The sequence below is a fragment of the Rhodococcus ruber NBRC 15591 genome (assembly GCF_001894945.1).
Lineage (GTDB): Bacteria > Actinomycetota > Actinomycetes > Mycobacteriales > Mycobacteriaceae > Rhodococcus > Rhodococcus ruber.
This window is the reverse complement of sequence record NZ_BCXE01000020.1, coordinates 1-55,506: the sequence shown is the minus strand read 5'-3', so window position 1 is coordinate 55,506 and position 55,506 is coordinate 1. Positions and strand designations below refer to the sequence as shown.

The following is a 55,506-nucleotide window of genomic DNA, read 5'->3' as shown; positions in this document are numbered from 1 at the left end:
GGCCCTGCGGGTCCCGAGCGGCGCTGCGCTCAGCCCTCGACCGTGATGCCCATCGAACGCGCGGTGCCGGCGATGATCTTCGCGGCGGCCTCGACGTCGTTGGCGTTCAGGTCTTCCTGCTTGGTCTTGGCGATCTCGCGCACCTGGTCCATGGTGACCTTCGCGACCTTGGTCTTGTGCGGCTCGCCGGAACCCTTCTGCACACCCGCGGCCTTCAGCAGCAGCTTGGCTGCCGGCGGGGTCTTGAGCTTGAAGTCGAACGAGCGGTCCTCGTAGACCGTGATCTCGACCGGCACGACGTTGCCGCGCTGCGACTCGGTCGCCGCGTTGTACGCCTTGCAGAACTCCATGATGTTGACGCCGTGCTGACCCAGCGCGGGGCCGACCGGCGGAGCCGGGTTGGCCTGACCTGCCTGGATCTGGAGCTTGATGAGCCCGGCAATCTTCTTCTTCTTCGGGGGCATCTCTATTCCTAGTTTCTTGCTCGGTGTGGTTCTTGCGTACTGCTATCGCAAGTTTGAGTGGGTCGGACCGTCAGATCTTCGACACCTGGTTGAAGGACAGCTCCACCGGGGTCTCACGACCGAAGATCGACACCAGGACCTTGAGCTTCTGCTGCTCGGCGTTGACCTCGCTGATCGACGCCGGCAGCGTCGCGAACGGCCCGTCCATGACGGTGACGGACTCGCCGACCTCGAAGTCCACCTCGATGGTGGGCTTGGCAGCCGTCGCAGCGCCTTCGGCGGCACTGGTCGCGGCGGCGGGCTTCTTCTTCGCCTGCTGCGGCAGGAGGAACTTCACGACCTCCTTGATCGTCAGCGGCGACGGGCGCGAGGTGGCACCCACGAATCCGGTGACGCCGGGGGTGTTGCGCACCGCGCCCCACGATTCGTCGTTCAGTTCCATCCGCACCAGGATGTAGCCCGGCAGGACCTTGCGGTTGACCTGCTTGCGCTGGCCGTTCTTGATCTCGGTGACCTCTTCGGTGGGCACCTCGACCTGGAAGATGTACTCCCCGAGGTCCAGGTTCTGCACGCGGGTCTCGAGGTTGGCCTTGACCTTGTTCTCGTAACCGGCGTAGGAGTGCACGACGTACCAGTCGCCGGGCTCGAGCCGAAGCTGCTTCTCGAGGGCCTCCGCGGGATCGACCTCCTCGGCCGGGGCCTCCGCGGGCGCCTCGGGCTCGTCACCGGCCGTCTCGTCGGTTTCGATGCCCGTCTCTGCCGTCTCGTCGGCCGGTTCCCCGTCCGTCTCGTCGGCCGGTTCCCCTGCCGACTCGTCGGCCGCGTCCACGGTCACGGAGTCGTCGACAAAGACCTCGTCCGAAACGCGCTCTTCGGCCGAGGGCTCGTAGGAGTCGTTCTCGGGGGTGCTCACCGGGCACTTTCCTCTCGTCGATCACATTTGCCGGCACGCTGACGCGCTAGCCGAACAACCAGCTGACGCCCTTCACGAACGCCAGATCCAATCCAAAGATGAACGCGGTCATGACCGCCACGAAGACCACGACGACCGTCGTGTACGTGACCAGCTGCTTGCGATTCGGCCAGATCACCTTGCGCAGCTCGGCGAGGACCTCACGGAAGAAGCGCCGCAGGCGCTTGAAGATGTTCTCGGTGCCCTGGGCACCGGAGCGAGCGGCGGACTTGGCCGGCTTCGATTCGGGCCGGCGACCTGCCGCCACCGCGGTCGACGCCGGAGCAGCGGAACGCCGCGGGGACTTCTTGCCGGTGGGGGCAGCGGATGCGGAGGAAGCGCCGGGGGTCGCGTCGGTCGCCGATCCGGCGTCCTCAGGGCTGGAAGTCCCTGCGGTACCGCCGTCGCGCTTACCGCGCTCCTCGCTCACATCGTTCCTCTCGGTCGCTGGCCGTCCGGGGGCAGGGGCGACAGGACTTGAACCTGCAACCTGCGGTTTTGGAGACCGCTGCTCTGCCAATTGAGCTACGCCCCTCTGGTCGATGCCTCCGCCGGAAAACCGGCGTCTCGATCGACCCATCTGCGACCACATGACATGCGCGCCACCCCGTGAGCCGTTACGGCCTTCGAGAGCAGCGCGCTGCGCTATGCGATCCCAGAAGTCTTAGTGTACTTCATAGCCCCGGGACAAACCCAATCCGCCGGCCGGTCAGGCCAGACGGACCGTTGCCGTGGCCCGCCCGAAGATCTTACGTCCCTCGGACTTCGCCACGATCGCGACCACTGCTGTCTTGCTGTCCGCGTCCACCGACTTGACCTTGCCGGAGAACTCCACCTCGGCGGCCCGGTGGGCCTCGACGTAGACCGGACTGGTGAACCGAACGTTGTACTCGGTCACCGCCCCTGGGTCACCGAGCCAGTCGGTGACGAAGCCGGCCGCGATGCCCATGGAGAGCATGCCGTGGCCGACCACGTCGCGCAAGCCGGCGAGCTTGGCGACCTCGTCGCTCCAGTGGATCGGATTGGGATCACCCGACACACCCGCGTAGTTCACGAGGTTGCCACGGGTGAGCGTCACCACCCGCACGGGCAGCTCCTCACCGACGGCGACGTCCTCGAACCTACGGCGCGACATGCATCATCACATCCTTGACTGCGTGGGCGATGTTCTCGTCCACCTCGCCACCGGTGCGGCCCACCAGGGTGGTCCACGAGGTCATCACGAGGTTGTCGTGCTGATCGGTGATGATGTTCTTGGTGGTGATGATGTCGCTGCCGGCAGCCTGACGGAAATCGTCGAGGTACACGTCGCAGAACAACCGATCGCCCACCTGGATGGGCCGGTGGAACACCAGCCGCTGGTCCGTCTGCATGATCTGGCTGAGGTCGTATCCGGTGACGACCTCGTCGAACAGCTTGCGCTGGGCGATCATGCCGACGATGGAGATGAAGGTGAGGGGCGCGACGAGGCCGTCGTAGCCGAGGCCCTTCGCCGCTTCCTCGTCGTGATGTGCCGGATTGTTGTCCAGCACGGCGCGCGCATACTCGCGGACCTTTTCCCGCCCGACCTCGTAGAAGTCCTCGACGCGATAGTGGTGACCGACCATCGAGGCCGCATGTGCCGCTACATCGAACTGGATCCCGGCCTGTTCGGTGCCGTCCACGACCGATTCTTCACTCACGAATGTGCCCGTCATACGCAGAACTCCCGCAACTTCGCCCGGACGCCGGCCGGCGTGGGCGATTGTGCGGGGAGCTCACGCGTCGACGTCGACCCTGTACGACTACTTCGACTCGCGGTGTGCGCGATGAGTGCCGCAGTTGGGGCAGAACTTCTTCAGCTCCAACCGGTCGGGGTCGTTGCGACGGTTCTTCTTCGTGATGTAGTTGCGGTGCTTGCACACCTCGCAGGCCAGGGTGATCTTCGGCCGCACGTCGGTGGAGGAGGCCACGGGATGCCTTCTTTCGCGTCAATCTGATCAACGACGATCAGGGTGGTTCATTCAACTGTGGTAGCGGTGACCGGACTTGAACCGGCGACGCAACGATTATGAGTCGTTTGCTCTACCAACTGAGCTACACCGCCTCGGTGTCGAGTGTCGCGAACAACGGCGGCACCACAATCCAGCGAGCCCCCTGACGGAATCGAACCGTCGACCTTTTCCTTACCATGGAAACGCTCTGCCGACTGAGCTAAGGGGGCGCGACCACCGTGAGCATCTCTGCTCGCTGCGGCCTCCAAAAGATTACACACACTCCTCTGCAGGAACAAAATCGCCAGTTCAGGGGCCGTAAATCGACTTTTTCACCCCTCGGCCGAACACCCGGAGGCGCTCTGAAGTCTGCGCCCGCCGAAACCCGGCGACTGGTCGGTACCGGAACGTCTGCGAACGCAGAACGGCCCCGATCCGTTCGGATCGGGGCCGTTCCGGTGGCAGGTGTAGGATTCGAACCTACGTAGGCGTAAGCCGACGGATTTACAGTCCGCTCCCATTGGCCGCTCGGGCAACCTGCCGGGCGCGATCGGGACCGTGTCCCTGGCGCGTTTGAAACAATACAACGCACACCCCCCTGTTGTGCAAACCGGGTGGACAGCGGCACTGCGCCACCCGATAGCGTCGGGGCGGCAACCCGTACAGAACCGATCCGAAGTGGAGTGCACGTGGCTGATTCGTCGTTCGATGTGGTGAGCAAGGTCGACCGCCAGGAGGTGGACAACGCGCTGAACCAGGCCGCCAAGGAACTCGGCACCCGTTTCGACTTCCGCAACACCGGGGCGGGCATCGAGTGGAGCGGCGAAGAGTCCATCACCCTGACCGCCGACACGGAGGAACGCGTCAAGGCCGCCCTCGAGGTGTTCAAGGAGAAGCTGATCCGGCGCAATCTGTCCCTGAAGTCCTTCGACGCCGGCGAGCCCACCCAGTCCGGCAAGGTCTACAAGATCAGCGGGTCCCTGGTGCAGGGCATCAGCACCGAGAACGCCAAGAAGATCTCCAAGCTGATCCGCGACGAGGGACCCAAGGGTGTCAAGGCGCAGATCCAGGGCGAGGAGCTGCGCGTGACCAGCAAGAAGCGCGACGACCTGCAGGCCGTGATCGCACTGCTCAAGAACGCCGACCTCGACATCGCGCTGCAGTTCGTCAACTACCGGTAGGCAGTGCATCGACTACCAGTGCGTCCGGTAGCCGGTGCGGGCGGTAGGCGGTGCGTCCGGTAGGCAGTGCGGGCGTCAGCCCCCGCGGGCCATGCGCTCGAGCCGGTCGATGCGCTCCGCCATGGGCGGGTGGGTCGAGAACAATCGGCTCACCCGCTCCCCCGGACGGAACGGGTTCGCGATCATCATGTGCGACTGCGCGGCGATCCGAGGCTCGGGGGGCAGGGGCGCCGCCCGGGTGCCCTGCTCGAGTTTGCGCAGCGCCGAGGCCAGCGCCAGCGGATCTCCGGTGAGTTCGGCGCCGGACTGATCCGCCTGGTACTCGCGGGAACGCGACACCGCGAGCCGGACGACGGTCGCCGCGATCGGACCGAGCAGCGACACCAGCAGCAGGGCCAGCGGATTCGTGCCCTGGTCGCGGTTGCCGAACATGTTCGCGAAGAACGCGAGATTCGCCAGCCCCGAGATCACCGCCGCCATCGCACCGGCCACCGAGGAGATCAGGATGTCCCGGTTGTAGACGTGCGACAGCTCGTGCCCGAGCACCGCGCGCAACTCCCGCTCGTTCAGGATCTGCAGGATCCCGGACGTGCAGCACACCGCCGCATGGCGGGGATTGCGGCCGGTCGCGAACGCGTTGGGTGCGCTGGTCGGGCTGATGTACAGCCGGGGCATCGGCTGATGCGCCGTGGTCGCCAGCTCGCGCACGATCCGGTAGATCACCGGCGCCTGTACCTCGGTGATCGGCTGGGCATGCATGGCCCGCAACGCCAGCTTGTCGCTGTTGAAGTAGGCGTAGGCGTTCATCCCGACGGCCAGGACGATCGACCCGATCAGGATCGTCGGGTTGCGGAACAGGGCGCCGATGAACACGATGAGGGCGGACATCCCGATGAGGAGCCCCGCCGTCTTCAGCCGGTTCGCATTCCCGTGCACGTCACGCCTCTTCCCGTCGATCTTGCCCCAGCATTCAACGAAGCAGGGTGGGGAGCGGGTTCCCTGCCGTCATCGGCTGCAGCGGCCTCCCGACGTCCGGGTTCCTACCCCACGCGCGCGATCGTGTAGTCGACGAGCCGGCGCAGGGCCTCGTTCGCCGGTCCCGGCGGCAGCGACTCCAGTTCCGTGCGGGCCTTGTCCGCGTACTCGCCCAGCGTCCGCTTCGCGGCCGCCATTCCCGGCGACCGCGCCAGCAGCTCCAGGGCCTCGGCGACGGCGGCCTCGTCCTCGACCGGTCCGGCGAGCAGTTCGCGCAGCCGATCGGCGTCGGGCCCGGTCTCACGGAAGGCGTAGAGGACCGGCAGGGTGTGGACACCCTCGCGCAGATCCGTCCCCGGGGTCTTGCCGGACTCCGTCGACGCCGACGAGATGTCGATGATGTCGTCGGCGATCTGGAACGCGGTGCCGACGGCGTCGCCGAGCCGCTCCAGATGCGCGATCTGGTCCGGGTCGGCGCCGGAGAACGTCCCGCCGAAGCGTCCGCTCGTCGCGATCAGCGAGCCGGTCTTCTCCCACACCACCTTCAGGTAGTGCTCGACCGGGTCCCGTTCCTTCCCGCTGCCGATGGTCTCGCGCATCTGTCCGGTCACGAGCTCGGCGAACGTCTCGGCGATGGTCCGTACCGCAGCGGGACCGAGCGTCGACACCAGTCGCGACGCATGCGCGAACAGGAAGTCCCCGGCGAGGATGGCCACGCTGTTGCTCCACCGCGCGTTCGCGCTGGGTGCGCCCCGGCGCATGGTGGCCTCGTCCATCACGTCGTCGTGGTACAGCGTGGCCAGGTGCACGAGTTCGACCGCGGTCGCCGCCGTCACGACCGCCGGATCGTTCGGCTTCGGACCGAGCTGGGCGGTCAGGAGGGTGAACAGCGGACGGAACCGCTTGCCGCCGGCCTTGGCGAGATGCAGTGCGACCTCGGTCAGGAAGTCCTCGCCGTCGGAGAGCTCGGAGATCAGCACTTCCTCGACCCGGGCGAGACCGTCCCGGACGGCGCCCGCCAGGACCGGATCGCCGAGGTCCACCCCGGCCACCACCGTGTCCGACGTCGCGCCGGACGGACCGGCGGACTGCGCCGCCCCTTCAGTGCTCACGATGAGGTACCCATCCTGTTCTGTCGACCCGGCTACCGCTGTCCGCTGTCGAATCGGCTCCACGGTAGTGAACCTAGCCGCTCCGCCGGTCGGCTACCTCCCCGAGGCACCGAAGCCGTACCTGGAAGGATGGAGCCGTGGTGGCAGAACACGCTGGGTCCGAACCGCGGCCCGACCTTCCGGAGCTCCCCGACCGTACCGACGTGCTCGTCGTCGGCGCAGGTCCTGCCGGGTCGGCGGCCGCCGCCTGGGCGGCCCGCGCCGGCCGCGACGTACTGCTCGTCGATGCCGCGACCTTCCCCCGGGACAAGACGTGCGGCGACGGCCTGACCCCGCGGGCGGTGGCCGAACTCGACCGCCTCGGCCTCGGCGACTGGGTGCGCACGCGCACCGTCAACCGGGGCCTGCGGCTCGAAGGCTTCGGTCGCAGCCTCGAACTTCCGTGGCCGTCGGGTTCCTTCCCGGCCCAGGGCAGCGCCGTGCCACGCACCGAACTCGACGACCGGATCCGCCGCGTCGCCCTCGAGTCGGGCGCCGCGGCCGCCGAGGGAACCAAGGCCGTCGCCGTCGAGCGCGAGGGAACGCGGGTGACCGCGGTGACCTTCGCGACCGCGCGCGGTCCGCGCACCGTCGGGTGCGAACGACTCGTCGTGGCGGACGGGGTCCGTTCTCCGCTGGGCAGGCTGCTCGGCCGGCAGTGGCATCGCGACACCGCGTACGGGGTCGCGGCCCGCGCCTACGCCACCTCCCCCCGCAGCGACGACCCGTGGATCACGTCGCACCTGGAGCTGCGCGACGACGCCGGCACGCTGCACCCGGGCTACGGCTGGGTGTTCCCCCTCGGCACCGGGGAGGTCAACATCGGCGTGGGCACGCTCGCCACCTCCAAGCGGCCGGCCGTCGGGTCGCTGCGCCCGCTGATCGAGCTGTATGCGTCGCGGCGGCGCGGCGAGTGGGGACTCGGCGAGACGACCCGGGTGGCGTCGGCGCTGCTGCCGATGGGCGGTGCGGTGTCCGGTGTGGCGGGCCCGAACTGGGCCCTGGTCGGCGACGCCGCGGCGTGTGTGAATCCGCTCAACGGCGAGGGCATCGACTACGGCCTCGAGGGTGGGCGGCTCGTCGCCGGCGTCCTGGATGCGGACGATCTCACGCAGCTGTGGCCGGCCCTGCTGCGCGAGCGCTACGGGCGGGCGTTCTCCGCAGCCCGGCGACTGGCCGGGCTGCTGACGTTGCCGCGGTTTCTGCCGGCCACCGGGCCTGTGGGGATGAGTTCGACGTCGCTGATGACGGTGGCCGTCCGGGTGATGGGCAACCTCGTCACCGAGCGCGACGAGGATGTCGTCGCACGGGCGTGGCGGGCCGGGGGCGGCGCGTCGCTGCGCTGGGACCGCCGACCGCTCTTCGCCTGAGCCGCGTCCGGTCAGCGCACCGCCCGGTGCAGGGCCACGATCCCGCCGGTGAGGTTGCGCCACTGCACCGACCGCCAGCCGGCGGCCCGGATCCGCTCGGCGAGCTCGGGTTGCGCGGGCCACGCCCGGATCGACTCGGCGAGATAGACGTACGCGTCGGGGTTGCTGCTGACGGTCCGCGCGACCCGCGGCAGTGCCCGCATCAGGTACTCGAGGTAGAGCACGCGCAGCGGAGCCGAGACGGGTGTGGCGAACTCGCACACCACGAGGCGGCCGCCGGGTTTGGTCACCCGCGCGATCTCGCGGAGCCCGGCCTCGAAGTCGGAGACGTTGCGCAGCCCGAAGGAGATGGTGGCGGCGTCGAAGACCGCGTCGGCGAAGGGCAGGCGCATCGCGTCGCCCGCGACCATCGGCACCTGCCGGAACGCGCCCGCCTGCAGCATTCCCGTGGAGAAGTCGGTGGCCACCACCCACGCACCGGACCGGCCGAGTTCCACCGTCGACACCCCGGTGCCGGCGGCCAGATCGAGGACGCGCTCCCCCGGCCGCAGGTCCAGCGCCGCCCGGGTGGCTCGTCGCCAGCTGCGGTCCTGCCCGAAGGAGAGCACGGTGTTGGTGATGTCGTATCGCTGGGCGACGCCGTCGAACATCGACGCGACCTCGCGCGGATCCTTCGCGAGCGAGGCCCGCGACCCGTGAGTAGTTGCCACGGTCGAAACGTTACCGCTACGCGCTGTGCCGACGTTACCGCTACGCGCTGTGCCGACGTTACCGCTACGCGCTGTGCCGACGTTACCGCTACGCGCTGCGCCGCAGCGTGCCCGGCCGGACCGAGCAGACCTGCTCGTAGTGCCCGAGCAGTTCGTGGCACACCGCGGGCCAGGTGCGGCCGAGCACACCGCGCCGCGCGGCCGCGCCGAACCGGGCGCGCAGCACCGGGTCGGCGAGTGCGCCGACCGCGCCCGGCAGCAGGTCGGTGAAGCCGTCGACCGGCAGCCGATAGCCGTTGCGGCAGTGCGCGACGAGATCGCGTGGGCCGCCCGCGTCGGGCGCGATCGCGGGGACGCCGCTGGCGAGCGCCTCCTGCACGGCCTGGCAGAACGTCTCGTGCTCGCCCGGATGGACGAACACGTCGAGGCTCGCGTAGGCGTCGGCCAGGGCGTCACCGCCGAGGTGGCCGGTGAACACCGCCCCGGGCAGGGCCGTCTCGAGCCGGGCGCGTTCGGGGCCGTCCCCGACGACGACGAGCCGGTAGCGGGGGTCGGCCGACAGGACCGCGAGACGGTCGACGTGCTTCTCCGGGGCGAGCCGGCCCACGAAACCCACCACGAGCCGGCCGTCCGGCGACCAGGCCCGGCGCAGCGCGTCGCTGCGCCGGGCCGGGGTGAAGCGTGCGGTGTCGACGCCCCGCGCCCAGCGGTGCACCCGGGGGATGCCGTGCGCGGCGAGGTCCGCGGCGGCGGCCGTCGACGGCGCGAGCGTGCGGTCACAGGCCCGGTGGATCCGGCGTGTCCACTGCCAGGCGGCCCGGGCCGCGAGGCCGAGACCGTAGCTGGACGCGAATCCGGCGACGTCGGTCTGGTAGACCGCGACGGTGGGCAGGTCGAGCCTGCGGGCCGCGCCGAGGCCGCCGGCACCGAGCAGGAACGGCGACGCCAGGTGCACGACGTCGGGTGCGAATCCGCGCAGGATGCCGGTGAGCGCGGGCTGTGGCAGCCCCACGGGCAGGGAGCTGACCTTCGGCACGTGCACCGCCGGCACCCGATGCACCGGGATGCCGTCGTGATGGGCGGGCGCCGGCGGCAGACCGGCGACGGTGTCGGGAGCGACGACCAGGGCCTCGTGGCCGTGGCGGTCGAGGTGCTCGAGCACGCGCAACACCGAGTTGGTGACGCCGTTGACGTTCGGGAGGAAGGATTCCGCGACGATGGCTACTCGCACCGGCCCAGCATCGCCGTGGCGGCGGTCCGGGCGGGGTGGTCGAGGTGTCCGCCGGGCGAAGTTCCGGCGAATCCTCCCGGCTGCACCGCTACGCGCGCGCCTCGCTGCGCCGCCGGAGATACGTGAGCACGGGGGCCGCGACCAGCCATGTCACCACGATCAGCGAGGCGGCGGGCACGAGGGCGACCCGGGCGTCGCGGCCGGTGACCCGCACGAGGTCGGGGTCGCTGCGGGCGTATTCGACGGCGATCCGCTGCCCGGCCGTGAGTCCCGTCGGATACAGCACACCGAGCTCGGGATTGTGGGTGACACCGTCGGGGGTGACGAAGCTGATCGCCGAGCGCAGCGACCCGGCGGAAAGCACCTCTGCCGTGGCGGTGCCCATGTCGGAGGCGATCAGATGGTCGTTGCGCCACGCCGCGAGGACCAGGATCACGGCGAGCACCGAGATGCCGATCGCGACGCCGAGCACCGCCCGGCGTGCCCTGTCGATTCCGCTCATGCGTCCGTCACAGCTGGGCGCGCACGGCCGCGTGCAGTTCCCGCAGGCCGGAACGGTCGGTGATCACCTCGAGCACCCGGATGCCGCCGGGGAGCTCGGCCCGGTCGGCCAGCGCGGCGGTCAGTGCGGGAAGGTCCACCCGCTCGTGCGGTACCCGGTACGCGGCACACAGCGCGGCGAGGTCCATGCCGTGCGGGGTGCCGAACACCCGCTCGAAGACGCCGGCGTACTGCGGGTCGCCCTGCTCGAGCAGCTCGAAGATGCCGCCGCCGTCGTCGTTGGCGACGACGACGGTCAGGTTCTGCGGTCGCGGTTCGGCGGTGCCGATCAGCAGCCCCGACGCGTCGTGCAGGAACGTCAGGTCGCCCATCAGGGCGACGGTGCGGCCCTGCGGGTAGGCCAGGGCGGCGCCGACGGCGGTCGAGACGGTGCCGTCGATGCCCGCGACACCCCGGTTGGAGAGCACGCGCACCCCGTCGCGCGGGTAGCTCACCAGCGCCGCGTCGCGCACCGGGTTGGAGGCCCCGAGCAGCAGCTGGTCCCCTTCCCGCAGCGCGTCGGTGACCGTCGCCGCGACGTGCAGGCCGGTCGGCTTCGGATGGGCGTCGAGCTGGGCGCGCACGGCCTTGTCGGTGTGGGCGGACAGGTTCCGGCAGCGTTCCAGCCAGGCCGGATCGGGCCGGCCGGTGACGACGGCGCGGGTGCCGGTGGCGAGGACGTTGCCGGACACGTCGGGCCAGCGCGGTCCGGTGGTGAGGGCGTACACCGCCACCGACGGATCGGCGAGCAGCTTGGAGACCGGCCGGTGCAGCGTGGGCCGGCCGGTGATGATCGCCTGCCGCGGCTTCAGATGCGGCAGCGCCATCGGATGGAGCGGGACACCGTGGAGCGGCGCGGTGGGTTCGGCCACGGTCGGCAGTGCCGACAGTTCGGGCCGGTAGGCGGAGCCGTGCCCGGAGATCACCACGGTGTCGGCGGTGATGTCGAGGTCCATCGGCACGTCGAGGGTGGCGTGCACGGTGGTGGTCCAGGCGCTGCCGTCGGGGCGGCCCTCGGGTCCCGGGCCCTGGGCGTGCACGTCCGGGACGAGCGGCTCGCGCAGCGGGATGTCGAAGTGGACCGGACCGGCGTTGCCGGAGCGGGTGCCGCGGGCGGCGGCGAGGACGCGGCTGACCGCGGAGCGCCACTGGCTGTTCTGCTCGATCCCTTCGGCCAGGCCGAGGCTGATGGTGGCGCGGACCTGGGTGCCGAACATGCCGAGCTGTTCGACGGTCTGGTTGGCGCCGGTGCCGAGCAGCTCGTAGGGCCGGTTGGCGCTGAGCACCACGAGCGGCACCCGGGCGTAGTTGGCTTCGAGCACGGCCGGCGCGAGGTTGGCGACAGCGGTGCCGGAGGTCATCACGACGGGCACCGGACGGCCGGAGGCAACCGACAGGCCGATCGCGAGGAATCCGGCGGTGCGCTCGTCGATGCGCATGTGCAGCCGCAACCGGCCCGCATTGTCGGCGGCCTGCAGCGCGAAGGCGAGCGGTGCGTTGCGGGAGCCGGGGCACAGCACCACGTCGCGGACGCCCCCTCGGGCGAGTTCGTCGACGACGGCGGTGGCCTGGGCGGTGGACGGGTTCACGGAACCCAGAGTAGTGCGGGGCGGGCGGCGCGCCCCGGTCCCCCGGGCGGCGCGCCCCGGTCCCCCGGGCGGCGCGGGACGCGGGTCACAGCGACAATGGGCCGATGCGCACCGTCTTCGATCCCGGCGAGCTGGGCACCGGCCGCTTCTACCGACTGATGACCGCCACGATCGTGCCGCGGCCGATCGCGTGGGTGTCGACGGTGTCCGCAGACGGTGTGCCCAACGTCGCGCCGTACAGCTTCTTCACCGTCGCCGCCGTGGACCCGCCGGTGGTGCAGTTCACCTCGGTGGGGCGCAAGGACAGCGTCCGCAACATCGAGGAGACCGGCGAGTTCGTGATCAACGTCGCGACCGTGCCGCTGATGGAACGGGTGAACGCGACGTCGGCGGGGTTCGCGCACGACGTGGACGAGTTCGCGACCGTGGGCCTGCGGCCCGAGCGCAGCGAGCGGGTGCATCCACCCCGGGTCGCGGAATCGCCGGCGGCGATCGAGTGCACTCTGCACCGGGTGATCGAGGTCGGGGACTGCTTCGTGGTGATGGGCGACGTGGTGGCCGTGTCGGTCCGGGCCGACGTACTGGCCGAGGACGGGCTGCCGGACGTGGCGGCTCTGGCACCGGCGAGCCGGCTGGGGCGGAACGAGTGGGGTCTGACACCGCGGGTGCGCCACCTCGATCGACCCGAATGATAGGTTAGCCTCCGCTGATTTTATCGTCGACCGAGTGTCGCCGACGACGCCCGGCGTCTCGGGACGGAGGTTCTGTATGGCTGCGCGCACCACGACCCGGACGCCGCCCGCCACCCGCGAGATCGTCACCGCCCACGTCCTCGCGGCCGAACCACTCGGGGCGAGCTTCGTGCGCGTGACCGTCGGCGGCGACGGACTCGCCCGGTTCGCGCCGATGGGGTTCGACCAGTGGTTCCGGATGTTCCTGCCCGGTCCCGGCCGGCACGCGCCGACCCTGCCGGGAGCCGCCGACCACAGCTGGTGGCCGCAGATGCAGGCGATGCCGGAACAGATGCGTCCGATCCTGCGCAACTACACGGTGCGCGACTACCGGGAGGCGGGCTGCGGCCGCTACGGGCCCGGAGCGGAACTCGTCGTGGACGTCGCGACCCACGGCGACACCGGACCGGCGTCGGCGTGGGCGCGGACAGCGGAACCGGGTGCGGCGCTCGCGCTGCTCGACGAGGGCATCATGTTCCACCGCCCGGCCGGGGCGACTTGGCAGATCGTCGTGGGCGACGAGAGTGCGCTGCCGGCGATCGCCGGGATCCTCGCCTCGTCGGCCGAGCGGAACGACGCGACGGTCACGGAGGTGTTCGTCGAGGTTTCCCACCTCGAGGACGTCGCGGCGCAGAACCTGGTGACGGGACCGCGGACCCGTGTGCATCCGGTGACCCGGACGGATGTGCGGCCCGGAGCGCAGGTGCTCGACGCGGTGCGCGCCGCGGAGCTGCCGGACGGGCCGGGCTACGGATTCGTCGTGGGAGAGTCCGGGTTGGTGACGGCGATGCGCCGTCACCTCGTGCGGGAGCGGGGCCTCGAGAAGTCGGCCGTGACGTTCAGCGGGTACTGGAAGTACGGGGCCGCCGCGTACTGAGGCGGCGCCCTTCCGGCCCTGTGTGCGGGGACCGGAAGGGCGCCGTCGACGTCTCAGCCGGCGTGCTTCTGCACCAGCGCGCCCACGCGGGGCAGGGCCTCGACGACGTGCTTCTGCGCCGACGGACGCAGCTTGTCGTAGACCTTCTTGATCGCCGTGCGCGACGAGGCCGCGATGCGCGCGTCCGTCACCCCGAGCAGCGAGTCCGCCACGGTCTCGCCGCGCGCGGTGAGGTAGTCGGCGAAGTCACCGTTGCCGGCGTAGTCCTGCCAGAACGGCTGGATCTTGGCGACGAACTCCGGCAGCAGGCCCTCGACGGCGCTGGGCACGATCGACGGGCCGAGCTTCGTCACCGCCGCGTAACCGGCCTTGAGCGCGAGACCCGACGCGCCCTTCTTGTCCGCCACCTCGGCGTCGATCAGCGTCTCGACGTCGGCGACGACCGCCGGGACCTTGTCGGCGCCGAGCAGGGCATCATCCAGAGCTGCAACCACTTCCACTGCCTCCGTAATGTGACTCGTGAGTACGAACGCCCGGAACGATATACGACGACCCGAGCCGCACCTAGTCGAGCGCGGCGCGGCACCGCCGCACCCGGTCGAACCACCAGCGCGTCCGTTCGGGGTCGGCTCGCACCGTGTCGAGGAGCGCCGGATCCGGCGTCACCTGTCCCACCGGGAGCTGCCCGTCGGCCATCGTCCGTGGCGCTGCCACGTCGGCGGTGAAGAACCCGCCCGTGCCCAGTCCGCACGCGTAGGGCAGCGCGGGCAGCGCGGCCGCGGCGGCCAGTCCGGCCCCCATTCCGACGGCCGAGTCGAGTGCGCTCGACACCACCACCGGCACGCCGTGCCCGGCCAGCTCGTCGGCCAGTGTCAGCAGCCGTCGCATCCCGCCGAGCGGGGCCACCTTGACCACCGCCACGTCGGCGCCGCCGGCCCGGACCACTTTCAGGGGGTCTTCGGCGCGCCGGATGCTCTCGTCCGCCGCGATCGGCACGTCGGGCATGCGGCGACGCACCTCGACCAGTTCGGGCACGGTCGCGCAGGGTTGCTCGGCGTACTCGAGCGGGCCGTCGGCGACGAGTTCCCCGAGCGCCACGACGGCCTCCTCCACACTCCACCCGCCGTTCGCGTCGACGCGGACGTTCGGCACCAGCTCGCGCACGGCCCGCACCCGTGCGACGTCCTGCGCGAGGTCCTGTCCACGTTCGGCGACCTTGACCTTCGCGGTGCGGGCTCCGGGAAACCGGGCCAGGATCTGCGGTACGTCGCCGGGGCCGACGGCCGGGACGGTGGCGTTGACGGGGACGGTGTCCCGGCGGGGAGCCGGAGGCCCGAGCCACGCGGATTCGAGGGCCGAACGCAGCCAGTGGGCGGCCTCCTCGTCGGCGTACTCGGGGAACGGCCCGAATTCTCCCCAGCCGGCGGGACCTCGCACGAGCACGAGCTCACGTGCGGTGATGCCGCGGAACCGCACCCGCATGGGCAGCGACACCACGACGGCGGCATCGAGGATCTCGTCGAGGGGCGGCAGGGCCGCGGCGGTCACGGCTGGCCGGGCCGCAACTGGACCATCAGGGCCTCGCAGTCGGCGAGCAGCGTGCCGTCGACGTCGCGCAGCTCGGCCGAGCAGAACAACTTGCGCCCGTCGACCCGGTCGACCCGGCCCTCGACGACGAGTTCGGTCTCGAGCGGAGTGATCTTGCGGTAGTTCACGTGCAGGTAGGCGGTGCGGGCGATGGGATGACCGGCCGCGTGGACGACCATCCCGAACAGGTCGTCGAACAGCAGTGGCAGGGTTCCGCCGTGCGCCGCGCTGTTGCCGCCGCGGTGATAGACCCGGAACGTGCCCCGCGAGCGAACCGACTCGGCATCGAACTTCTCGAGCATCCACGGCAGCATCAGCAGGCTGCCGCGGCCGGGCAGGTCGACGTTGAAGCCGGCCGGAGACCGGCCTTCGGGCACGACGTGCGGCTCGAGCAGGTCCCCGAGCGCCTCGGCCTGCTCGATGGCGCGGTCGACGACGTCGTCGGGGAGGTGGGTGGAGACGGCGAGATCCTGCAGCCGCCGCAGGGCCTCGACGAGGCGGCCGAAGTTCGGTCCGGCCTTCACGGGCGTGTACACCGGGAACCCGCCGTGATGTTCGTACTCGGCGTCCACCGTGCTGTCCGTCTGCTCGCTCATGCCTGCACGGTAACGCGTTCCAGCACGACGGTGCTCCGGCAGGACGGTGTTCCGGCAGGACGGTGCTCCGGCAGGACGGTGTTCCGGCAGGACGGTGTTCCGGCAGGACGTCGGTGCCGCGGTGGCGCATCGGAGTTCTATGGTCGACGGGTGACTTTCCATTCCGAGCTGTGGCGGCCCGTACCCGGGTTCGAGAACCTCACCGACATCACCTACCACCGGCACGTCACGCAGGGCACCGTCCGCGTCGCGTTCGACCGGCCGGAGGTGCGCAACGCGTTTCGTCCGCACACCGTCGACGAGTTGTACCGGGCGCTGGACCACGCCCGCATGACGTCCGACGTCGGCGCCGTGCTCCTCACCGGCAACGGCCCCAGCCCGAAGGACGGCGGCTGGGCCTTCTGCTCCGGCGGCGACCAGCGGATCCGTGGGCGCAGCGGCTACCAGTACGCGAACGGCGAGACCGCCGACACCGTGGACAGGGCCCGGGCGGGCCGGCTGCACATCCTCGAGGTGCAGCGGCTGATCCGGTTCATGCCGAAGGTCGTGATCGCCCTCGTCAACGGCTGGGCCGCCGGCGGTGGGCACAGTCTGCACGTCACGTGCGACCTGACGCTCGCGTCCCGGGAACACGCCCGGTTCAAGCAGACCGACGCCGACGTGGGCAGCTTCGACGGCGGCTACGGCAGCGCGTACCTCGCGAAGATGGTGGGGCAGAAGTTCGCCCGCGAGATCTTCTTCCTCGGCGAGACCTACACGGCGGAGGAGATGCACCACATGGGCGCGGTCAACCGCGTCGTCGACCACGCCGAGCTCGAGAACGTCGCGCTCGAATGGGCCGCGAAGATCAACGGCAAGTCCCCGCAGGCCCAGCGCATGCTCAAGTACGCGTTCAACCTGCCGGACGACGGGCTCGTCGGCCAGCAGCTGTTCGCGGGCGAAGCCACTCGGCTGGCGTACATGACCGACGAGGCGGTCGAGGGCCGCGACGCGTTCCTGCAGAAACGCGAACCCGACTGGTCGCCCTACCCCTGGCACTACTGAGCGGGAGTTGCCCGCGCGGAGCGGGAGGTTAGCGGGAGGTTGTCGCCTCGTCGTCCGGGTGCAGTGCACGCCAACCTCCCGCTCGTCGCGAGAACGTCCCGATTGAAACGGTCCGAATCGGGCACACTCCTGACCATGACGGATCGCGAGCAACCACCCCCCGACCACATCCGCCCCGCCGGCGTCTCCGACGAGACGGTCGCGGCCGCCGGCAAACTCTCCGAGGCGCTCGAGACGGTCGAGCAGGCCCGCGGCAACCTGTACGCCTTCCACCAGCTGATGGGCCGCGCCGACCTGCTGCTCGGCGACGCCGTCGACAAGCTCGCCGAAGCCGGTCACCGCGAGCTCGCCGACCGGGTCCGGACGGAGATGGTCGGACGCAACGTTGTCGAGGGGCGGTGGACCTTCCAGATCGTGGAGGACTTCGACGACGGCTACTGGACGGAGTTCCGTGAGCTCGACCGGCAGGTGCGCGACGAGCTGGTCGCCGGCCGCCGGCATCTGTTCGAGGCCGAGATGAAGGAGGACCGCCGCACCCACGGGCGACGCGGGCACGAGGCCAGACCGGTCGAGGACGGGTGAGATGGAGATTCTCGCCGGCCGGACGATCCTGCGGCCGTCGGACTACGACGTCGCCCTGAGGTTCTACGGCGAAGTCCTGGGTCTGGCGATCTACCGCGAGTATCCCGGCGGAACGGTGTTCTTCGCCGGTCAGTCGCTCCTCGAGGTGGCCGCGCACGGCGGCAGCGCCCGGCCGCAGCACTTCGAGGGCGCACTGTGGCTGCAGGTGCGCGACGTCTACGACGCGGAGGCCGAGTTGGTGACGAAGGGCGTCCCCATCGTGCGGGAGGCCCGGCAGGAGCCGTGGGGACTGCACGAACTGTGGATCGCAGATCCGGACGGCATCCCGATCGTGCTCGTGCAGATCCCGGCCGATCACCCCCTGCGCCGCGACACCCGCTGAGCGGTGTGCCCTTTGGGCTGCCCTGGCAGCCCAAAGGACACACCGGCCGCGTCAGCGGCGGGTCTCGAGGGCGGCCGCGATCTGCTCGGTGTGGGCCTGCGACTCGTAGAGCTGACGCAGCAGCCACAGCCTCAGCACCCGGGCGATCGCGCCGGCGACGTACAGCGCGGCGCCGAGGATCGCGACGATGAGCAACGCCGTGGCGAGGATCTGGTACGACGCGATGTTGCGCAGGTCCGCCTGGGTGAGCGAGGCGAAGTAGACGACGAACGCGGCGACGGCACCGCCGATCATCAGCACGAGCCCGCCGATTCGTGCGGGTCCGTCCCCCTTCGCGGATCCGGTGTCGAGCTTCAGCTCCGCCGCGTCCTTCCGGAACTTGGCGCGCCGCTCCTCGGTGAGTGCGGTCATGGTCATCCTCCTAGATAACTGGTCGAAAGTTCGTTCTCGATGTCGGCGGGCTCACCGATCCGCACGACGCGGCCCTGCAACATCAGCGCGGCCGACGTCGCGATGGGCAGCACCGCCCGCGCGAACTGCTCGGCGACGAGGATCGACAACCCGTCCTCGACGAGCCGGCCGACGATGTCGTACATCTCGGTGACGATCCGGGGGGCGAGCCCCATGGACAGTTCGTCGAGCAGCAGCACGGTGGGATCGGTGCCCAGGGCGCGGGACAGGGCGAGCATCTGCTGCTCGCCGCCCGACATCGAACCCGCGAGCTGGCCGCGTCGCTTCCCGAGGATCGGGAAGCGCTCGTAGGCGACGGTCTCGAGATCCTCGAGCGACACGCCGGTGCCGGTGGCGACCCACAGGTTCTCCCGGACGGTGAGGTTGGGGAAGATCCCCCGCCCCTCCGGGATGGTGCAGACGCCGAGCCGGGCGAGCGCGGCGGCGTCGACACCGTTGACGACGCGGCCGGCGACGCGCAGTTCGCCGTGCTCGACGGGCAGTACGCCCGAGCACACCCGAAGCGTCGTGGTCTTGCCGCCGCCGTTCGGCCCGAGCAGGGCGACCACCGAGCCCGGCTGCAGCGTCAGGCTCACCCCGTGCAGCACTTCGATGGGTCCGTAGCTCGCCCGCACGTCGACGAGTTCGAGCAACGGGGTCGGTTCGTCGCCGGAGACGTCGACGAGATCGGTGACGGGGGCGTTCATGCCACCTCCTCGGTTCCGATGTACGCGGCGATCACCGCGGGGTCGTTGCGGATCTGCTCGGGGCTGCCCGAGGCGATGAGCGCGCCGTAGTCGAGGACGTGGATGCGCGAGCACACCCGCATCACCAGCGGCAGGTCGTGCTCGACGAGGCAGATCCCGAGGCCGTCGTCCGCGAGCCGACACAGCAGGTCCGCGAAGTCGTCGGTCTCCTGTTCCGTCTGTCCGGACGCCGGTTCGTCGAGCAGCAGCACCCGCGGCCGGGTCATCAGCGCCCGCGCGACCTCGACGACGCGGGCGCGGCCGGTGGGAATGTCGGAGACGTCCATGTCCGCGACGTCCGTGAGTCCGGTCAGGTCGAGCAGCCGGTCGGTCTCGGCGTCGATGTCGTGCCGCGCACGGGTCGCGGTGCGGTGCATGTCGCCGGCGACCCGGAGGTTGTCGCGCACCGACAGCGACAGGAACAGCTCGAGCCGCTGGAAGGTGCGGGCCAGTCCGCGCCGGGCGCGCTTGTAGGGCGCGGCGCGGGTGAGGTCGACGCCGTCGAGCAGCACCTGCCCGGCGGTCGGCTTCTGCAGTCCGGTGACGGTGTTGAACAGGGTGGTCTTGCCGGCACCGTTGGGGCCGATCAGCCCCGTCACGGTGCCCGCGGCGACGGTGAGGCTCACGTCGTCGACGGCGGTGTGCCCGCCGAACCGGACCGTGATGCCCCGGGTCTCGAGCAGGGTGTCAGACATGCGCGCTCAGCTCCTTCGCGACGCTCGCGGACGATTCGGGCGCCGCCGGGGTGGGCCGTGCCGCGGGCAGGCCCAGTTCCCGGTCGAGGCGGTAGCGCCCCTCGGCCGTGTACGGCTCGTCGAGACCGACGAGTTCGGGCGGGGTGGTGCGGCGCCGTTCCATTTCGTCGGCGCCGAGCACCGCACCGGGCATGAGCCACTCGCCGACGACGGGCAGCAGGAACACGATCGTGATGGTCAGGGCCGCGAACCACCAGTTGCCCAGGACGCCCGTCAGGGCCAGGACGTAGAGCAGCGCGATCGCCGCGCCGCCGCCGTACAGCACCGGCCGGGCGGAGAGCAGACGGCGGTAACCCTCGACCATCTGGTGCACGCTGCCGGACGGATTGTGACCCACCCCGATACCGATCAGCGCGGGGCTGACGGCGGCGATGTTGCCCAGCAGCAGGTACAGGCCCTCGAGTTCGGGCTGCGTCTTGGCGAGGTTGTTGAACGAGACCATGATGACCGCGAAGCCCACGCCGGCCATGACACCGCCGAACAGTGCGCCGCTGACGTACCCGATGCCCGCGACGACGGTGAGCATGAGCAGGGTCAGGCTCACGATGATGTTGAAGTTCTCGCCCGCGACGGCACCGGTGGCGCTCGACATCAGCACACCGCCGAGTCCGGCGATGGCGGCCGAGAGCATGAACACGCTCAGCTTGAGGGTGATCAGGTTCTGCCCGAGCATGGCCGATGCGGCGGGGCTGTCCTTCATGGCCGCCAGGCGACGTCCGTAGCCCCTGTTGCGCAGGGCGACGACCCCGACACCGAGCAGCGCGAACAGCACCGTCGCCGTCATGAGGAACGTCGTCTCGTCCTGCAGGTCGAGCGGGCCGATCCGCAGCGGCGGGATCACGAGCGAACCGCCCGTGAAGATCGAGAACTCGACGCCGAACAGTTCGTGTTCGGTGGTGTCGCGCAGCACCATGTTGGAGACGAACACGCCGAAGGCCATGGTGGCGAGCGCGAGGTACAGGCCGCGCAGGCGTAGCGCCGGGAGCGCGACGAGCCCGCCGACGAGCGCGGTGACGACCACGGCGAGCAGCACACCCCACACGGTCAGCCGCTGGTCGAGTCCGGTGCCGGTGATCCCGAAGTGGAACACGACGATCGTGGCGATCGCCCCGAACGACAGCGGGGCGAGGTTCATCTCCCCCGCGTACCCGGTGAGCAGGGTCAGCGACAGCGCGACGATCGCGAAGGTCATGCCGAGGGTGAAGGTGGTGATCGCGGATTCCACCATGAGCAGGCGGATGAGGTAGACGATGGCCACGAGAGCGACCGCCCACACCACGGCCTTGCGGACGCTCGGCACGTGGTAGCGCTCGCGGGTGCGCATCGCGGCGCCGCGCAGCCGGTCCTGGGGCAGCACGATCAGCACCACGAACAACGCCACCATGGGCAGCGAGACACGCAGATTCGACGTCCACGCCCACGAGGAGGGGGCGTAGCCGATCAGGTAGGCGCCGGCGAGGCCGAGGACGACGGCACCGACGAAGGTGCGCGGGATCGAGCTGAGCCGGCCGAACATGGCGGCCGCGAACGCGTCGATGACGAGCAGGGTGAGCATGTTGGCCTCGAGGCTGCCGCCGCTGATCGGGGTGATCAGCACGCCGGCGAGGACGGCGAGCGTGGAGCCGAGCGCCCAGGAGAACGCCGCGATCCGTTCGGGGTTGTGCCCGTTGAGACGCAGCAGGTCGGGATCGTCGACGACGCCGCGCATCGTGGCGCCGGTCCGGGTGCGCTGGAAGAGCATGCGCAATCCCACCGCGATCCCGACGGCCGCGAGCACGCACAGGATCTCGTGGACGCGGACGAACGCGCCGAGCACCCGGATTCCCGTGTCGTCGCCGAAGAACATGCCCAGCGAGCGGGGCTTCTCGGGATGCCAGAACCACTGGGACAGGAACAGCATCCCCAGCATGATCGAGACGGTCACGACGATCTTGGTGACCTCGGCGGTGTCCCGCAGGCCCCGCATGATCACCACGTACAGCGCCAGGCCCATGAGCGGCCCCGCGAGGAACAGCACCACCAGCAGGGCCAGCGGGACGGGCAGCCCCCAGCCGGCCGTGAGCTGCCAGTAGAGGAACGCGCCGAGCATCGCCTGGGCGCCGTGCGCGAAGTTGAAGATTCCGGAGGTGTTGTAGGTCAGAACGAGCCCGGAGGCCGCGATCGCGTACACGGACCCGAGCACGAGGCCCAGGATCGTGAACGTCACGAATGTGTTCATGGTGAAGCCCTGTCGGTAGAGAACCGGTCGTGTGGAGGCGGGGCGGTGCCGCGCGGGCACCGCCCCGCCGGTCGGTGCAGGCCGGTCAGTCCTGCGGCGCGAGCACGTTCGGGTTCATGAACTTGGTGGCGATCCGGTCGGGACCGAGTTCGGTGCCCCACGTCTCGGGTGCGGTGGCGACGAGGTACTCGTCGCTGCATTCGAACTCCCCGGAGGACTGCGGGAATGCCTGCGCGTACGCGTCGCCCTTCAGCGAGACCATCAGGCCGCACTTGGCGGGCATGTTGGCGCCGGGATCGGTGACGGCGTGCAGACCGCCGCCGTCCCACTCGTGGATCTGCGAGAGCTCGTCGATCATGCACTGCCGGGTCAGGTCCGACCCGCACTCCTTCGCCGCGGTGGCCCACAGCAGGAACGACGAGGTGGCCTGCATGCCCAGCAACGCGGTCTTGCCGCCCTGCTCCTCGACGAGGTCGACGTACTGCTGGACGGCCGGCACCTTGTCGGCGTTCTCGAGCATCTGGAAGCCCATGCCCGCGTACAGGTTGTCGAGCAGACCCCCGGCGTTGGCCTCCTTGACGGTCTCGCCGTACCAGGTGGCCTCACCCATCAGGACGGGATCGATGCCGACCTGTCCGAGTGCCTTGAAGAAGTTCAGTTCGTTCGGCACGGGCGACCGGGAGGTCCACAGGCCTTCGACGCCGCACTCCTTGAACTTCTCGGCGAACGGGACGTAGCTGGCCTCGCCGTCGTAGTTGATGGTGACGCCGCAGTTCTTCAGCTCGAACCCCGCGGCCTCGGCGATCGAGCGCACCTTCGTCAGGGACGTGACGATCGTCGGCATCGTGCTGCCGACGAGGTCGAACTTGTCCTTCAGGTCCGGCCGCAGCTGTGCCAGCTGGAACCAGGCCGAGCCGTTGGCGTAGTCCACGGGGAACGGCACGCCCTGGTAGGTCATCGGGCCGTTGGCCGCTTCCGGGGACACGGTGAACCCGGGCACCGCCGCGAGGTTGCAGGCCACGCGGGTCTGCTCGGCGGTCTGGTCCATCGCGAAGCCGTGACCGACCATCATGAACTCGGAGCGGCACGCATCCTGCATGACCGAGTTGGCCTGGGTCATCGCGGCGTCGTAGTCGGTGCCGACGATGGTGCGCCCGTTGATGCCGCCCTGGGCGTTGCACCAGTCGATCATCGCGGAGACGGCGTCGGACATCTCCTTGTTCAGGCCGGGGCTCTTGGCGTAGCCGCGGTCGTCGCCGTAGCCGATCCTGATCTCGGTGTCGGTCACGCCCTGGTCGGTGGCACCCGTGGCGTCGCCTTCGCCGCACGGCGAGTCCAGGGTGCCGAACTTGTCCACCGCGAGGGTGTCGGCCGCGGCGGCTCCGGTGCCGCCGGTGCCGGCCCCGCCCGACGGGTCGGCGCCGCGTTCGCCGGCACAGGCCGAGAGCAACGCGACAGAGGCCGTGAGCGCCAGCACGGTCCTGGCGAGTGTGTGCTTGTTCAAGGTCGGGTGTCTCCTTCGTCACAGCAACCCCTGTCCGGCGGTCGGCGCGGGAGGGGTGGTGCGGCGAAAGCTAGCCAGGGCCGCGGAGGCCGCGACGTGGGATTCCCGGTCAGTGAGACCTGCGGTGAAGTCGGTCACACACCGATCGGTGAGTGAATCTCCGCACAGCGGGGAACCGCCGCGGGCACCCTGCCACCGGCGGAACCCTCGAGGTGTCGGTGTTCACCGACCCGTCGCTGTACTTTTACCCACCGGCTACCTCACAATCGGCAGATGTGACCGCAGAGCTTGTCGTCCTCCTGGTGGTGGTAGTCACTGCCCTCGCATTCGACTTCACCAACGGCTTCCACGACACCGGGAACGCGATGGCGACATCGATCGCCACCGGCGCCCTGAAACCGAAGGTCGCGGTCGCCCTCTCCGCCTCGCTGAACCTGGTCGGCGCGTTCCTGTCGGTCGAGGTCGCCGCGACGGTCGCCAAGGGCGTCGTGAACCTGGACAGCACCGGCGGCGAGGCCCTGCTGCTCATCGTGTTCGCCGGTCTCGTCGGCGGCATCCTCTGGAACCTCGCGACGTGGCTGTTCGGCCTGCCGTCGAGCTCGTCGCACGCGCTGTTCGGCGGCCTCATCGGCGCGGCCCTGGCGTCGCTCGGAATCGGCGGCGTGGTGTGGGACGGAGTGATCGGCAAGGTGATCATTCCGGCGCTGCTGGCGCCGGTGGTCGCGGCCCTCGTCGCCACGGTGGGCACCTGGTCGGTGCACCGCATCACCCGCGCGGTGCCCGACGAGACGCGCGGTCACGGCTTCCGCGTCGGCCAGATCGGCTCGGCCTCGATGGTCTCGCTCGCGCACGGCACCAACGACGCGCAGAAGACGATGGGCGTGATCTTCCTGGCGCTCGTCGCGCACGGCAGCATCACCGCCGACGCGGAGATGCCGTTCTGGGTGAAGTTCTCCTGCGCCGTCGCGATCGCCCTGGGCACGTACCTCGGCGGCTGGCGCATCATCCGCACGCTCGGCAAGGGGCTGGTGGAGATCGCACCCCCGCAGGGCATGGCGGCCGAGTCGTCGTCGGCCGCGATCATCCTCACCTCCAGCCACTTCGGCCTGCCCCTGTCGACCACCCACGTGGCGACCGGGTCGATCCTGGGGTCCGGCCTGGGCACCCGCTCGGCGAACGTGCGCTGGGGCGTCGCCGGCCGCATGGCCGTGGCCTGGCTGATCACCCTGCCGTCGGCGGCTCTCGTCGGCGCCCTGTGCTGGGGGCTGGCCCATCTGATCGGCGGCCTGCCGGGCGTGGTGGTGGTGTTCGCGGTGCTGTGCGCGTTGTCGCTGCTGATGTACGTGCGCTCGCGCCGGCAGCCGATCGACGCCTCCAACGTCACCGCGGAGTGGGACGGCAAGCTCGCTCCCGCGCAGACCCCGGCCCCGGCCCCGGCCCCGGTCCCGGCGCCCGAGGACGTGCCGGCCGCACCGACCACTCCCACGGAGGGACGCCCGTGACCCTGTTGACGAACACCCTGAGCTCGCTGTGGCAGGTCGTCCTCGTCGGCCTCTTCTTCGGGGCGGGCCTGCCGGCCGTCTTCGCGCTCGGCATGCGCTCGCTCGTGGCGGGCCGCGCAGGTGAGCAGGCCCGGCCGAACCCGCTCGGCATCGCCGGTGCCGTCGTCTGCTTCGCCGTCGTGCTGATCGCGATCGTCGCGGGGATACTGTTGCTGGCCTCGGATTTCCTGTCGAGCACCTTCGGCCTCGACCTCTTCTGAGCCACCGCCCCGCCGTCCGTCCCATGAAAGAAAGACATTGCCCAAGTACTCGCTCCGTTCGGTCCTCGACTGGCTGCGTGCCGGCTACCCGGAAGGCATCCCGGCCAAGGATCACTTCGCGCTGCTCGCCGTGCTGCGCCGGCGTCTGACGGACGAGGAGATCGCCGAAGTGTGCGAGATGTCGATCGCCACGGCCCACGAGCATCCCGAGCGCCACGTCGACTACGACACGCTCGAGCAGATCATCGCCGGCGTGCTCCACGAGGAACCGTCGGAGGAGGACCTCGAACGAGTCGCCGGGCACCTCGCCGCGGGGGGCTGGCCGGTGGTCGCCGAGGACGGGACCGTGGTGACCGGCGACGACGGGACGGACTGAGGAGGTGCCCCCGTGACGCTTCCGCCGTTCCTCACCTCCATCATCGAATGGCTGCGTGCCGGTTACCCGGAGGGCGTGCCGGAACAGGACTACGTGCCGCTGTTCGCGCTGCTCAGCCGGCGGCTGTCGGAGGACGAGGTCGACCAGGTCGCGCACGCCCTCGTCGACGACGGGGACCTGCCCATCTCGAAGACGGACATCGCCGTGCTGATCACGAAGATCACCAACGAGATGCCGCTCGAACAGGACATCGACCGGGTGCGCCGGCACCTCGAGACCGGAGGGTGGCCCCTCACCGGCCCCGCCACATGAACCTCGAGGTGCTGCCCGTCCCCTCCGGCGACGCCGTGCAGGCGGTCCTGCCCGCACTCGGGCGCATGCTCGACGGCGACGGACCGGGCCTGCTCCCGGTGCCGGCCGCCGACGACCGGGAGATCCGGCGACTGACCGGGGCCCTGCGCCCGGGCGAACCCGTCGACGACGGCATCGGCCTCGTCGTCGCCACCTCGGGCACCACGGGCACCCCGAAGGGCGCCCAGTTGACCGCCGCGGCGCTGCGGGCCAGCGGGGACGCCACGCACGAGCGTCTCGGCGGGCCCGGCTCGTGGCTGCTGGCGCTGCCCGCCCACCACATCGCCGGCATGCAGGTGCTGCTGCGGGGCCTGCTGGCGGGAACCGGGCCCGTGGTGATCGACGTCGCCGGCGGCTTCGATCCGGTCCGGTTGCCCGCGGCGATCGCCGCGATGCCCGCAGGACGGCGCTACACGTCGCTGGTGCCCACCCAGCTGATCAAGGCCCTCGATCACCCGGCCGCCGTCGCGGCTCTCGCCGAGCTGGATGCGATCCTGCTGGGCGGTGCCGCCACGCCCGCTCCGGTCCTGCGCCGGGCGCGGGACGCCGGGATCACCGTGGTCCGCACCTACGGGATGAGCGAGACGTGCGGCGGATGCGTGTACGACGGAGTCCCGCTGGCCGGGACCACCGTTCGGGTCGACGCGCAGTCCCGGGTGTGGCTCGGCGGGGTCACCCTCGCCCGCGGCTACCGCGGTCTGCCCGATCATCCGGCGTTCGCGGAGCCCGGCTGGTTCCGCACGGACGACGCGGGCGAACTCGCCGACGGGGTCCTGCGCATCCTGGGGCGCCTGGACGAGGCCGTCTCCACGGGCGGCCTCACCGTCGTGCCGCAGGTCGTCGAGGCCGTCCTGCTCGAGCACCCCGCGGTCCGCGAGTGCGCCGTGATCGGCCTGCCCGATCCCCGGCTCGGCCAGCGGGTGGCGGTCGTCGTCGTCCCGGAGGCCGGCGCCTCCCCCACCCTCGACGAACTGCGAGCCTGGACGAGCGCCTCGCTGGACGTCACCGCGGCCCCGCGGGCGCTGTACGTCGTCCCCGCCCTGCCGTTGCGCGGCCCCGGCAAGGTGGACCGGCGGGCGCTGGTCGCCCGGTTCTCGTAGGTCGGCCCGTCACGGCCGAGCGGGCGGATCGGTCATCTCCCTCGGTCGTCTCCTCGGCCCGGCGGGATGCCCTATTCGCTCGATGGCAGGATCGACGCATGGCAACCGCTGGTCAATGGCTCGAAGGCGCCCGTCCGCGCACACTTCCCAACGCGATCGCCCCGGTCGTCGCCGGCACCGGCGCCGCAGCCGCGCTCGACGGCGCGGTGTGGTGGAAGGCGCTGCTGGCGCTGGTGGTCGCGCTCGCGCTGATCGTCGGGGTCAACTTCGCCAACGACTACTCCGACGGCATCCGCGGGACCGACGACGACCGCGTCGGTCCGCTGCGGCTGGTGGGTTCGGGCGCGGCGGCGCCGGCCGCGGTCAAGCGGGCCGCGTTCGTGTGCTTCGGAGTGGGCGCGATCGCCGGGATCGCGCTGGCGCTCACGAGCGCCTGGTGGCTGCTCCTGGTCGGTGCGGTGTGCATCGCCGGCGCCTGGTACTACACCGGCGGACGCAGTCCCTACGGCTACAGCGGGTTCGGCGAGGTCGCGGTGTTCGTGTTCTTCGGGCTGGTCGCCGTGTCGGGCACGCAGTTCGTGCAGGCCGGCCGGATCGACTGGGTCGGGCTGGCGTGCGCGGTGGCAGTGGGTTCGTTCTCGAGCGCGGTGCTGGTGGCCAACAACCTGCGCGACATCCCCACCGACACCGTCTCGGGCAAGCGCACGCTCGCGGTGCGGTTGGGCGACCCGCGGACCCGGACGCTGCACCTGATCCTGCTGGCCGTGCCGTTCGTGGCGTCGCTGGCCCTGGTGGCGCGCACGCCGTGGGCGCTGGCGGGCCTGCTCGCGCTGCCGTTCGCGGTGCGTGCCCACGCACCGGTGCGATCCGGTGGTCTCGGTATGCACCTGATCCCGGCGCTGCGGGACTCGGGCGTGGCGATGCTGGCCTGGGCCGTCGCGACCGCGGCGGCGCTGTTCGTCGCCTGAGCGGTCGCGCCCGCAAACGTCACTTCCGGTCGGGCACCAGCAGGCCGAGCGCCCAGTTGACGATCGAGATGATCAGGGCGCCCCAGAACGCGGTCCAGAAGCCCTCGACGGTCAGACCGTAGTCGGTGAACTCGCTCAGCCATGCGGTGAGCAGGAGCATCAGCGCGTTCACGACGAGGGTGAACAGACCCAGCGTCAGGATGAGCAGCGGTAGCGACAGCAACTGCACGAGCGGCTTGACGAATGCGTTGACGACGGTGAAGACGAGCGCGATCACCAGCAGGGCGATGATCTCGTCGGTGGCGCCGGTGCCGGATCCCGTGAAGTCGATGCCGGAGACCCACTGGGCCGCCAGCCAGATGGCGACGGCGTTGAGGACCAGCCGGACCAGGAAGTTGATCATGCCGACACTGTTCCACATCCGGCCCCCGGGGACGCCGTCGCGAATCCCGGACGGTCAGGCCGCCCGGCCCCGGTAGTCACGCAGACGGTCGCGCAGGACCCTGCGGGGGACGTGTGACTCGACCAGTGTGCGGGCACGATCGTCGTCGGAGCGCAGGATTCCGAGCAGCAGGTGCTCGCAGCCGATGACGCGGTCCCGCCGCGCGAGAGCTTCCCGCAGGGCGAGTTGCAGGGACTTCTTCGCGGCAGGATGGAACGGCAGATGCCGCGCGAACGGTCCCCGCCGGCCGCCGCCTGGTCCCCGGTCGAGGACGCCCTCGCCGAAGCTCGCCTCGAGCCTCGCCCGGACGGAATCGAGGTCGATGCCGATGGCGCCGAGCGCGGCGGCGTCCTCGTCGCCGAGCATCCCGGCGTCCCGGACCAGTTCGCTGCGCACGGTCCCGGCGGTGAGACCCAGGTCGGCGAGCAGGTCACGGAGCGTCGTGTCCGCGGTGCCGAGGACGCCGAGCAGCAGGTGGGCCGGCTCGATCCGTCGGGCGTCCAGCTCCCGGGCCTCTTCCTGCGCGGTGACGACGGCGACTCGCGCGCCGGCGGTGAATCGTTCGAACACGGCGGATCACCCACGCTTCCGGTTGTACTTCTGGTGGACGGCCTGCCTGCTCACCTCGAGCGCATCGGCGATCGCCTGCCACGACCAGCCCTGCCGGCGGGCGTTGTCGACCTGGATCGCCTCGAGCCGCTCGAGCAACCGGCGCAGGGCGCGCACCGCCCGCAGCCCCTCCGCGGGATCGGGGCTTCCGGCGGCGGCGGCGAGCGTGGTGGCCTCGGTCATGCCGTCAATTTACGTTGACAACCGGCGAACGTCAAGACAAGTTGACAGGACGGGTCCGGCCACCCGATCAGTACCGCGCGACGGCAGCGTCCACGGCACGCTGTAGTTCGTCCTGCACCAGGCGCGTGACGTCGCGGACCCTGCCGTCGAGGTCGGTGACCGGGCCGGTGAGGAACACACTCGCCGGACGCGACGGGTCCTTGTCCGGCCCGTATCCGATCCCGACGCACACCAGGGCGGGCTGCGCCCCCAGGTCGCGCGCCCGGCGGACGATGTGGCCGATGCCGGTCCCGAGCGGCTGCAACCGCGTGGGGTCGCCCTCGTTGCAGGTACCCTCCGGGAAGATCGCGACACTGTCGCCGCGATGCAGCCGGGCGGCGGAGACGTCCATCATCCGGCGTCCGGCGTCGGAGACCGCCCGCAGGCCGTGGTTCTTGGCCCGGAAGACCGGGATCCCACCCATCATGTCGACCTTGCGGCGTTGTGACTCGTCGGCGAACAGCTCGTCCTTCGCCAGCACCCGCGTCCTGCCGATCACCGGGCGCAGCGGCGAGCGCCACGCCGTCGCGGCGAGGACGTACTGATCGCTGTGGGTGAGATGGTTGGCGACGATCAGCAGGGGCGTCCCGCCCCGCACGAGTTCGCGGAGACGATCGCGGACGTCCCCGGCGCAGCACACCCGGGGGCGATACCGAGCGGCGAGCAGGGCGTAGGCCGCCCGGGCGACGGGCCGGCTCTGCCGGTGCCCGAGGTAGAAGTCGTACACGGCTTCGTAGTTGTCCAGGGACACGGCGGGGCGCTCCATGTCCTCACGATACCGAACCTACGCACCCGTAGGCTACGGACTCGTAGGGTCCGGGGCGGCGAGGCTCAGGCCGCCCACCTGCCGGTGGCCGCGAACTTCTCGAGCGTCGCGGTCGGGCCGGCGAGGTCCAGACCCTCCCCGGCCACCCACTCGTCGTCGAAATAGGTACCCGCGTAGCGTTCCCCGCCGTCGCACAGGAGGGTGACGACGCTGCCGTGCCGGCCGTCGGCGATCATCGCCGCGATCAGGCCGAACGCACCCCAGAGATTGGTCCCGGTCGAGCCCCCGACGCGGCGGCCCAGGGCTTCGCTCGCGTGACGCATCGCGGCGATCGAGGCGGCGTCCGGCACCCGGATCATCCGATCCACCACCTGCCCGACGAACGACGGCTCCACGCGGGGCCGTCCGATGCCCTCGATCCGCGACGGCATGCCCGTCGTGTAGTCCGCCGATCCCGTCTCGTACCCGCCGTAGAACGCGGAGTTCTCGGGATCGACGACGGCCAGCCGGGTACGGTGCCGGCGGTACCGGATGTACCGGCCGACGGTGGCGCTGGTGCCGCCGGTGCCGGCGCCGACGACGATCCACTCCGGGATCGGATGTTCCTCGAGCTGCAGCTGGGTGAAGATCGATTCGGCGATGTTGTTGTTGCCGCGCCAGTCGGTGGCTCGTTCCGCGTGCGTGAACTGGTCCATGTAGTGACCGCCCAGCTCGGCGGCGAGCCGGCGCGCCTCGGCATAGATCTCCGGCGGCCGGTCGACGAAGTGGCACTGCCCACCCTGCGCCTCGATGAGCGCAACCTTGGCCGGACTGGTGCTCCGCGGCATGACCGCGACGAAGTCGAGGCCGAGCAGCTTCGCGAAGTACGCCTCGCTGACGGCGGTCGAGCCGGACGACGCCTCGATGATCGGGGTGTCCGCACGCACCCAGCCGTTGCAGATGGCGTAGAGGAACAGCGATCGCGCGAGCCGGTGCTTCAAGCTGCCGGTGATGTGCGTGGACTCGTCCTTGAGGTACAGCTGCACGCCCCACTCGGGAGGCAGCGGATAGCGCAGGAGATGCGTGTCGGCGCTGCGCTGGGAGTCGGCCTCGATCAGCTGGACGGCACGATCCACCCACTCCCGCGACGCGCTGCGGTCGACGACGCCTTCGCTCACCTAGCGATCCTCGCCGCGCAGCCGGGACTGGAGGTCGGCCCGGTCGGCGCGCCGGCGCGCGTCGACGGATGCGATGCCCGCGTTCACCCGGCGGCGCAGCGGCGCGAACACGACGAGCGAGAGCGGCAGCGCGATCAGCACCGCGAAGAGCGCGGCGACCAGCAACGGGATCTCCACCCCGAACAGGCGGGGAAGGTAGAGGATCGCCACGGCGAGCACGAGGACGAGGCCCAGCCGGGCCAGCGAGTAGAGGGCGACGTCCCGAGCCAGGGTGCCTCTGTCGGTGCCGGCGTTGCCGGGCCGGCCGGGATTTCCGGGCTGGTCAGGACGGTTCTGCGATGCTTCACTCACCCGTCCAGGGTAACCGCCGCGCGCCGCGGCCCATCTGGTCGACCGTCCGTTTTGTCTATTACTTCCGCTTTACCAACCGTAGACCGTTCGAGCAACCAGGGTATTCGGTGTCAACATGGCCACGACGATCCGAACGAGACGAAACACCCGGAAGGACCATCGATGAGCGCACCCGCATTCAACGGCGCGAAGGAATCACTGCTGACCCCCGGCCAGGTCGCGGCGCTGTTCCACGTGGACCCGAAGACGGTCACCCGCTGGGCCCACGCCGGCCGGCTCGGCTCGCTGCGAACCCCGGGCGGGCACCGCCGCTTCCGGGAGTCCGAGGTGCTGGCGCTGCTGCGCTCCCTCACCACCGAAGCCACCCGCTGACCCGGGCCCACGCCGCATCGGGGACCCGGGGCGCACCGGCACCCTCGTCACAACGAATAGACTGAAGGAGCAGGCCCGGCCGGCCGCGGAAACGCCGGCAGACTGCTCGCGGCGAGGAGGTGCGTGGTGCTCTACCTGTTGGCCATAGTCGGTGCCCTCACGATTGCGGTGCTGCTGTGGAAGGCGTTCGGTCCCGGACTTCGCTCCCAGCCCACCCGCGTGATCGGCCCCGACGACGACCCGGACTTCCTCTGGAAGGTCGACCGGGAGTTCCGTCGCAGGTCCACCGACGGCACCCCCGGCCCCGATCAGGACCCCGGAGACTGACCTCGGGCTGCGGCGCCCGCTCCGTCGCTGCGCTCGCGCCGGAGTGATCCCTCGCTGCGCTCGCACGGGTCATCCCCCGTCGCTGCGCTCGCCCAGGTCCATGCCCCGTCGCTGCGCTCGCCCAGGGTCATGCCCCGTCGCTGCGCTCGCCCAGGGTCATCCCCCGTCGCTGCGCTCGCCGAGGTCACCTCGGCGCGGAAAGTCCGCGGCGACCCCCGCCGCCAGTTCCAGCAGCGCCCGCCGGGTACGTGGCTGCAGCCGGGCCAGGTCGACCTCCGCGCCCTCCTCGAGGTGCGGATCGAACGGCAGCACGTGGACGGCGCGGCAGCGCCGCGCGAAGTGCTCGACCAACCGGTCCACGTCCACCTTGCCGGACCGGGGCCGCACGGCGTTGACCACAGCCACGGAACGGGCCACGAGGGCCCGGTAGCCGTGGGCGTCGAGCCAGTCCAGCGTCGCCGAGGCGCTGCGCGCACCGTCCACCGAGCCGGAACTGACCACCACCAGTGTGTCCGCGTTCTCGAGGATCGCCCGCATCGCCGAGTGCATCAGTCCGGTGCCGCAGTCGGTGAGCACGATCGTGTGGAAACGTTCGAGGATTGCCAGCGTCCGCTCGTAGTCCCGCGCGCTGAACGCTTCCGAGACGGCCGGATCGCTGTCCGAGGCCAGCACCTCGAGCCGATGCCAATTCTGTGCCGTGTGGGCCCGGACATCGCCGTAGCGGCGGATGCTCGCCTCGTCGCGCAGCAGCGTGCGCACCGTCCCCGAGGTCCGGTCGGCGACCTTCTGGCTGAGCGTTCCCCGGTCGGGGTTGGCATCCACCGCGATCACCCGGTCGCCTCGCAGGGACGCGAACGTGGATCCGAGCGTGACCGTGGTACTGGTCTTTCCCACCCCGCCCTTCAAGCTCAGCAGTGCGATCCGGTAGCAGCCCCGGAGCGGTCCGCGCACCTGCTCTGTCAACTCACGCCGCTGCCGGTCCCGCCGGCCGTCGCCCGGATCGATGCGCCCGCCGGTGCCGCGGTACACGGCCCGACGCCACCCCCGCGCGGGCGCCGACTGTACCCGGTTCACGAGCAGCGACGCGTCCAGATCCCGCGCCGACGGCTGTGCTGTCCCCGCCCGCTCGCCCTCCTGCGGCACCACGCTGTCGTCCCCCGTCCCCGGTCCCCCACGGCCCGGCCGACGCGGACGATAACAGATCAGTTCAGGCCGGCGTACGAATGCAGACCGGAGACCACCATGTTGATGATGAAGAGGTTGAACAGCATGGCGACGAACCCGGCGACGTTGATCCACGCCGCACGGGTGTTGCGCCAGCCCGACGTCGCGCGGGCGTGCAGGTACGCCGCGTACATCACCCAGGTGATGAAGGAGACGGTCTCCTTGGGATCCCAGCCCCAGAACCGGCCCCACGCGGCCTCGGCCCAGATCGCGCCCAGGATGATGCCGGCACCGAACAGCGGGAACCCGATGATGGTGGTGCGGTAGGCGAGACGGTCCAGGGTCTGCGCGTCGGGCAGGCGTTCGGCGATCCGGCCGAACACGCCGCGGCCCTCCTCGCCCTTCGGGAACCGGATGCGCAGCAGGAACAGCAGGCTGGCGACGCCGGAGACCAGGAAGATGCCGCTGCCGACGCTGATGATGGTCACGTGGATGGGCAGCCAGAACGACTGCAGGGCGGGCACGACGGGGGCGGCGTCGGCGTACAGCACGGTCGCCGCGAGGAACATCAGGATCAGCACCGGCACGAGCAGGTAGACCCACATGATCCGGTAGGCCGGCTTGCGCAGCACCACCAGCCCGAACAGCACCGCCGCGGCGCACGCCATGGCCACGAACTCGTACATGTTGCCGAGTGGGAAGCGCTCGGTGGACAGCCCGCGCAGCACGATCGACGTCACCTGCAGGGCAGCCACCACGACGACGAGCGCGCGCCCCATGTTGCCGAGTCGCTCGGACAGCGTCCGGCCCCCCACCTCCTCGACCCGGCCCGGCCCGGCCGGCACCGGCGGCGGCTCGGCCGCCGCGCCCACGGCGACGAGTTTGCGCTCGCGCTCGGCGACGAGGTCGGCCCGGTGCGACGCGTACTCGGCGATCAGCAGCACCAGCGCGAGCACCAGTACCGCGAACGCCGATTCGAACGCCCAGTCGCTGTACTGCGCGAGGGTCTCGTTGAGGGTCATGCCTTCTTCTCCTGTGCTGCCTTCGCACGTGCGGTCGTGTCGTCGCCGAGCAGTCGGCCGGTCAGACGCTCGAACTCGTCACCCCATCCGGCCTGGTCGGTCCGGGCGAGACCACCGAGTTCTACTACGGTACGTCGTTCCCCGTCGGCCACTGTACCGGCCGGGTAGACCCGCACCCAGACGCGGCGACGTTTGATCAGCAGCGACACCAGCAGCCCCGCCATCATCGTGACGGCCGACACCAGCACCCACGTCTGCGCCGGGTCGTGGGAGACCTGCAGGTTCACGAAGTCGGTCGCGCCGTCGAACCGGATCTGCGTCCCGTCGGCGAGTGTCACGCTCTCTCCCGCATACAGGTTCACGCGGTCCTGCTTGACGAGCCGGCCCTGGTTGATCAGCTCGCCGTTGAGGGAGAACAGCGACTGCGGAGTGCCGGTGTCCAGGCCCGTGTCGCCCTTGTAGATGTCGATCGCGACGGCGGGATCGGTCAGCGCCGGGTAGCCGGAGGACAACAGGTTGCCGTGGAACACCGCGGTGGGCGCGAACAGCCCCTCGATCGCGATCTGGTTGCGCCGCCGCTCGTCGGCATCCGGGTACATTCCGCCCGGCGGGTCGAACCGCATCGCACCACTGCTGAGGAAGGTGGTCGCGTCGTCCGGTCGCCACTGCAGCGTCTCGGTGCGGGTCTCGCCGTCGGGCCATGTCACCGTGAAGGACGGCGCGAAACCGTGGCCCTGCAGGTAGACGCGGTCGCTGCCGACCCGCAGCGGGTGGTTGACCTTCAGCTGGGCCTCGCGCCAGGTGTTCGTCGCCAGGTCGGCGCCCGCCTGATAGTCGATGTTCGAGGTGAACATCTCCGCCTGGCCGTTGTCGAGATAGTCCGCGGAGAAGTCCTTCACGCGGATGCACATCGGAGTCAGGCCCGTGCCGTCGAGGGTGTTGCCCGCGCGGAAGGAGTCGAACGCCGCCGGCGAGCTGGTGCAGAACTCCTCACCGTCGGCGACCAGGATGCGCTGGCCCTCGTAGCCGAACAGCTTGCCCACCGCGACCGCGGCGAGCAGCCCCACCAGCGCGAGGTGGAACAGCAGGTTGCCGGCTTCGCGCAGGTATCCCTTCTCCGCGGAGAGGGTGAGTTCCCCGTCGCGCGCGCCCCGGCGGGCGGCCGTCTCGCCACGCTCGGCGACGCGCCAGCCCCGCAGCTGGCCCCGCACCCGGGCGAGCACCTCGTCCGGGGCGCCGTCGACCGTGGTCTCGAGATGGTGCGCCAGTCGCGACAGGTTGCGCGGCGCCGGCACGGGCCGGGTGCGCAGCGCCCGGTAGTACTCGGTGCAGCGCGGCAGGATGCAGCCGATCAGGGAGACGAACAGCAGCACGTAGATCGCGGTGAACCAGAAGCTGCCGAACACGTCGAACAGCTCCAGCCGGTCCATCAGCGGACCGAGGGTCGGGCGCGCGGCGATGTACTCGTCGACCTTGCCGGCGTTGAGGCTGCGCTGCGGCAGCAGGGCGCCGGGGATCGCGGCCAGCGCGAGCAGGAACAGCAGCACCAGCGCGGTGCGCATCGACGTCAGGCCGCGCCAGGTGTTGCGGACGAACGCCGCGGCGCGACCGGCCGGGCCCTGCCGCGGCGGGGTCGGTGACGGTGGGGCGGTGGGTGTGTCGGTGGCCGTCATATGGGGAGCGTGACCTCGGAAATGAAGGCGTCCCGGATCCAGGAGACGAACACGTCCCAGGCGCCGGTGACGAGGGCGATTCCGACGGCCACGAGCATGAAGCCGCCGACGAGCTGGACGGTGCGGGCGTGGGCGCGCAACCAGCCCACCCCGCGCAGGGCCCGGGCGGAGCCCAGCGCGAGTACGACGAAAGGCAACCCGAGACCGAGGCAGTACGCCACGATGAGCGCGACGCCCCGGGCGGCGGTGGCGCCCTCGGTGCCGGCGGCCAGGGAGATCACCCCGGCAAGGGTGGGACCGAGGCACGGCGTCCAGCCGAGGGCGAAGACGCCGCCGAGCAGCGGCGCGCCGGCCAGGCCGGAGATCCGCCGGGGTTCGGGGCGGGTGTCGCGCTGCAGCGCCGGGATCAGGCCGACGAAAACCAGGCCCATCACGATGGTGACCACCCCGCCGATCCGCATCAGCAGCTCGCGGTTGACGGCGAGCGCGGAGATCGCCCCGAACACCGACGCGGTGGCGAGGACGAACACCACCGTGAATCCGGCGACGAACAGCGCGGCTGCTCCGGCGACGCGCAGCCGTCCGTCGGCGCGGACGGTGGTGGTGCGTCCACGCGCCTCGGCGGCGGTGACCGCCGGCGCCTCGGCGCCCACGACCCCGGCCAGATAGGACAGGTAGCCGGGCACCAGCGGCACCACGCAGGGCGACGCGAAGGACACGAGCCCGGCCAGCAGGCACGCTCCGAGGGCCAGCAGCAGCGGGCCGGACGAGGCGACCGACTGGAAGGTGTCCCCGATGCCCGCGGCGAGGACGGCTTCGCTCACGAGCGGATTGCTGCTCACGACTGCACCACCCATGTCACTGCTCGGCGGGGGCTTCCGCGGCGACCCGCTCGACGACGGGCTGCAGATCGCTCGCAAGCAGTTCGGTGAGGAAGACCGCCGCGACGCGGTGGTCACGGTCGAGGACGACGGTGGTGGGGACGACCGACGTCGGGTAGTTCGCTCCCAGCGCCAGCAGCGAGCGCATCGACGGGTCGTAGATCGACGGGTAGCCGACCCGGTTGTCGACGACGAAGTCCTGGGCCTTGTCGCGCTGGTTGTCGCGGACGTTGATGCCGAGGAACTGCACGCCCTGGTCCTCGGTGGCCTCGTAGACCTGTTCGAGGTCGTCGGCCTCGCTACGGCACGGGGCGCACCACTGGCCCCACACGTTGAGCACCACCACCTGGCCGGCGTAGTCGTCGAGCGAGATCGTCTCGCCCTCGTTCATCAGGTCCTCCCCCGAGAGCGTCCCGAGGGTGCCGCGCTCGGCGGGCGGGTCGTAGAAGATGCGGGTCTGACCGCCCGGCGAGACGAAGTCGAAGGTGCCGCCGGTGGCGACGGCGTCGTCGCCGGTGGCGCACGAGGTGAGGACGACGCCGCAGGCCAGCGCCGTCGCCGCCAGCGCCGCCCGTCGCGTGGCCCGGCGACTCATGCGCCGTGGACGGTCGGGTCCGAGGCCCCGGCCGGTTCGGAGTAGACGATGTCGACCAGGGTGTCGCCCTGGTACACCAGCGAGGTCAGCGATGCCAGGCTGCACTGCCGGTGCTGCGGGTTGTGCCACAGCCGTTCCCCCTCGAGGAAGCGGCGGAGGGTCCACACCGGAAGCTGATGGCTCACGCACACGGCTTCGCGGCCCACGGCGGCGACACGAGCGGCGTTGACCGCGGCCAGCATGCGGTGCGCGATCTGCAGGTAGGGCTCACCCCACGAGGGGGTGAACGGGTCGCGCAGCTTCCACCAGTGCCGCGGGCGGCGCAGCGCCCCGTCGCCGACGGCCACGCGCAGGCCCTCGAACTGGTTGCCCGCCTCGACGAGGTTCTCGTCCGTCGCCACCGGCAGGCCGTGCTTGTCCGCGATGGGCTGGGCGGTCTGCTGGGCCCGCTCGAGCGGGGAGGCGACGATGTGCGCGATGTCGTGGTCGGCGAGGGCCGAGGCCACCGACCGGGCCTGCGCCTCCCCGGTCACGGACAGCCGGAAGCCGGGCAGCCGGCCGTAGAGGATGCCGCTGGGGTTGTGCACCTCGCCGTGCCGGAGCACGTGCACGATGGTGCGGGTCTCGGACGGGGCAGGTTCGGTCACGTGGGAGTTCCTCGGGTGTGCGGCGGGTGTGGACGGCCTGGAAGGGGCGCGCTCAGGCGGTGGCGGCGGCCGCCGCCTTCGCGGCGTGCGGCAGTGCGTCGGCGATGCGGGAGAACGCGTCGTCGTCGAGCGCGGACGAGACGAACCACGTCTCGAACGCGCTCGGCGGGGCGTAGACGCCGTGGTCGAGCAGGGCATGGAAGAACGCCGGGAACCGCCACGTCTGCGCGGCCTTGGCCTGCGCGTAGTCGGTGACCGGCTCCTCGGTGAAGAACACGCTGAGCATGGTGCCGGCGAACTGGACCCGGTGGGCCACGCCCTCCGCCGTCAGCGCCTCACCGAGCATCCGTCCGAGGGTGGTGGCGTTGCGGTCGAGCGCGGCGTAGGCGTCGCTGTCGGCGGCGCGCAGGCTGGCGAGGCCGGCGGCGACGGCGACCGGATTGCCCGACAGGGTGCCGGCCTGGTAGACGGGCCCGGCCGGCGCGAGATGGGCCATCACGTCGGCGCGGCCGCCGAACGCGGCCGCGGGCAGTCCGCCGCTCATCACCTTGCCGAACGTCATGAGGTCACCGGCGACGCCGTCGATGCCGTACCACCCGGCCGGTCCCGCCCGGAACCCGGTCATCACCTCGTCCATGATCAGCAGCGCGCCGTGCTCGCGGGTCAGCTCGCGCAGACCGGCGTTGAAGCCGGGCAGCGGCGGGACGGTGCCCATGTTGCCGGCCGCGGCTTCGGTGATCACCGCCGCGATCTTCCCCGGTTCGGCCGCGAACGCCGCGCGCACCGCCTCGAGGTCGTTGTACGGCAGGACGATGGTGTCCTCGGCCTGGGCGCCCGTCACACCCGGCGACGTCGGCAGCCCGAAGGTGGCGACGCCGGAGCCGGCGTCGGCGAGCAGGGCGTCGACGTGACCGTGATAACAGCCCGCGAACTTGACGATCTTGGTCCGGCCGGTGAATCCGCGTGCCAGTCGCACCGCACTCATCGTCGCCTCGGTACCGGAGTTGACGAGCCGGACCTGCTCGACGGGCTCGATGCGGGCCACGATCTCCTCGGCGAGTTCCACCTCACCGGCGGTCGGCGCGCCGAACGACAGCCCGGTCGTGGCGGCACTGCGCACCGCGTCGACGACGGCCGGGTGCGCATGGCCGAGGATCATCGGCCCCCACGAACACACCAGGTCGACATACGAATTGCCGTCCACGTCGGTCAGGGTGCAGCCGGATGCGGAGGCGACGAAGCGCGGGGTGCCGCCGACCGATCCGAACGCGCGGACCGGCGAGTTCACACCCCCGGGAATCACCTTCGACGCCCGGTCGAACAGTGCGGTGGAAACGGAGTCGCGGGCGCGAGATGCATCGGGGGTCGCAGTCACGACCTCCAGTGTCCCAGTTTCGCGGGATTTGCCAAAAGGCGCGGGCCCTGCAACGGCGGTCGTTGCGGTAGGAATGTGACCATGGTCTCGTTCGACGACGTCCGTACCGCCCTCGCCGACCGGTTCCGGGTCGTCACCGCCGCGTTGTCCGCCGACGGTCGTGAGGTACTTCTCACCGGACCGGTGGACGTCGGCCTGGAGGTCGGCGGATTCGCGGTCGTCGAACTCGACGACGAGCGCCGTCTCGCCGTGCAGGTCCGCAGCGTGCGCATCGTCGAGCGCGAGGGCGCGGACGTCGACGTCGCCGTGGACGAACCGGGTCTGCCGGTGCGCTCCGTGCGCGGCCGCGCCATGGTGCGGACGCTGGCGGGGTCCGCGAGTGTGCTGGGCGTGTTCGGCGACGACCGGTTCGCCGCCACGGCGGAAGTCGCCCCGTTTCCCGAGCGGCATGTGCGCCCGGCCACCGCGGCCGAGACGGCGACGCTCGCGGCCGCCCTCACCGGCAGTCTCGACGTCGGCACCCTGCTGCACGCCCCGGCCGTGGCGGCGCGGCTGCACCCGGCGGGCTTCGCCCGGCACACCTTCATGTGCGGCCAGTCCGGCTCCGGCAAGACGTACACCACCGGCGCGGTCCTCGAGCGGCTGCTCGCCGCGACGACCCTGCCGATCGTGGTGCTCGACCCCAACTCCGACCACGTACACCTCGGCCGGCTGCGGGATCCGGAGGACGACTCCCCCGCCGCGCAGCGGCATCGCGGGGCCGCCACCGGAGTGCGGGTGGTACGGGCCCGCGGCACCGGCTCCGACCACCTGCTGTGCCTGGACCTGAGCGACCTTCCCCTCGTCGCGCAGGCGCTGCTGCTGCGCCTGGACCCGGTGCACGATCTCGACGAGTACTCGGCCCTGCGCCGCGTCACCGCTGCCCTCGACGCGCCCTACTCCGTCGCGGACGTGCGGTCCGCGGCGGCGGCGGACCCCGCGACGGAGCGTCTCGCGACCCGCATCGACAATCTGGGGATCGCGTCGTGGGAGCTGTGGCGGCGAGGGGAGGAACGCTCGGCCGCCGAACTCGACGTGCGCACGGGCCGGTGCTTCGTGATCGATCTCGGCAGTCTGAACAGCCCCGGGGAGCGCGCCGCGGTGTCCCTCGGGCTGCTGGGCCGGCTGTGGATGCTGCGACGGCGGCGCCTGCCGATGCTCGTCGTGGTGGACGAGGCCCACAACATCCTGCCGTCGGTCACGGCGGATCCGTTGTTGTCGAGCACCGCGGATCTGGGGGTGCTCATCGCCGGCGAGGGACGCAAGTTCGGGCTGCACCTGTTCGTGGCGACGCAGCGGCCGGGGAAGGTGCATCCGAACGTCGTCTCCCAGTGCGACAACCTGCTCCTGATGCGGATGAACGGCAGCACCGACATCGAGGAGCTGTCCCACCTGTTCTCCCACGTCCCCCCGGCGATGCTGCAACGCGCCACCACCTTCGGACTCGGCCAGGCACTGTTCGCCGGGCCGATCGCCCCGACTCCGCTGCTCGCGCGCGTCGGCACCCGGGTCAGTCCGGAAGGGGGCGCGGACGTGCCGACGGACTGGGCGCATGCCGCAGCCGATACCGACGTTCGCACATACCCACACGACGGGCTCGAATCGTCCTAATGTCGGTCCATGACGACCACAGCTGAGCACATCCGCATCACCCTGGACGGCGCGTGGCGGCAGGCACGCGAGCGGGCACGCACGGACCTGGACCGGCCCGAGTTCGCCCCGCACTACACACCGGACCTGGACGAGGCCCGGGCGATCACGCTGAAGCAGATGCGGATGCTCGCGGAATCCGGCTACGCCCGGGCGGGCTTCGCGAAAGCGGTGGGCGGCGGCGGCGACGCCGGCGGCGCGGTGGCGTCGATCGAGATGCTCGCCATGTCGGACCTGTCCCTGATGGTCAAGGCCGGTGTGCAGTGGGGTCTGTTCGGCGGCGCGATCGAGAATCTCGGCACGGCCCGGCACCACGACCGCTACATCGGCCCGCTCATCGACCTCGATCTGCTCGGCTGCTTCGCGATGACCGAGACCGGCCACGGCTCCGACGTCCAGTCGCTCGAGACGACGGCCTCGTACGACCCGGGCACCGAGGAGTTCGTCGTCCACTCCCCGACCCCGTCCTCGCGCAAGGACTACATCGGCGGGGCGGCAGAGCACGCGACGGTCGCCGCGGTGTTCGCACAGCTGATCACCGGCGGCAAGTCCCAGGGCGTGCACTGCTTCGTCGTGCCGATCCGCGACGAGAACGGCGACGATCTGCCCGGGGTCACCACCTCCGACTGCGGCCACAAGGGTGGTCTGCCGGGCGTGGACAACGGCCGGATCATGTTCGACCACGTGCGGATTCCCCGGGAGAACCTGCTCAACCGGTACGCCGACGTCGAGCCCGACGGCACCTACGTCTCGGCGATCGAGAATCCGAACCGCCGCTTCTTCACCATGGTGGGCACGCTCGTGCGGGGCCGGGTCACCGTCGGCGGCTCGGCCGGTGCCGCGGCCCGCGTCGCGCTGTCGGTCGCCACGCGGTACGCGCTGCAGCGCCGCCAGTTCAGCGCCCCCGGCGACGAGAAGGAAGTGCTGCTGATGGACTATCTGGTCCATCAGCGCCGCCTGCTGCCGCTCATCGCCAAGTCGTATGCGCTGACCTTCGCGCAGAACGAGCTGATCTCCACCATGGACCGGATCCAGACCACGCCCGTCGAGGAGGTGGACCCGCAGGAGCAGCGTGAGCTCGAGGGCCGCGCCGCCGGGCTGAAGGTCGCCAACACCGCCCACGCGACGCGCGCCATCCAGGAGTGCCGTGAGGCCTGCGGCGGTGCCGGGTACATGGCCGAGAACCGGCTCACCGCGCTGAAGGCGGACACGGACGTGTTCACCACCTTCGAGGGCGACAACCACGTGCTGACCCAGCTCGTCGCCAAGGAACTGCTCACCGCCTACGCGGACGAGGTCCGCGGCATGAGCCCGGTGGAATGGATGAAGTTCGCCGCGGTCACGGTGTCGGACATCGTCAAGAAGCGCACCGCCGCCCAGCAGATCCTCCAGACGCTCGTCGACACCCGGAAGGACAACGAGGAGGACGGCAGCCTCTTCGATCGGGGCACGCAGATGGCGATGTTCGAGGACCGGGAACAATACCTGCTCTCGACGGCGGCGCGGCGACTGCAGGCCGCGTCGAACCGCGAGGAGAACCTGTTCGACGCCTTCAACTTCGTGCAGGACCACGTGCTGCACGCGGCGCGCGCCCACATCGACCGGGTCGTGCTCGAGGCGTTCGTCGCCGGGATCGAGTCGTGTCCCGACGAGGAGGCCCGCGAGCTGCTGTCGGACCTGTGCGATCTGTACGCGCTCAGCGTCATCGACGAGGACAAGGCCTGGTACATGGAGCACCGGCAGCTGTCGGTGGAACGGGCGAAGGCGGTGCTGCGCGGCATCAACGAGCGCTGCCGGACCCTGCGTCCCCACGTGACGACCCTCGTCGAGGGCCTCGGCGTGCCGGAGCACCTGCTCGGGTCGGCGATGCTCGACGGCCCGGGCACGGACGCCGGTCGCCTCGGCTGACCCGCCGGGCCGGGTGCGGGATTCAGACCAGTGCCAGCACCCGGCACGGCCCACCGGTGCCGCCGGCGTGCTTCGGCGCGCCGACGACGACGGTCGCGCCGCGTGGCGGCACGGCCGCGAGGTTCGCCATCGCCTCGATGCCGTAGCGGCCCGCGCCGAGCAACTCCACGTGGGCGCCGACCTCGCCCGACCGGTCGAGGCTCAGGGTGTCGACGCCGAGCCCCACGACGTTCCGTTCGTGCACGAGCATGCGCACGGCCTCGCGGTCGAAGCCCGGTGCGTGCGGGATGCGCAGTGCGTCGGCGTTGACGAAGCGGCCGGGGTCGGCGAGGCGGGCCTCCCATCCCGAGTGCATCGCGACGAAGGCGGCCGGCGGGATCGGGCCGTGTTGCCGCTCCCACGTCGCCACGTCGTCGACGGTGACCACCGCGTCGTCGTCCTGCGCGGCCTTGCCGGCGATGTCGACGACGGCGAGCGGGGCCACGAAGTCGCGCACCGGCAGCGCCTCGACGGTCGCGCCGCCGCGCACGATGTGGGCCGGGGCGTCGAGATGGGTGCCGGTGTGCTCCCACAGCGACATCGCGTTGACGGCGAACCGTCCGGTGTCGAACGTGGCCACGGGACGCATCGCGAACCGCTCGTTTCCGGGCCACACCGGGAACTGCGGGGTCAGCGTGTGGGTCAGGTCGATCACCGCGTCGGCCCGCACGGCGGCCGTGTCCCCGCCGGCTCGTGCCGGCGCCGCGGCGGCGGTCGCCGCGCCCAGACCCGCGGCGCTCACGCCCAGACCCGCGGCGCTCACGCCCAGACCCGCGGCGCTCACGCCGAGGGCGGCGAGGAAGGACCGGCGGCCGAACCGCGCCCGGCCGTCCTCGATTTCGCGGTACACCCGGTCGAGCACGGTCGGTGAGCACATTCGTCTCGACCTCTCAGTCGGCGGCGGGTTCCACCAGCAGGACCCGGTCGTCGCGGCCGTTGTCCGTCGTGACGAGCAGCGCCCCGTCGGGTCGTGCGGTCACCGACCGCAGCCGGCCGAACCGCCCCTCGAGCGCCGTCGCGGTCTCGTCCACCGACCGGCCGTCGGCGGTGAGTTCGAGGAACAGCAGTTTCTCCTGCTGCTGGCTCGTGATCACCAGCGCGCCGTCCCAGCCCTGCCAGCCGGCGCCGGAGACGAACGTGCCGCCGGGAGTCGCGAGGGTGGGGGCACCGGAACTCCACACGGCCCCGATCGCTCCCGGCACGCGGGCCGGATCGGTCATGGGCACCGACTCGTCGTAGACGAACGGGAAGCGGTCGGGGCGGTACCCGTAGTTGCCGCCGGGCTGCAGGAGATTCACCTCGTCGTCGCGGACGGTGCCCTGCTCGACGGCATAGAGCTCGCCGCTCCCGGGACGCAGCGCCAGTCCCTGCACGTTGCGGTGCCCGAGAGTGAACACGGGGCTGCCCGGGTCGGGGTTTCCCGCCGCCGGGGTGCCGTCGGGATCGAGGTGGAGCACCTTGCCGCCCAGGCTGTTCCGGTCCTGAGGCACCTGGGGGTGGGCGGTGTCGCCCGTCCCGACGAACAGCGACCCGTCGGGATGGGCGAGCAACCGGCACCCGCCGTGCCGGCCGCCCTGCCCGACCGGGATGCCGGCGAGCACCGTGGCGCCGCGGGTCAGCTCCGTCCATCCGGGATCGACCGTCCAGGACTGCACGCGGATGTCGGTGCCGTCGGGGCCGCGGTGGCCCTGACAGCTGTAGAGGGTCCGGCTCGTCCCGAAATCCGGTGCCAGCGCCAGACCCATCAGGCCGGTCTCGCCCTCGGCGTACAGGCCGGACAGGTCGGCGCGCACCTCCCGGATCCCACCGTCCGGATCCCGGACCACGAAGCGGCCCCGCCGTTCCCCGGTCAGGATCGTCCCGTCCGGAGCGGCGACGACGTCCCAGGGCTTGCTCAGCCCCTCCATCAGCGGCGTCACGGTCAGCTCGGGCAGCGCGCCCGCCTCGGGTGGCGCCGCGTGGGCGCTCGGCGTCCCGGCCGCGAGCACGCCGACTGCGATCGCCGCCGCACGTCTCCCCGAGATTCGCACGCGCATCTCCTCGTCGTCGGATCCCGGCGATGCTACGGAAGACGATGCGCCGGACGGCGACGACACGCGCGGCGGCGTCAGATTCGTTCGGGTTCCGCTGCGGAGGCGTCCGCGGGTGCCGACCGGTTCCGGTGCGCGCGCGCCGGAACCGCGCGGCGCGCGGCGAGCACGCCGAGCACCGCCACGGCAGCGAACCCGAACAGCAGCAGCCGCGCCGAACGCACGTCGGACGGTTGTCCCGCGTTGACGAGGACTCCGGCCAGTGCTGCGCCGAACGCGTTCGCGATCAACTGGACGGTGTTGATCGCAGCGGACGCCTTGCCGCTGTCGCGCGGGTCGGCGACGGCGTTCATCGCGCCGACCGCAAGGTGCGGCCACGCGATGCCGATGCCCGCGCCCGCGACGACCAGTCCCGTGACCCACACCGTGACCGCGACCGGTCCGGTCTCGTCACGCACGGCGGCCGCCATGAGCGCGAGGCCGAGGCCGACGAGCACCGGAGCACTCACCACGATGCGGCGCACGGTTCGGGGCGCGGACGCCGTGGCGCTCGGGATCTCGCCGAGCGTCCATCCCACCGCGAGGGCGGCGCCGAGGAAGCCGGCGGCCAGCGGCGCGAGGCCGGCGAGGCGCTGCCCGAACAACGGGACGAACGTCTCGGCGGTCGAGACGACCGCCAGCACTGCGATCGTCAGGTACACCCAGCGCAGCCGGGCGGTGGTGAACGTCGCCGCCGGCAGGATGCCGTGCGGGCTGCGGCGGTCGACGGCGACGAACGCGACCACGGCGGCGGACGCGCCCGCGAGCAGGGCGATCGTGGGCGCACCGCCGGTCACGACGGCGGCCACGCCGACCGCCAGGGCCGCGCCGGTGAGCAGGGCCAGCGAACCGAGCGGAATCCTGCCGGCAGCGCGCGATCCGCGGGCGTGCGCCGGCAGGGCGAACGGCACCGCGGCTGCGACCGCGAGCGTGCAGACCAGTAACGCGCCGAACGCCCATCGCCAGGCGTGGAACTGGGCGAACACGCCGCCGACGGCGGGTCCCGCGAAGGTCCCCACACCCCACATCGCCGATACGAGCGCCGCGGCGCGGCTCCAGAGACGTTCCGGCAGAGCACTGTTCAGTACTGCGTAGCCGAGTCCGGCGAGCAGGCCGCCACCGAGCCCCTGGACCGCCCGGCCCGCCAGCAGCGCCTCCATGGACGGTGCGAGCGCGCACACGAGGGTGCCGGCCGCGAAAGACCCGAGCCCCATGAGGTAGGCGCCCCGGGGTCCGCGGACGGCGAGGGTCCGGGCCACGGCCGTCGAGGAGATCACCGACGCGAGCAGGAACACCGTCGCCGTCCACGCGTAGTAGGCGTGGCCGCCGATCTCCTCGACCGCGGTCGGCAGCAGGCTCGTGGTGAGGTACACGTTGGTGGCGTAGAGGGCAACTCCGCCGGCGAGAACCGCTGCCGTACCGAGGTATTCGCGTCCGAGAAGTTCCGACCAGGCGCCGGCGCGAGTCGTGGATCCGTGCATGACGGTGACTGTAGAGTCTCAAGTGCACTCGAGATCAAGCGCGGGGAACGGAGTCGTGATGAGCCGCACGAGCGAAGAACTGCTGGCGATCGGTGAAGTCTCCCGGCGCACCGGAGCCGCCGTGTCTGCGATTCGCTACTACGAGTCGCTGGGACTCGTGACCGCACACCGCACCGCAGGCGGCACGCGCCGCTTCCCCCGGCACACGATCCGGCGCATCTCGATCATCCAGTTGGCGACCCGGTTCGGCATTCCGCTTGCCGAGGTGGCCGAGGTGTTCTCGGCGCTGCCGGCCGAACGGCCCCCGACCCGACGGGACTGGATGCGCATCTCACGGGCGTGGCACGAGCGACTCGAGGAGCGCAAGCAGGCGATCGACCGGATGCAGCGCGAACTGGCGGGGTGCATCGGCTGCGGCTGCCTGTCGCTGCAGGCGTGCACACTGTTCAATCCGGGCGATCGGCTGGGCAAGGACGGCGCGGGCGCGCGGCGCGTCGACCCAGGGGCACGTTAGACGGGGGCGATTCGCAGCACCCTGTCGTCGGAGCCGTTGTCGGTGGTGACGAGGAGCGAGCCGTCGGGCAGTGGGGTGAGCGACCGCAGGCGCCCGTACTCCCCCTCGAGCAGGTCGGTCGATTCGGTCACGCTGCGGCCGTCCTCGGACAGGCGCAGCAGCAGCAGCTTCTCGTCCTGCTGGCTGCTGACGACGAGCGCGCCGGACCACGGGCCCCACCCCGGTCCGGCCGCGAACGCCAGCGCGGGGGTGGCGATGGTGGGCGACCCGGAACTCCACACCGCCGGGATCGCGCCGGGGACGCGCTCGGGATCGGTCATCGGCACCGACTCGTCGTACATTCCGGGTTCCCGGTCGGGTCGCCAGCCGTAGTTGCCGCCCGGCACGAGCAGGTTGACCTCGTCGTCGCGGCTGCTGCCCTGCTCGACCGCGTAGAGCCGCCCGGTGCCGGGCTGCAGCGCCAGCCCCTGCACGTTGCGGTGGCCGAGGGTGAACACCACGCTGCCCGGGTCGGGGTTGCCGGGGGCCGGCGACCCGTCGGGGTTCAGGTGCAGCACCTTGCCGCCGAGGCTGCCGGGGTCCTGCGGCGCCGTCGGGCGGGTGGCGTCGCCCGTGCCGATGTACAGGGTGCCGTCCGGGTGCGCGAGGATGCGGCAGCCGGCGTGGCGGCCGCCGCGCGCGACGGGCAGCCCCTCCACGACGGTGCGCTGCCGCGTCATGGTGGTCCAGCCGGGATCGACGGTCCAGGCGTAGACGCGGACGTCGTCGGGGTCGCGGTGTCCCTGGCACGTGTAGACGGTGCGGCTGACCCCGAAGTCGACGGCGAGCGCGACGCCCATGAGGCCGGTCTCCCCCACCGCGTACAGGTCCGACAGGTCGGCGCGCAGCTCCTCGACGCGCCCGTCGGGCCGGCGGACGACGAACCGGCCCGAGCGTTCACCGGTCAGCAACGTCCCGTCGGGGGCCTGCACCACGTCCCACGGATGGTCGAGACCGTCGACGACGGTGGTGACGGTGACCCGCGGCGGGGTTCCCGCGTCGGGGACCGCGGTGGGTGCGCCCGAGAGCACCGTCCGCGCGGGCTCCTCCGACGCGCACGCGGTCAGCGCGCAGGCCAGCGCCGCAGCGCACAGTCCGTGGGCGATCCGCATGCCGATCGGCTCCTCGGTGGTCAGGGTTTGAGGACGAGGCGCGCTATGGCGTCCGAGGCCTCCTGGATCTTCGCGTCGGCCTCGGGTCCGCCCTGCCGGGCGGCGTCGACGACGCAGCCGGCCAGGTGCGCGTCGAGCAGCTTGAGCGAGACCGTCTGCAGGGCCTTGGTGACGGCGGAGACCTGGGTCAGGACGTCGATGCAGTAGCGGTCGTCCTCGATCATCCGGGCGATGCCCGCGACCTGCCCCTCGATGCGGCGCAGGCGCTTGAGCAGGTCCTCCTGGTGCGGGGTGTATCCGGCCATACTCGTATCGTACCCCTAGGGGGTATTAGAGCAAGGGCGGATCGGCGCGCTCGGCCAGCACCGCCTCGAGTTCGGACCGCAGCCGTTCGTGGTCCCGGGCCCACGCCCGCACCAGGGCGCCACCCCGCAACCGCAGGCCGACGGCCGTCCGGCCCCGCGGCACGTTCGCCAGCTCCCCCAACGGCCGGGCGGTCTCCCACCGCTCGGGATCCCGGGCCCGGGGATCGGCCGCGGACAGCACCGCCTCGATCTCCTCGAGCGGCAGTTCCTCGGTCCCGAGGCGCAGCGTCTTCGCGGTCAGCTCCACGCTCACGTGCCGCCGGGCCGCGACGACCATCACGTACGCGAAGCCGCTGAGCACCAGAGCGATCACCGGCAGTGCGACCCAGTGCACCACCGGCCCGGTCGCCAGTTCGACGACGAGCGCGACGAGGCACAGCACCGGCCCGAACGCCACGGTGCGCCAACGGCCACCGGGCTCGTGGAAGCGGGGCTCGGCCGACTCGTTCACCTCGTGATCAGGCGCTGAGCATGCCCGGAACGACGACCAGCACCAGCGTCACCACGCCCAGGACGGCGATGAGGCCGATCAGGACCAGCTCACGACGACGACCGTAGGGCCGGGGCTCCACCTGCATGAAAGTCCTCTTCGCTCGTCGGAAACGACCGCGCGGGCCGTGGGTCGTCAGACACCGTACTCCGCGCGCTCGTCGGGTCAGCTCGGGGGCAACCGGAGGAAGTACAGATTCGGCTCGCGGCGGTGCATGAGCACGATCGCCCCGACCGAACACACCCCCTGCAGGATGCTCACCAGACCGATCACGAGGCCGGCACCGCCGCCCAGCGCACCCACGCCGAACACCGTCGGAATCGCCGTGACGGTCAGGAAGACACCGATCATCGTGAGCAGCATGCGCGCCCAGTTCCGGCCGCGCCGCATCGCGAAGGCCACGAGCAGGAACAGGCCGGTGAACACGAGCCCCAGGACGGCGGTGATGCCGAATCCCAACGGCAGCAACGATTCCACCGTCTCGCGCGGCATGTCCACCGGTGGCGTCTGCCGGGCCAGTTCCGCCGTCATCTGGTCGACGAACTCGTCCCGGCGCTCCCACATCAGCAGCACACTCGCGCCGAGGTACACCAACCCCAGGACCGCGACCGCGCACCACAACTGGAACGCGGTCTCGACGTCCACGGGAGTGGGGCGCCGCTGCGCCGGTGCCGGCCCGGGCGGGGTGTCCGGCGGCCCGGGCCACTGCGACGGTTCGGGCGTGCTCACGAGAGCCGGCCCGCGACCTCGGCCGCCCAGTACGTGAGCACGATGTCGGCACCGGCGCGGCGGATGCTCGTCAGCGACTCCAGGATCGCCGTGTCCCGGTCGATCCAGCCGTTCTGCGCGGCAGCGGTGATCATCGCGTACTCGCCCGAGATCTGATACGCCGCGACGGGCACGTCCGAGCGGTCGGCGACCTCGCGCAGCACGTCGAGGTACGACATCGCGGGTTTGACCATCACCAGGTCGGCGCCCTCGGCGAGATCGAGATCGACCTCGCGCAGCGCCTCCCGGCGGTTCGCCGGATCCTGCTGGTAGGTGCGCCGGTCGCCCTCGAGCGAGGACCCCACCGCGTCCCGGAACGGCCCGTAGAACGCGGAGGCGTACTTCGCGGAATACGCGATCTGCCCCACGTCCTGATGCCCCGCGGCGTCGAGCGCCGCGCGGATGGACGCGACCTGACCGTCCATCATCCCGCTCGGACCGAGCAGGTGCGCGCCGGCCTCGGCCTGCGCGACGGCCATCTCCGCGTACCGCTCGAGGGTGGCGTCGTTGTCCACCGCACCCGAGGCGCCCAGGACGCCGCAGTGACCATGGTCAGTGAACTCGTCGAGGCACGTGTCGGCCATCAGGACCGTCGCATCGCCGAGTTCGGCGCGCAGGTCCCGCAGCGCACGGTTGAGCACGCCGTCGGGGTCGGTGCCGCCCGAGCCGCGGGCGTCCTTGTCCTCGGCTCGCGGCACGCCGAAGAGCATCAGCCCACCCACACCGGCTTCGACCGCCGCGGTCGCCGCGGCGGGCAGCGAATCGGGGGTGTGCTGGTACACACCGGGCATCGACGGGATCTCTCGCGGCGCGTCGAGGCCGTCGGCGACGAACATCGGCAGCACCAGATGCCGCGGCTCGAGGGAGGTTTCGGCAACCAGCCGGCGCATGGCCGGGGTGGTGCGCAGCCTGCGGGGACGGACATCGGGATACATCGGCGGACTCACCTTCCGGGCAAGCCGTGCGCGGTTCCGGTAGCGGGGGCTACCGGAACCGCGCACGGGGGTCAGCGGCGGGCGCGGGACTTCTTGCGGGGCGGCGGCAATGCGCCCTCGGCCCGCAGCCGGGCGGCGTGCTCGGCGAGCGCCTCCACCAGGGGACCGATCTGCGCGGTCTCCGGCTGCACGTCCACCCGCAGCCCGAACTCGATCGCGGTCTCCGCGGTCTTCGGCCCGATGCACGCGACGATGGTGCGCGCGTGCGGCTTACCCGCGATACCCACGAGGTTGCGGACCGTCGACGACGAGGTGAAGCACACCGCGTCGAACCCACCGGTCTTGATCATCTCGCGGGTCTCGGCCGGCGGCGGTGCCGCCCGCACCGTGCGGTAGGCAGTCACGTCGTCGATCTCCCAGCCCCGCTCGCGCAGGCCCTCCGCGAGGGTCTCGGTGGCGATGTCGGCGCGCGGCAGCAGCACCCGGTTGACGGGATCGAAAACGTCGTCGTACGGGGCGAATTCGGCCAGCAGCCCCTCGCTGGACTGTTCGCCCGAGGGCACCAGCTCGGGGGTGATCCCGAACGAGCGCACCTTGTCCGCGGTCGCCTGCCCGACACACGCGATCTTCACACCCGAGAAGGCGCGAGCGTCGAGGCCGAACGCCTCGAACTTCTCCCACACCGCGCGCACCGCGTTCGTGGAGGTGAACACCACCCACTGGTAGCGGCCGTCCACGAGTCCCTTGACGGCCCGCTCCATCTGGGCCGGACTGCGGGGCGGCTCCACCGCGATGGTCGGCACCTCGATCGGGATCGCTCCGTGCGTGACGAGCCGCTCGCTCATCTCCCCGGCCTGCTCCTTGGTGCGCGGCACCAGCACCGTCCACCCGTACAGGGCGCGGGACTCCCACCACGAGAGTTTGCCGCGCTGCGAGACGATCTTGCCGACGGTGACGACGAGCGGACCGACGAGCTCGGAACCGGCGTCGTTGAGCGTGGCGAGGGTGGCTTCGACGGTGCGCTGCTGCCGGGTCGTGCCACGGACGGTGATCGCCGCCGGGGTCTGCGGCGCGAGCCCGTGCTCGACGAGGGCGCTCGCAGTCTCCGCGAGATGACCGGACGTGGCGTGCAGCACCAGCGGGCCGGGCGCGGCGGCGAGCGCCGCCCAGTCCACCTCGCCGCGCACGTCGACCTCGGTGTGGCACGAGCCCAGCGCCATGCCGGCGTAGCTCGGCACGGCCGAGCCGGGGGTCAGCCCCGGCAGGACCTCGAACACCACCTGGGTGCGGGCGACGGCGTTGACCTCGGCGATCACCGAGTCGGTGGTCAGCGGGTCGCCGGCGACGAGGCGCACGACATCGTGGCCGTTCTTCGCCTCCGCGACGAGGGTTTTGGCGACCTCGGTGGGCTCGCCCAGCGCGGGACGCACCTCGGCGACGGGCTCCCCGGTCTCCGCGTCCCGGCCGGCGGTGGTGCCGACGAGCGCCACCACCCCCCTGTCGACGTCGGGGTCGGTGAAGGCGATCGTCGCGCCCGCGAGCACGTCGCGGGCACGCACGGTCAGCAGAGCCGGGTCGCCCGGCCCAGCTCCCACGAACAGGATCCGTCCGGGATTGTGCTTACGGACTCGGCTCATCGGTCATTCTCCAGTGCGGTCGAATCTGCGGTAAAGGGAAACCTGGGGTGCGGGCGGACGGCGTCAAACATCGGCCGTGCCCTGTTCCGGCGCGTCGTCCCCCCGGCTGGTCATCAGCTCACGCGCACCGAGATCGAGCAACTCGCGAGCCACCGCCCGGCCCAGTTCCTCCGCGCGCGCGGTGGCGCCGACGGCGCTCGCGCGCAGCACATCTGAGCCGTCGAGGGCGGCGGCGCAGCCGCGCACGGACAGTTCCTCGATCACGCGGCCGTCGTCGTCGAGGGATTCGACGACCTCGGCAACGGCCCCGACGGGGGCGGTGCAGCCGGCCTCGAGCTCCGCGAGCAGCGCCCGCTCGGCGACGACTGCCGCGCGGCTGGCGCGGTCGTCGAGACCGGCGAGGATCTCGATCAGTGCGGTGTCCTCCGCGCGGCATTCGACCGCGAGAGCACCCTGGGAGGGCGCCGGCAGCATCTGCACCGGTTCGAGGGACTCGGTGATCCGGTCGAGGCGGCCGATACGCGAAAGTCCTGCGCGCGCAATGACGATGGCGTCCAGTTCGCCGGACGCGACCTTCCCGAGCCGGGTGTCGATGTTCCCGCGCAGCGGCCGGATGTCGAGGCCCAGACCCATGGCGGCGAGCTGGGCACGCCGCCGCGGCGCGGAGGTGCCCACCCGCGAGCCCGGCGGCAGCTCGCCGAGGACCAGCCCGTCGCGGGCGACGAGCGCGTCGCGCGGATCCTCACGCGGCGGCACGGCGGCGATCACCAGTCGCGGATCCTGCGCGGTCGGAAGGTCCTTGTACGAATGCACGGCCAGGTCGACGTCGCCGGCGAGCAGCGCCTCACGCAGCTCGGCGGTGAAGACGCCGACGCCGATCCGCTCGACCGGGCCCGCGGTGACGTCACCCTTGGTGGTGATGACGACCAGTTCGGCAGGATGGCCGGCGGCGATCAGCGCATCCCGGACGGTGCCCGCCTGCGTCGTCGCCAGCAGGCTGCCGCGCGTTCCGATCCGCAGCGTGCGGCTGCCGGTTCCGGCTTCGATCCGGGTGTCCGATGCGACCTCGGCGCTCATGCCTGCCTTTCCTCTCGAGAAGCTCCCAGTGCTCCGGGCGACTGCTTCCGGGGCGACCGCAGCTCCGTGGTGACGGCCGGATCCAGCGCGGCCGACAGGTCGGTCGCGCCGGTCACGTCGGGAAGAGCACCGAGTTCCTTCGCCACCGGGGTGGCGACGGCCTCGGCGGCACCCGGCCGCAATTCGAACAGCTCGCGCAGCGCCTCGGCGTACTGGTCGCCGCCCGGGGTGGACGCCAGCTGCTTGACCCGCACCGTCGGCGCGTGCAGCAGCTTGTCGACGACGCGGCGCACCGTGCGGGCCACCTCGCCGCGCTGGCCGTCGTCGAGCCCCGGCAACCGGGACTCGAGCCGCAGCAGTTCGCCCTCGACGACCTCGGCGGCGCGCTGACGCAGCGCGGTGACGGTGGGGGTGACCTCGGCCAGACGCTGGGAGGCGAGATAGTCGGCGAGTTCGGCGGCCACGATCGAACGCGCGGCGTCCGTATCGGAGGCGGCGGCGCCGGCCGCGGGATCGCGCTGCAGCGACTCCATGTCGAAGACGGTGACGCCGGGCAGACCCGAGACGGCCGGCTCCACGTCGCGCGGCAGGCCGAGATCGCAGATCACCAGCGGACGGGTGCCGCGCTCGGGCTGGGCGAGGGCCCGGTGTGCGTCGGCGAGAGTGACGACCGTACCGACCGCACCCGTGCAGGTGACGGCCACATCGGCCTGCGACAACGCGGCCGCGAGCCGGTCGAACGGCAGCACGTCGGCCTCGATGCCGTTGCCGCGGGCGGTCTCGGCGAGCCGCTCGGCGCGCTCCCGGGTCCGGTTGACCACCACGATGCGCGCGATCCCGGCGCGGGTGAGGTGCGCGACGGCGAGCCCGCCCATCGCGCCCGCACCGATCACGGCGGCGGTGCGGCCGGCCAGACCGTCGAGCACGGTCGCCGCCTTGTCCAGCGCCACCGACACCACGGACGCACCCGCCGCGTCGATGCCGGTCTCGGTGTGCACTCGCTTGCCCACGCGCAGCGCCTGCTGAGCCAGCTCGTGCAGGGCCCGGCCGGCAGCCTGCTGAGCGTCGGCACTCGCGTAGGCGGTACGGATCTGGCCGAGGATCTGCTGCTCACCGACCACCATCGAGTCCAGGCCGCTGGCCACGGCGAACAGGTGCTCGGCGGCCGCCTCGCTGTAGCGCACGTACGCGTGCTTGTGCAGATCCACGAGGGTCAGACCCGAGTGCTCGGCCATGAGCTCGCTCACGTCGGCCAGCGCGCCGTGGAACGCGTCGACCACCGCGTAGATCTCCACCCGGTTGCAGGTGGAGACGATCATCGCCTCCGAGATGTGGCCGGAGGCCATCATCTTGTCGGTGAGCTTGGGTCGGTCGGTGTCGGTGACGGCCACCTTTTCGAGCACCGAGACGGGCGCGGTCCTGTGCGAGACCCCGACGAGGAGAACACTCACGGCGCAATCACCGATCCGTTTCTTGTCGCTGCCGAGGCCACTGGGCTCGGCGTTCCTGATGCGGTGAATCCGGTCGCGCCCGGCGCGGTACGCCCGGTCGCGCTCGGCGCGGTGCGCCCGGTCGCGCTCGGCGCGGTGCGCCCGGTCGCGCTCGGCGCGGTGCG

61 protein-coding genes, 4 tRNA genes and 1 pseudogene are annotated in these 55,506 nt (G+C 71.3%); 18 read left to right on the top strand and 48 right to left on the bottom strand.

The genetic code is table 11. The features are described 5' to 3' along the window. Window positions 1–29 precede the first annotated feature (29 nt). The 10 genes from rplK to RR3_RS12465 all read right to left on the bottom strand — a co-directional run bounded on the left by rplK (window position 30) and on the right by RR3_RS12465 (window position 3,931). Window positions 30–464, bottom strand: a complete 435-nt coding sequence (gene rplK / locus RR3_RS12510) for a 50S ribosomal protein L11 (RefSeq protein WP_003937618.1) — start codon at window positions 462–464, stop codon at window positions 30–32. A gap of 70 nt (window positions 465–534) precedes the next feature. Continuing rightward, entirely contained in the window at window positions 535–1,377 is an 843-nt protein-coding gene (nusG, locus tag RR3_RS12505; RefSeq protein ID WP_010592021.1) for a transcription termination/antitermination protein NusG, read from the bottom strand. Between the two features lie 46 nt (window positions 1,378–1,423). Further along, complete coding sequence (gene secE, locus RR3_RS24520) at window positions 1,424–1,846, bottom strand: preprotein translocase subunit SecE (RefSeq protein WP_010592022.1); 423 nt, start codon at window positions 1,844–1,846, stop codon at window positions 1,424–1,426. Between the two features lie 32 nt (window positions 1,847–1,878). Continuing rightward, window positions 1,879–1,951 (bottom strand) — tRNA-Trp (locus tag RR3_RS12495). A 174-nt stretch (window positions 1,952–2,125) separates the two neighbouring features. Beyond that, complete coding sequence (gene hadB, locus RR3_RS12490; protein WP_010592023.1) at window positions 2,126–2,551, bottom strand: (3R)-hydroxyacyl-ACP dehydratase subunit HadB; 426 nt, start codon at window positions 2,549–2,551, stop codon at window positions 2,126–2,128. Beyond that, window positions 2,538–3,113 carry a (3R)-hydroxyacyl-ACP dehydratase subunit HadA gene (gene hadA, locus RR3_RS12485; RefSeq protein WP_010592024.1) on the bottom strand — a complete coding sequence of 192 codons (576 nt, stop codon included), beginning with the start codon at window positions 3,111–3,113 and terminating at the stop codon, window positions 2,538–2,540. Before hadA ends, hadB begins: the two co-directional genes overlap by 14 nt. 87 nt (window positions 3,114–3,200) lie before the next feature. Next, entirely contained in the window at window positions 3,201–3,368 is a 168-nt protein-coding gene (rpmG, locus tag RR3_RS12480) for a 50S ribosomal protein L33 (protein ID WP_003937613.1), read from the bottom strand. A 58-nt stretch (window positions 3,369–3,426) separates the two neighbouring features. After that, window positions 3,427–3,502 (bottom strand) — tRNA-Met (locus RR3_RS12475). 44 nt (window positions 3,503–3,546) lie between these two features. Next, window positions 3,547–3,619 (bottom strand) — tRNA-Thr (locus tag RR3_RS12470). A 229-nt stretch (window positions 3,620–3,848) separates the two neighbouring features. Beyond that, a tRNA-Tyr gene (locus RR3_RS12465) sits at window positions 3,849–3,931 on the bottom strand. Between the two features lie 147 nt (window positions 3,932–4,078). Between RR3_RS12465 and RR3_RS12460 the strand changes: the two genes are divergently transcribed. Continuing rightward, on the top strand, window positions 4,079–4,570 hold the full coding sequence (locus RR3_RS12460) for a YajQ family cyclic di-GMP-binding protein (protein WP_010592025.1): 492 nt from the start codon (window positions 4,079–4,081) through the stop codon (window positions 4,568–4,570). A gap of 75 nt (window positions 4,571–4,645) precedes the next feature. Here RR3_RS12460 and htpX read toward each other — a convergent pair whose 3' ends face one another. Both htpX and RR3_RS12450 read right to left on the bottom strand, forming a co-directional pair. Beyond that, window positions 4,646–5,506 (bottom strand): zinc metalloprotease HtpX, encoded by an 861-nt coding sequence (gene htpX, locus RR3_RS12455; RefSeq protein ID WP_010592026.1) that lies wholly within the window; start codon window positions 5,504–5,506, stop codon window positions 4,646–4,648. A 104-nt stretch (window positions 5,507–5,610) separates the two neighbouring features. Beyond that, complete coding sequence (locus RR3_RS12450) at window positions 5,611–6,657, bottom strand: polyprenyl synthetase family protein (RefSeq protein ID WP_010592027.1); 1,047 nt, start codon at window positions 6,655–6,657, stop codon at window positions 5,611–5,613. A 137-nt stretch (window positions 6,658–6,794) separates the two neighbouring features. On the opposite strand from RR3_RS12450, the gene RR3_RS12445 reads away from it, so the two are divergent. Next, entirely contained in the window at window positions 6,795–8,066 is a 1,272-nt protein-coding gene (locus RR3_RS12445; protein ID WP_010592028.1) for a geranylgeranyl reductase family protein, read from the top strand. 11 nt (window positions 8,067–8,077) lie between these two features. Here RR3_RS12445 and RR3_RS12440 read toward each other — a convergent pair whose 3' ends face one another. The 4 genes from RR3_RS12440 to menD all read right to left on the bottom strand — a co-directional run bounded on the left by RR3_RS12440 (window position 8,078) and on the right by menD (window position 12,136). Continuing rightward, on the bottom strand, window positions 8,078–8,776 hold the full coding sequence (locus tag RR3_RS12440) for a demethylmenaquinone methyltransferase (protein ID WP_026137594.1): 699 nt from the start codon (window positions 8,774–8,776) through the stop codon (window positions 8,078–8,080). Between the two features lie 88 nt (window positions 8,777–8,864). Continuing rightward, entirely contained in the window at window positions 8,865–10,007 is a 1,143-nt protein-coding gene (locus RR3_RS12435; RefSeq protein WP_017680024.1) for a glycosyltransferase family 4 protein, read from the bottom strand. A gap of 88 nt (window positions 10,008–10,095) precedes the next feature. Then, on the bottom strand, window positions 10,096–10,509 hold the full coding sequence (locus RR3_RS12430) for a DUF3592 domain-containing protein (RefSeq protein WP_010592032.1): 414 nt from the start codon (window positions 10,507–10,509) through the stop codon (window positions 10,096–10,098). 7 nt (window positions 10,510–10,516) lie between these two features. Next, on the bottom strand, window positions 10,517–12,136 hold the full coding sequence (menD, locus tag RR3_RS12425) for a 2-succinyl-5-enolpyruvyl-6-hydroxy-3-cyclohexene-1-carboxylic-acid synthase (RefSeq protein WP_010592033.1): 1,620 nt from the start codon (window positions 12,134–12,136) through the stop codon (window positions 10,517–10,519). A gap of 104 nt (window positions 12,137–12,240) precedes the next feature. On the opposite strand from menD, the gene RR3_RS12420 reads away from it, so the two are divergent. Both RR3_RS12420 and RR3_RS12415 read left to right on the top strand, forming a co-directional pair. Continuing rightward, window positions 12,241–12,828: a flavin reductase family protein gene (locus tag RR3_RS12420; protein WP_010592034.1), complete on the top strand. Its 588-nt coding sequence runs from the start codon at window positions 12,241–12,243 to the stop codon at window positions 12,826–12,828. Window positions 12,829–12,904: 76 nt separating this feature from the next. After that, entirely contained in the window at window positions 12,905–13,744 is an 840-nt protein-coding gene (locus RR3_RS12415; protein WP_064066027.1) for a siderophore-interacting protein, read from the top strand. A 53-nt stretch (window positions 13,745–13,797) separates the two neighbouring features. On the opposite strand, the gene RR3_RS12410 is transcribed toward RR3_RS12415, so the two are convergent. From RR3_RS12410 to RR3_RS12400, 3 genes are all read right to left on the bottom strand, one after another. Then, window positions 13,798–14,238 carry a DUF6918 family protein gene (locus RR3_RS12410; protein ID WP_064066045.1) on the bottom strand — a complete coding sequence of 147 codons (441 nt, stop codon included), beginning with the start codon at window positions 14,236–14,238 and terminating at the stop codon, window positions 13,798–13,800. A 70-nt stretch (window positions 14,239–14,308) separates the two neighbouring features. Next, the gene (locus tag RR3_RS12405) at window positions 14,309–15,292 is read right to left on the bottom strand and encodes an o-succinylbenzoate synthase (protein ID WP_064066028.1); all 984 of its coding nucleotides are present in this window, start codon (window positions 15,290–15,292) and stop codon (window positions 14,309–14,311) included. Beyond that, window positions 15,289–15,927 (bottom strand): PaaI family thioesterase, encoded by a 639-nt coding sequence (locus RR3_RS12400; protein ID WP_010592038.1) that lies wholly within the window; start codon window positions 15,925–15,927, stop codon window positions 15,289–15,291. Before RR3_RS12400 ends, RR3_RS12405 begins: the two co-directional genes overlap by 4 nt. A 150-nt stretch (window positions 15,928–16,077) precedes the next feature. Here RR3_RS12400 and RR3_RS12395 point away from each other — a divergent pair, with 150 nt between their 5' ends. The 3 genes from RR3_RS12395 to RR3_RS12385 all read left to right on the top strand — a co-directional run bounded on the left by RR3_RS12395 (window position 16,078) and on the right by RR3_RS12385 (window position 17,935). Further along, on the top strand, window positions 16,078–16,971 hold the full coding sequence (locus tag RR3_RS12395) for a 1,4-dihydroxy-2-naphthoyl-CoA synthase (RefSeq protein ID WP_064066029.1): 894 nt from the start codon (window positions 16,078–16,080) through the stop codon (window positions 16,969–16,971). A gap of 135 nt (window positions 16,972–17,106) precedes the next feature. Then, window positions 17,107–17,553, top strand: a complete 447-nt coding sequence (locus tag RR3_RS12390; RefSeq protein WP_064066046.1) for a hypothetical protein — start codon at window positions 17,107–17,109, stop codon at window positions 17,551–17,553. A gap of 1 nt (window position 17,554) precedes the next feature. After that, entirely contained in the window at window positions 17,555–17,935 is a 381-nt protein-coding gene (locus RR3_RS12385; RefSeq protein WP_010592040.1) for a VOC family protein, read from the top strand. 51 nt (window positions 17,936–17,986) lie between these two features. Here the strand turns inward: RR3_RS12385 and RR3_RS12380 are convergent, their stop codons facing one another. The 5 genes from RR3_RS12380 to RR3_RS12360 form a co-directional block, all read right to left on the bottom strand. Further along, window positions 17,987–18,346, bottom strand: a complete 360-nt coding sequence (locus RR3_RS12380; RefSeq protein WP_010592041.1) for a hypothetical protein — start codon at window positions 18,344–18,346, stop codon at window positions 17,987–17,989. A gap of 2 nt (window positions 18,347–18,348) precedes the next feature. Next, on the bottom strand, window positions 18,349–19,092 hold the full coding sequence (locus RR3_RS12375; protein ID WP_010592042.1) for an ABC transporter ATP-binding protein: 744 nt from the start codon (window positions 19,090–19,092) through the stop codon (window positions 18,349–18,351). Further along, entirely contained in the window at window positions 19,089–19,826 is a 738-nt protein-coding gene (locus tag RR3_RS12370; protein WP_064066030.1) for an ABC transporter ATP-binding protein, read from the bottom strand. The genes RR3_RS12375 and RR3_RS12370 overlap by 4 nt, the downstream gene beginning before the upstream one ends. Then, complete coding sequence (locus tag RR3_RS12365) at window positions 19,819–22,104, bottom strand: branched-chain amino acid ABC transporter permease (protein ID WP_064066031.1); 2,286 nt, start codon at window positions 22,102–22,104, stop codon at window positions 19,819–19,821. Before RR3_RS12365 ends, RR3_RS12370 begins: the two co-directional genes overlap by 8 nt. A gap of 85 nt (window positions 22,105–22,189) precedes the next feature. Next, on the bottom strand, window positions 22,190–23,608 hold the full coding sequence (locus RR3_RS12360) for an ABC transporter substrate-binding protein (protein ID WP_064066032.1): 1,419 nt from the start codon (window positions 23,606–23,608) through the stop codon (window positions 22,190–22,192). Window positions 23,609–23,883: 275 nt separating this feature from the next. Here RR3_RS12360 and RR3_RS12355 point away from each other — a divergent pair, with 275 nt between their 5' ends. The 6 genes from RR3_RS12355 to RR3_RS12335 all read left to right on the top strand — a co-directional run bounded on the left by RR3_RS12355 (window position 23,884) and on the right by RR3_RS12335 (window position 28,165). Continuing rightward, window positions 23,884–25,110 (top strand): inorganic phosphate transporter, encoded by a 1,227-nt coding sequence (locus RR3_RS12355; protein WP_064066033.1) that lies wholly within the window; start codon window positions 23,884–23,886, stop codon window positions 25,108–25,110. Continuing rightward, entirely contained in the window at window positions 25,107–25,370 is a 264-nt protein-coding gene (locus RR3_RS12350) for a hypothetical protein (RefSeq protein WP_017680030.1), read from the top strand. Before RR3_RS12355 ends, RR3_RS12350 begins: the two co-directional genes overlap by 4 nt. A 37-nt stretch (window positions 25,371–25,407) precedes the next feature. Further along, entirely contained in the window at window positions 25,408–25,746 is a 339-nt protein-coding gene (locus tag RR3_RS25165; RefSeq protein WP_064066034.1) for a DUF3349 domain-containing protein, read from the top strand. Window positions 25,747–25,758: 12 nt separating this feature from the next. Then, window positions 25,759–26,058: a DUF3349 domain-containing protein gene (locus RR3_RS25160; RefSeq protein ID WP_010592049.1), complete on the top strand. Its 300-nt coding sequence runs from the start codon at window positions 25,759–25,761 to the stop codon at window positions 26,056–26,058. Next, complete coding sequence (menE, locus tag RR3_RS12340; RefSeq protein WP_064066035.1) at window positions 26,055–27,197, top strand: o-succinylbenzoate--CoA ligase; 1,143 nt, start codon at window positions 26,055–26,057, stop codon at window positions 27,195–27,197. The genes RR3_RS25160 and menE overlap by 4 nt, the downstream gene beginning before the upstream one ends. Before the next feature lie 98 nt (window positions 27,198–27,295). Continuing rightward, window positions 27,296–28,165 carry a 1,4-dihydroxy-2-naphthoate polyprenyltransferase gene (locus RR3_RS12335; RefSeq protein ID WP_064066036.1) on the top strand — a complete coding sequence of 290 codons (870 nt, stop codon included), beginning with the start codon at window positions 27,296–27,298 and terminating at the stop codon, window positions 28,163–28,165. Between the two features lie 19 nt (window positions 28,166–28,184). On the opposite strand, the gene RR3_RS12330 is transcribed toward RR3_RS12335, so the two are convergent. The 6 genes from RR3_RS12330 to RR3_RS12305 all read right to left on the bottom strand — a co-directional run bounded on the left by RR3_RS12330 (window position 28,185) and on the right by RR3_RS12305 (window position 31,631). Beyond that, window positions 28,185–28,568 carry a phage holin family protein gene (locus RR3_RS12330; protein ID WP_010592052.1) on the bottom strand — a complete coding sequence of 128 codons (384 nt, stop codon included), beginning with the start codon at window positions 28,566–28,568 and terminating at the stop codon, window positions 28,185–28,187. A gap of 54 nt (window positions 28,569–28,622) precedes the next feature. Beyond that, the gene (locus RR3_RS12325) at window positions 28,623–29,177 is read right to left on the bottom strand and encodes a Clp protease N-terminal domain-containing protein (protein WP_064066037.1); all 555 of its coding nucleotides are present in this window, start codon (window positions 29,175–29,177) and stop codon (window positions 28,623–28,625) included. Window positions 29,178–29,183: 6 nt separating this feature from the next. Continuing rightward, window positions 29,184–29,399, bottom strand: a complete 216-nt coding sequence (locus RR3_RS12320) for a hypothetical protein (protein ID WP_003937583.1) — start codon at window positions 29,397–29,399, stop codon at window positions 29,184–29,186. Window positions 29,400–29,466: 67 nt separating this feature from the next. Further along, on the bottom strand, window positions 29,467–30,204 hold the full coding sequence (locus tag RR3_RS12315; RefSeq protein ID WP_064066038.1) for a lysophospholipid acyltransferase family protein: 738 nt from the start codon (window positions 30,202–30,204) through the stop codon (window positions 29,467–29,469). A 65-nt stretch (window positions 30,205–30,269) separates the two neighbouring features. Further along, window positions 30,270–31,361: an L-cysteine desulfhydrase Cds1 gene (cds1, locus tag RR3_RS12310; protein WP_017680034.1), complete on the bottom strand. Its 1,092-nt coding sequence runs from the start codon at window positions 31,359–31,361 to the stop codon at window positions 30,270–30,272. Then, complete coding sequence (locus tag RR3_RS12305) at window positions 31,362–31,631, bottom strand: DUF4229 domain-containing protein (RefSeq protein WP_174557573.1); 270 nt, start codon at window positions 31,629–31,631, stop codon at window positions 31,362–31,364. Between the two features lie 243 nt (window positions 31,632–31,874). Between RR3_RS12305 and RR3_RS12300 the strand changes: the two genes are divergently transcribed. Both RR3_RS12300 and RR3_RS12295 read left to right on the top strand, forming a co-directional pair. Continuing rightward, a complete protein-coding gene (locus RR3_RS12300) occupies window positions 31,875–32,084 on the top strand; it encodes a BldC family transcriptional regulator (protein ID WP_006935908.1) in 210 nt (69 codons plus the stop codon). Between the two features lie 126 nt (window positions 32,085–32,210). Beyond that, window positions 32,211–32,411: a hypothetical protein gene (locus RR3_RS12295; protein ID WP_010592058.1), complete on the top strand. Its 201-nt coding sequence runs from the start codon at window positions 32,211–32,213 to the stop codon at window positions 32,409–32,411. Between the two features lie 156 nt (window positions 32,412–32,567). On the opposite strand, the pseudogene RR3_RS12290 reads toward RR3_RS12295, so the two are convergent. The 7 genes and pseudogenes from RR3_RS12290 to hemL all read right to left on the bottom strand — a co-directional run. After that, window positions 32,568–33,578, bottom strand: a pseudogene (locus RR3_RS12290) (MinD/ParA family ATP-binding protein); the annotation flags it as partial. 35 nt (window positions 33,579–33,613) lie between these two features. Beyond that, complete coding sequence (gene ccsB / locus RR3_RS12285) at window positions 33,614–34,597, bottom strand: c-type cytochrome biogenesis protein CcsB (RefSeq protein ID WP_010592060.1); 984 nt, start codon at window positions 34,595–34,597, stop codon at window positions 33,614–33,616. Further along, window positions 34,594–36,270 carry a cytochrome c biogenesis protein ResB gene (resB, locus tag RR3_RS12280; RefSeq protein WP_017680036.1) on the bottom strand — a complete coding sequence of 559 codons (1,677 nt, stop codon included), beginning with the start codon at window positions 36,268–36,270 and terminating at the stop codon, window positions 34,594–34,596. Before resB ends, ccsB begins: the two co-directional genes overlap by 4 nt. Next, entirely contained in the window at window positions 36,267–37,127 is an 861-nt protein-coding gene (locus RR3_RS12275; RefSeq protein WP_010592062.1) for a cytochrome c biogenesis CcdA family protein, read from the bottom strand. Before RR3_RS12275 ends, resB begins: the two co-directional genes overlap by 4 nt. A 1-nt stretch (window position 37,128) precedes the next feature. Next, entirely contained in the window at window positions 37,129–37,746 is a 618-nt protein-coding gene (locus RR3_RS12270; protein ID WP_017680038.1) for a TlpA disulfide reductase family protein, read from the bottom strand. After that, window positions 37,743–38,393 carry a histidine phosphatase family protein gene (locus RR3_RS12265; protein ID WP_003937572.1) on the bottom strand — a complete coding sequence of 217 codons (651 nt, stop codon included), beginning with the start codon at window positions 38,391–38,393 and terminating at the stop codon, window positions 37,743–37,745. Before RR3_RS12265 ends, RR3_RS12270 begins: the two co-directional genes overlap by 4 nt. A gap of 52 nt (window positions 38,394–38,445) precedes the next feature. Further along, complete coding sequence (gene hemL / locus RR3_RS12260) at window positions 38,446–39,768, bottom strand: glutamate-1-semialdehyde 2,1-aminomutase (RefSeq protein WP_010592064.1); 1,323 nt, start codon at window positions 39,766–39,768, stop codon at window positions 38,446–38,448. Window positions 39,769–39,849: 81 nt separating this feature from the next. Here hemL and RR3_RS12255 point away from each other — a divergent pair, with 81 nt between their 5' ends. Then, window positions 39,850–41,418 (top strand): ATP-binding protein, encoded by a 1,569-nt coding sequence (locus RR3_RS12255; RefSeq protein WP_010592065.1) that lies wholly within the window; start codon window positions 39,850–39,852, stop codon window positions 41,416–41,418. A 9-nt stretch (window positions 41,419–41,427) separates the two neighbouring features. Next, window positions 41,428–43,365 carry an acyl-CoA dehydrogenase family protein gene (locus RR3_RS12250; protein ID WP_064066041.1) on the top strand — a complete coding sequence of 646 codons (1,938 nt, stop codon included), beginning with the start codon at window positions 41,428–41,430 and terminating at the stop codon, window positions 43,363–43,365. A gap of 22 nt (window positions 43,366–43,387) precedes the next feature. Here RR3_RS12250 and RR3_RS12245 read toward each other — a convergent pair whose 3' ends face one another. The 3 genes from RR3_RS12245 to RR3_RS12235 form a co-directional block, all read right to left on the bottom strand. Beyond that, window positions 43,388–44,281: a cyclase family protein gene (locus tag RR3_RS12245; RefSeq protein ID WP_064066042.1), complete on the bottom strand. Its 894-nt coding sequence runs from the start codon at window positions 44,279–44,281 to the stop codon at window positions 43,388–43,390. A gap of 13 nt (window positions 44,282–44,294) precedes the next feature. After that, the gene (locus RR3_RS12240) at window positions 44,295–45,434 is read right to left on the bottom strand and encodes a PQQ-dependent sugar dehydrogenase (protein WP_108754950.1); all 1,140 of its coding nucleotides are present in this window, start codon (window positions 45,432–45,434) and stop codon (window positions 44,295–44,297) included. Window positions 45,435–45,511: 77 nt separating this feature from the next. Then, window positions 45,512–46,954 (bottom strand): MFS transporter, encoded by a 1,443-nt coding sequence (locus tag RR3_RS12235; protein WP_064066044.1) that lies wholly within the window; start codon window positions 46,952–46,954, stop codon window positions 45,512–45,514. Window positions 46,955–47,012: 58 nt separating this feature from the next. Here RR3_RS12235 and soxR point away from each other — a divergent pair, with 58 nt between their 5' ends. Continuing rightward, window positions 47,013–47,468 carry a redox-sensitive transcriptional activator SoxR gene (gene soxR / locus RR3_RS12230; protein ID WP_010592070.1) on the top strand — a complete coding sequence of 152 codons (456 nt, stop codon included), beginning with the start codon at window positions 47,013–47,015 and terminating at the stop codon, window positions 47,466–47,468. Here soxR and RR3_RS12225 read toward each other — a convergent pair. From RR3_RS12225 to RR3_RS12190, 8 genes are all read right to left on the bottom strand, one after another. Then, complete coding sequence (locus RR3_RS12225; RefSeq protein WP_010592071.1) at window positions 47,465–48,619, bottom strand: PQQ-dependent sugar dehydrogenase; 1,155 nt, start codon at window positions 48,617–48,619, stop codon at window positions 47,465–47,467. The two genes, soxR and RR3_RS12225, sit on opposite strands and share 4 nt — an antisense overlap. 20 nt (window positions 48,620–48,639) lie before the next feature. Further along, a complete protein-coding gene (locus tag RR3_RS12220; protein WP_003937563.1) occupies window positions 48,640–48,924 on the bottom strand; it encodes a metal-sensitive transcriptional regulator in 285 nt (94 codons plus the stop codon). Window positions 48,925–48,949: 25 nt separating this feature from the next. Further along, the gene (gene mce1N, locus RR3_RS12215; protein WP_010592072.1) at window positions 48,950–49,435 is read right to left on the bottom strand and encodes a transport-regulating membrane protein Mce1N; all 486 of its coding nucleotides are present in this window, start codon (window positions 49,433–49,435) and stop codon (window positions 48,950–48,952) included. 204 nt (window positions 49,436–49,639) lie between these two features. After that, window positions 49,640–50,203 carry a hypothetical protein gene (locus RR3_RS12210; RefSeq protein WP_010592073.1) on the bottom strand — a complete coding sequence of 188 codons (564 nt, stop codon included), beginning with the start codon at window positions 50,201–50,203 and terminating at the stop codon, window positions 49,640–49,642. Then, window positions 50,200–51,177, bottom strand: coding sequence for a porphobilinogen synthase (gene hemB / locus RR3_RS12205; protein ID WP_010592074.1), 978 nt, complete (start codon window positions 51,175–51,177; stop codon window positions 50,200–50,202). Before hemB ends, RR3_RS12210 begins: the two co-directional genes overlap by 4 nt. Before the next feature lie 71 nt (window positions 51,178–51,248). Then, window positions 51,249–52,814 (bottom strand): bifunctional uroporphyrinogen-III C-methyltransferase/uroporphyrinogen-III synthase, encoded by a 1,566-nt coding sequence (locus tag RR3_RS12200; protein ID WP_010592075.1) that lies wholly within the window; start codon window positions 52,812–52,814, stop codon window positions 51,249–51,251. Window positions 52,815–52,877: 63 nt separating this feature from the next. Then, a complete protein-coding gene (gene hemC, locus RR3_RS12195; RefSeq protein ID WP_010592076.1) occupies window positions 52,878–53,891 on the bottom strand; it encodes a hydroxymethylbilane synthase in 1,014 nt (337 codons plus the stop codon). Then, window positions 53,888–55,342, bottom strand: a complete 1,455-nt coding sequence (locus tag RR3_RS12190; protein ID WP_010592077.1) for a glutamyl-tRNA reductase — start codon at window positions 55,340–55,342, stop codon at window positions 53,888–53,890. Before RR3_RS12190 ends, hemC begins: the two co-directional genes overlap by 4 nt. Window positions 55,343–55,506: the final 164 nt, after the last annotated feature.

Coding starts and splice junctions, on each gene's coding strand:
- rplK (WP_003937618.1), bottom strand. CDS start 464: ATGCCCCCGAAGAAGAAGAAGATTGCCGGGCTCATCAAGCTCCAGATC.
- hadB (WP_010592023.1), bottom strand. CDS start 2,551: ATGTCGCGCCGTAGGTTCGAGGACGTCGCCGTCGGTGAGGAGCTGCCC.
- hadA (WP_010592024.1), bottom strand. CDS start 3,113: ATGACGGGCACATTCGTGAGTGAAGAATCGGTCGTGGACGGCACCGAA.
- RR3_RS12430 (WP_010592032.1), bottom strand. CDS start 10,509: ATGAGCGGAATCGACAGGGCACGCCGGGCGGTGCTCGGCGTCGCGATC.
- RR3_RS12420 (WP_010592034.1), top strand. CDS start 12,241: ATGCGCACCGTCTTCGATCCCGGCGAGCTGGGCACCGGCCGCTTCTAC.
- RR3_RS12415 (WP_064066027.1), top strand. CDS start 12,905: ATGGCTGCGCGCACCACGACCCGGACGCCGCCCGCCACCCGCGAGATC.
- RR3_RS12400 (WP_010592038.1), bottom strand. CDS start 15,927: ATGAGCGAGCAGACGGACAGCACGGTGGACGCCGAGTACGAACATCAC.
- RR3_RS12390 (WP_064066046.1), top strand. CDS start 17,107: ATGACGGATCGCGAGCAACCACCCCCCGACCACATCCGCCCCGCCGGC.
- RR3_RS12385 (WP_010592040.1), top strand. CDS start 17,555: ATGGAGATTCTCGCCGGCCGGACGATCCTGCGGCCGTCGGACTACGAC.
- RR3_RS12380 (WP_010592041.1), bottom strand. CDS start 18,346: ATGACCGCACTCACCGAGGAGCGGCGCGCCAAGTTCCGGAAGGACGCG.
- RR3_RS12375 (WP_010592042.1), bottom strand. CDS start 19,092: ATGAACGCCCCCGTCACCGATCTCGTCGACGTCTCCGGCGACGAACCG.
- RR3_RS12370 (WP_064066030.1), bottom strand. CDS start 19,826: ATGTCTGACACCCTGCTCGAGACCCGGGGCATCACGGTCCGGTTCGGC.
- RR3_RS12365 (WP_064066031.1), bottom strand. CDS start 22,104: ATGAACACATTCGTGACGTTCACGATCCTGGGCCTCGTGCTCGGGTCC.
- menE (WP_064066035.1), top strand. CDS start 26,055: ATGAACCTCGAGGTGCTGCCCGTCCCCTCCGGCGACGCCGTGCAGGCG.
- RR3_RS12335 (WP_064066036.1), top strand. CDS start 27,296: ATGGCAACCGCTGGTCAATGGCTCGAAGGCGCCCGTCCGCGCACACTT.
- RR3_RS12330 (WP_010592052.1), bottom strand. CDS start 28,568: ATGATCAACTTCCTGGTCCGGCTGGTCCTCAACGCCGTCGCCATCTGG.
- RR3_RS12320 (WP_003937583.1), bottom strand. CDS start 29,399: ATGACCGAGGCCACCACGCTCGCCGCCGCCGCCGGAAGCCCCGATCCC.
- RR3_RS12315 (WP_064066038.1), bottom strand. CDS start 30,204: ATGGAGCGCCCCGCCGTGTCCCTGGACAACTACGAAGCCGTGTACGAC.
- RR3_RS12300 (WP_006935908.1), top strand. CDS start 31,875: ATGAGCGCACCCGCATTCAACGGCGCGAAGGAATCACTGCTGACCCCC.
- ccsB (WP_010592060.1), bottom strand. CDS start 34,597: ATGACCCTCAACGAGACCCTCGCGCAGTACAGCGACTGGGCGTTCGAA.
- resB (WP_017680036.1), bottom strand. CDS start 36,270: ATGACGGCCACCGACACACCCACCGCCCCACCGTCACCGACCCCGCCG.
- RR3_RS12275 (WP_010592062.1), bottom strand. CDS start 37,127: ATGGGTGGTGCAGTCGTGAGCAGCAATCCGCTCGTGAGCGAAGCCGTC.
- RR3_RS12270 (WP_017680038.1), bottom strand. CDS start 37,746: ATGAGTCGCCGGGCCACGCGACGGGCGGCGCTGGCGGCGACGGCGCTG.
- RR3_RS12255 (WP_010592065.1), top strand. CDS start 39,850: ATGGTCTCGTTCGACGACGTCCGTACCGCCCTCGCCGACCGGTTCCGG.
- RR3_RS12250 (WP_064066041.1), top strand. CDS start 41,428: ATGACGACCACAGCTGAGCACATCCGCATCACCCTGGACGGCGCGTGG.
- RR3_RS12245 (WP_064066042.1), bottom strand. CDS start 44,281: ATGTGCTCACCGACCGTGCTCGACCGGGTGTACCGCGAAATCGAGGAC.
- RR3_RS12235 (WP_064066044.1), bottom strand. CDS start 46,954: ATGCACGGATCCACGACTCGCGCCGGCGCCTGGTCGGAACTTCTCGGA.
- soxR (WP_010592070.1), top strand. CDS start 47,013: ATGAGCCGCACGAGCGAAGAACTGCTGGCGATCGGTGAAGTCTCCCGG.
- RR3_RS12225 (WP_010592071.1), bottom strand. CDS start 48,619: ATGCGGATCGCCCACGGACTGTGCGCTGCGGCGCTGGCCTGCGCGCTG.
- RR3_RS12220 (WP_003937563.1), bottom strand. CDS start 48,924: ATGGCCGGATACACCCCGCACCAGGAGGACCTGCTCAAGCGCCTGCGC.
- hemB (WP_010592074.1), bottom strand. CDS start 51,177: ATGTATCCCGATGTCCGTCCCCGCAGGCTGCGCACCACCCCGGCCATG.
- RR3_RS12200 (WP_010592075.1), bottom strand. CDS start 52,814: ATGAGCCGAGTCCGTAAGCACAATCCCGGACGGATCCTGTTCGTGGGA.
- hemC (WP_010592076.1), bottom strand. CDS start 53,891: ATGAGCGCCGAGGTCGCATCGGACACCCGGATCGAAGCCGGAACCGGC.